Annotated in this window: 63 protein-coding genes, 3 pseudogenes and 1 riboswitch (1 of these 67 running past the window's edge); of the genes and pseudogenes, 49 read left to right on the forward strand and 17 right to left on the reverse strand. The window is 36.7% G+C overall.

The window, feature by feature from the left end; all coding sequences use genetic code 11:
- Both PY093_RS05195 and nfsA read left to right on the forward strand, forming a co-directional pair.
- Positions 1–1,692, forward strand: a 1,692-nt coding sequence (locus PY093_RS05195; RefSeq protein WP_275644820.1) for a hypothetical protein, incomplete at its 5' end; no start/stop codon positions are given.
- Between the two features lie 235 nt (positions 1,693–1,927).
- Positions 1,928–2,677 carry an oxygen-insensitive NADPH nitroreductase gene (nfsA, locus tag PY093_RS05200; protein ID WP_275644821.1) on the forward strand — a complete coding sequence of 250 codons (750 nt, stop codon included), beginning with the start codon at positions 1,928–1,930 and terminating at the stop codon, positions 2,675–2,677.
- Between the two features lie 220 nt (positions 2,678–2,897).
- Here nfsA and namA read toward each other — a convergent pair whose 3' ends face one another.
- The 3 genes from namA to proI all read right to left on the reverse strand — a co-directional run bounded on the left by namA (position 2,898) and on the right by proI (position 6,140).
- On the reverse strand, positions 2,898–3,914 hold the full coding sequence (gene namA / locus PY093_RS05205; protein ID WP_275644822.1) for an NADPH dehydrogenase NamA: 1,017 nt from the start codon (positions 3,912–3,914) through the stop codon (positions 2,898–2,900).
- A 76-nt stretch (positions 3,915–3,990) separates the two neighbouring features.
- Positions 3,991–5,130, reverse strand: coding sequence for a glycosyltransferase family 2 protein (locus tag PY093_RS05210; protein ID WP_275644823.1), 1,140 nt, complete (start codon positions 5,128–5,130; stop codon positions 3,991–3,993).
- Between the two features lie 191 nt (positions 5,131–5,321).
- Positions 5,322–6,140 carry a pyrroline-5-carboxylate reductase ProI gene (gene proI, locus PY093_RS05215; RefSeq protein ID WP_481769276.1) on the reverse strand — a complete coding sequence of 273 codons (819 nt, stop codon included), beginning with the start codon at positions 6,138–6,140 and terminating at the stop codon, positions 5,322–5,324.
- Positions 6,141–6,812: 672 nt separating this feature from the next.
- On the opposite strand from proI, the gene PY093_RS05220 reads away from it, so the two are divergent.
- Together PY093_RS05220 and PY093_RS05225 are read left to right on the forward strand one after the other, a co-directional pair.
- A complete protein-coding gene (locus PY093_RS05220; RefSeq protein ID WP_275644824.1) occupies positions 6,813–7,781 on the forward strand; it encodes an MBL fold metallo-hydrolase in 969 nt (322 codons plus the stop codon).
- A gap of 20 nt (positions 7,782–7,801) precedes the next feature.
- Positions 7,802–8,593, forward strand: a complete 792-nt coding sequence (locus PY093_RS05225; RefSeq protein WP_275644825.1) for an SDR family NAD(P)-dependent oxidoreductase — start codon at positions 7,802–7,804, stop codon at positions 8,591–8,593.
- Positions 8,594–8,785: 192 nt separating this feature from the next.
- Here PY093_RS05225 and PY093_RS05230 read toward each other — a convergent pair whose 3' ends face one another.
- Together PY093_RS05230 and PY093_RS05235 are read right to left on the reverse strand one after the other, a co-directional pair.
- Complete coding sequence (locus PY093_RS05230) at positions 8,786–8,944, reverse strand: DUF1540 domain-containing protein (RefSeq protein ID WP_275644826.1); 159 nt, start codon at positions 8,942–8,944, stop codon at positions 8,786–8,788.
- Positions 8,945–9,051: 107 nt separating this feature from the next.
- Complete coding sequence (locus PY093_RS05235; RefSeq protein WP_275644827.1) at positions 9,052–9,246, reverse strand: YqzH family protein; 195 nt, start codon at positions 9,244–9,246, stop codon at positions 9,052–9,054.
- Between the two features lie 204 nt (positions 9,247–9,450).
- Here PY093_RS05235 and PY093_RS05240 point away from each other — a divergent pair, with 204 nt between their 5' ends.
- Both PY093_RS05240 and PY093_RS05245 read left to right on the forward strand, forming a co-directional pair.
- Entirely contained in the window at positions 9,451–10,713 is a 1,263-nt protein-coding gene (locus PY093_RS05240) for a Y-family DNA polymerase (protein ID WP_275644982.1), read from the forward strand.
- Between the two features lie 193 nt (positions 10,714–10,906).
- Complete coding sequence (locus tag PY093_RS05245; protein ID WP_275644828.1) at positions 10,907–11,236, forward strand: YolD-like family protein; 330 nt, start codon at positions 10,907–10,909, stop codon at positions 11,234–11,236.
- A gap of 51 nt (positions 11,237–11,287) precedes the next feature.
- Here PY093_RS05245 and PY093_RS05250 read toward each other — a convergent pair whose 3' ends face one another.
- Positions 11,288–11,485 (reverse strand): CDGSH iron-sulfur domain-containing protein, encoded by a 198-nt coding sequence (locus PY093_RS05250; RefSeq protein WP_275644829.1) that lies wholly within the window; start codon positions 11,483–11,485, stop codon positions 11,288–11,290.
- 175 nt (positions 11,486–11,660) lie between these two features.
- Here PY093_RS05250 and PY093_RS05255 point away from each other — a divergent pair, with 175 nt between their 5' ends.
- Both PY093_RS05255 and PY093_RS05260 read left to right on the forward strand, forming a co-directional pair.
- The gene (locus PY093_RS05255; RefSeq protein WP_275644830.1) at positions 11,661–12,008 is read left to right on the forward strand and encodes an iron-sulfur cluster biosynthesis family protein; all 348 of its coding nucleotides are present in this window, start codon (positions 11,661–11,663) and stop codon (positions 12,006–12,008) included.
- Positions 11,992–12,234 carry a DUF2552 family protein gene (locus PY093_RS05260; protein WP_275644831.1) on the forward strand — a complete coding sequence of 81 codons (243 nt, stop codon included), beginning with the start codon at positions 11,992–11,994 and terminating at the stop codon, positions 12,232–12,234. Before PY093_RS05255 ends, PY093_RS05260 begins: the two co-directional genes overlap by 17 nt.
- Positions 12,235–12,428: 194 nt before the next feature.
- Here the strand turns inward: PY093_RS05260 and PY093_RS05265 are convergent, their stop codons facing one another.
- From PY093_RS05265 to PY093_RS05275, 3 genes are all read right to left on the reverse strand, one after another.
- A complete protein-coding gene (locus PY093_RS05265) occupies positions 12,429–13,331 on the reverse strand; it encodes an alpha/beta hydrolase (RefSeq protein ID WP_275644832.1) in 903 nt (300 codons plus the stop codon).
- 355 nt (positions 13,332–13,686) lie between these two features.
- On the reverse strand, positions 13,687–13,809 hold the full coding sequence (locus PY093_RS05270) for a hypothetical protein (protein WP_275644833.1): 123 nt from the start codon (positions 13,807–13,809) through the stop codon (positions 13,687–13,689).
- Positions 13,810–13,878: 69 nt separating this feature from the next.
- Complete coding sequence (locus tag PY093_RS05275) at positions 13,879–14,772, reverse strand: hydroxymethylglutaryl-CoA lyase (protein ID WP_275644834.1); 894 nt, start codon at positions 14,770–14,772, stop codon at positions 13,879–13,881.
- Positions 14,773–14,964: 192 nt separating this feature from the next.
- Here PY093_RS05275 and PY093_RS05280 point away from each other — a divergent pair, with 192 nt between their 5' ends.
- The 5 genes and pseudogenes from PY093_RS05280 (at position 14,965) to PY093_RS05300 (ending at position 18,596) form a co-directional block, all read left to right on the forward strand.
- Positions 14,965–16,155: an acetyl-CoA C-acetyltransferase gene (locus PY093_RS05280; protein WP_275644835.1), complete on the forward strand. Its 1,191-nt coding sequence runs from the start codon at positions 14,965–14,967 to the stop codon at positions 16,153–16,155.
- 139 nt (positions 16,156–16,294) lie between these two features.
- Entirely contained in the window at positions 16,295–16,984 is a 690-nt protein-coding gene (locus PY093_RS05285; RefSeq protein ID WP_275644836.1) for a CoA transferase subunit A, read from the forward strand.
- A gap of 20 nt (positions 16,985–17,004) precedes the next feature.
- Complete coding sequence (locus PY093_RS05290) at positions 17,005–17,673, forward strand: CoA transferase subunit B (RefSeq protein ID WP_275644837.1); 669 nt, start codon at positions 17,005–17,007, stop codon at positions 17,671–17,673.
- Between the two features lie 142 nt (positions 17,674–17,815).
- Complete coding sequence (locus PY093_RS05295; protein WP_275644838.1) at positions 17,816–18,064, forward strand: YqkE family protein; 249 nt, start codon at positions 17,816–17,818, stop codon at positions 18,062–18,064.
- A 17-nt stretch (positions 18,065–18,081) separates the two neighbouring features.
- Positions 18,082–18,596, forward strand: a pseudogene (locus tag PY093_RS05300) (GrpB family protein).
- Positions 18,597–18,961: 365 nt separating this feature from the next.
- Here the strand turns inward: PY093_RS05300 and PY093_RS05305 are convergent.
- Complete coding sequence (locus PY093_RS05305) at positions 18,962–19,870, reverse strand: aldo/keto reductase (RefSeq protein ID WP_275644839.1); 909 nt, start codon at positions 19,868–19,870, stop codon at positions 18,962–18,964.
- Positions 19,871–20,029: 159 nt separating this feature from the next.
- Here PY093_RS05305 and PY093_RS05310 point away from each other — a divergent pair, with 159 nt between their 5' ends.
- The gene (locus tag PY093_RS05310; RefSeq protein WP_275644840.1) at positions 20,030–20,569 is read left to right on the forward strand and encodes a cysteine hydrolase family protein; all 540 of its coding nucleotides are present in this window, start codon (positions 20,030–20,032) and stop codon (positions 20,567–20,569) included.
- A 106-nt stretch (positions 20,570–20,675) separates the two neighbouring features.
- On the opposite strand, the pseudogene mciZ reads toward PY093_RS05310, so the two are convergent.
- Positions 20,676–20,786 (reverse strand): annotated as a pseudogene (mciZ, locus tag PY093_RS05315) (Z-ring formation inhibitor MciZ); the annotation flags it as partial.
- Positions 20,787–20,878: 92 nt separating this feature from the next.
- On the opposite strand from mciZ, the gene PY093_RS05320 reads away from it, so the two are divergent.
- Together PY093_RS05320 and PY093_RS05325 are read left to right on the forward strand one after the other, a co-directional pair.
- Complete coding sequence (locus tag PY093_RS05320; RefSeq protein ID WP_275644841.1) at positions 20,879–21,430, forward strand: NUDIX hydrolase; 552 nt, start codon at positions 20,879–20,881, stop codon at positions 21,428–21,430.
- Between the two features lies 1 nt (position 21,431).
- A complete protein-coding gene (locus PY093_RS05325; protein WP_275644842.1) occupies positions 21,432–22,607 on the forward strand; it encodes an endonuclease Q family protein in 1,176 nt (391 codons plus the stop codon).
- Between the two features lie 17 nt (positions 22,608–22,624).
- Here PY093_RS05325 and PY093_RS05330 read toward each other — a convergent pair whose 3' ends face one another.
- A complete protein-coding gene (locus PY093_RS05330; RefSeq protein WP_275644843.1) occupies positions 22,625–23,185 on the reverse strand; it encodes a GNAT family N-acetyltransferase in 561 nt (186 codons plus the stop codon).
- A gap of 156 nt (positions 23,186–23,341) precedes the next feature.
- Between PY093_RS05330 and spoIIM the strand changes: the two genes are divergently transcribed.
- The 19 genes from spoIIM to lysA all read left to right on the forward strand — a co-directional run bounded on the left by spoIIM (position 23,342) and on the right by lysA (position 39,949).
- Positions 23,342–23,992 carry a stage II sporulation protein M gene (spoIIM, locus tag PY093_RS05335; protein WP_275644844.1) on the forward strand — a complete coding sequence of 217 codons (651 nt, stop codon included), beginning with the start codon at positions 23,342–23,344 and terminating at the stop codon, positions 23,990–23,992.
- 111 nt (positions 23,993–24,103) lie between these two features.
- Positions 24,104–24,571: a ferric iron uptake transcriptional regulator gene (gene fur / locus PY093_RS05340; RefSeq protein WP_275644845.1), complete on the forward strand. Its 468-nt coding sequence runs from the start codon at positions 24,104–24,106 to the stop codon at positions 24,569–24,571.
- A gap of 191 nt (positions 24,572–24,762) precedes the next feature.
- Positions 24,763–24,990: a YqzK family protein gene (locus PY093_RS05345; RefSeq protein ID WP_275644846.1), complete on the forward strand. Its 228-nt coding sequence runs from the start codon at positions 24,763–24,765 to the stop codon at positions 24,988–24,990.
- 6 nt (positions 24,991–24,996) lie between these two features.
- A complete protein-coding gene (xerD, locus tag PY093_RS05350) occupies positions 24,997–25,887 on the forward strand; it encodes a site-specific tyrosine recombinase XerD (protein WP_275644847.1) in 891 nt (296 codons plus the stop codon).
- A 380-nt stretch (positions 25,888–26,267) separates the two neighbouring features.
- Positions 26,268–27,458, forward strand: coding sequence for a phosphopentomutase (gene deoB / locus PY093_RS05355; protein ID WP_275644848.1), 1,191 nt, complete (start codon positions 26,268–26,270; stop codon positions 27,456–27,458).
- Between the two features lie 6 nt (positions 27,459–27,464).
- Positions 27,465–28,280 carry a purine-nucleoside phosphorylase gene (locus PY093_RS05360; RefSeq protein WP_275644849.1) on the forward strand — a complete coding sequence of 272 codons (816 nt, stop codon included), beginning with the start codon at positions 27,465–27,467 and terminating at the stop codon, positions 28,278–28,280.
- Between the two features lie 160 nt (positions 28,281–28,440).
- Positions 28,441–29,742, forward strand: a complete 1,302-nt coding sequence (locus PY093_RS05365; RefSeq protein ID WP_275644850.1) for a pyrimidine-nucleoside phosphorylase — start codon at positions 28,441–28,443, stop codon at positions 29,740–29,742.
- Positions 29,743–29,872: 130 nt separating this feature from the next.
- On the forward strand, positions 29,873–31,042 hold the full coding sequence (locus PY093_RS05370; protein ID WP_275644851.1) for a D-alanyl-D-alanine carboxypeptidase family protein: 1,170 nt from the start codon (positions 29,873–29,875) through the stop codon (positions 31,040–31,042).
- A gap of 107 nt (positions 31,043–31,149) precedes the next feature.
- Entirely contained in the window at positions 31,150–31,500 is a 351-nt protein-coding gene (gene spoIIAA / locus PY093_RS05375) for an anti-sigma F factor antagonist (protein WP_275644852.1), read from the forward strand.
- Position 31,501: 1 nt separating this feature from the next.
- Entirely contained in the window at positions 31,502–31,939 is a 438-nt protein-coding gene (gene spoIIAB, locus PY093_RS05380; protein ID WP_275644853.1) for an anti-sigma F factor, read from the forward strand.
- A gap of 13 nt (positions 31,940–31,952) precedes the next feature.
- Entirely contained in the window at positions 31,953–32,711 is a 759-nt protein-coding gene (gene sigF / locus PY093_RS05385; RefSeq protein WP_275644854.1) for an RNA polymerase sporulation sigma factor SigF, read from the forward strand.
- A gap of 308 nt (positions 32,712–33,019) precedes the next feature.
- Positions 33,020–33,628, forward strand: coding sequence for a stage V sporulation protein AA (locus tag PY093_RS05390; protein ID WP_275644855.1), 609 nt, complete (start codon positions 33,020–33,022; stop codon positions 33,626–33,628).
- A gap of 2 nt (positions 33,629–33,630) precedes the next feature.
- Entirely contained in the window at positions 33,631–34,053 is a 423-nt protein-coding gene (locus PY093_RS05395) for a stage V sporulation protein AB (RefSeq protein ID WP_275644856.1), read from the forward strand.
- A gap of 205 nt (positions 34,054–34,258) precedes the next feature.
- Complete coding sequence (gene spoVAC, locus PY093_RS05400) at positions 34,259–34,702, forward strand: stage V sporulation protein AC (protein WP_481769278.1); 444 nt, start codon at positions 34,259–34,261, stop codon at positions 34,700–34,702.
- A 20-nt stretch (positions 34,703–34,722) separates the two neighbouring features.
- Positions 34,723–35,739: a stage V sporulation protein AD gene (gene spoVAD / locus PY093_RS05405; protein ID WP_275644857.1), complete on the forward strand. Its 1,017-nt coding sequence runs from the start codon at positions 34,723–34,725 to the stop codon at positions 35,737–35,739.
- A gap of 2 nt (positions 35,740–35,741) precedes the next feature.
- Positions 35,742–36,092, forward strand: coding sequence for a stage V sporulation protein AE (gene spoVAE, locus PY093_RS05410; RefSeq protein ID WP_275644858.1), 351 nt, complete (start codon positions 35,742–35,744; stop codon positions 36,090–36,092).
- Between the two features lie 5 nt (positions 36,093–36,097).
- On the forward strand, positions 36,098–36,676 hold the full coding sequence (gene spoVAEA / locus PY093_RS05415; RefSeq protein ID WP_275644859.1) for a stage V sporulation protein SpoVABEA: 579 nt from the start codon (positions 36,098–36,100) through the stop codon (positions 36,674–36,676).
- On the forward strand, positions 36,660–38,138 hold the full coding sequence (locus PY093_RS05420) for a spore germination protein (protein WP_275644860.1): 1,479 nt from the start codon (positions 36,660–36,662) through the stop codon (positions 38,136–38,138). Before spoVAEA ends, PY093_RS05420 begins: the two co-directional genes overlap by 17 nt.
- A 491-nt stretch (positions 38,139–38,629) precedes the next feature.
- Complete coding sequence (lysA, locus tag PY093_RS05425; RefSeq protein ID WP_275644861.1) at positions 38,630–39,949, forward strand: diaminopimelate decarboxylase; 1,320 nt, start codon at positions 38,630–38,632, stop codon at positions 39,947–39,949.
- Positions 39,950–41,017: 1,068 nt separating this feature from the next.
- Here the strand turns inward: lysA and PY093_RS05430 are convergent.
- The 3 genes from PY093_RS05430 to lgt all read right to left on the reverse strand — a co-directional run bounded on the left by PY093_RS05430 (position 41,018) and on the right by lgt (position 44,152).
- Entirely contained in the window at positions 41,018–41,887 is an 870-nt protein-coding gene (locus PY093_RS05430) for a DUF1002 domain-containing protein (protein ID WP_275644862.1), read from the reverse strand.
- A gap of 502 nt (positions 41,888–42,389) precedes the next feature.
- Complete coding sequence (locus PY093_RS05435) at positions 42,390–42,881, reverse strand: transposase (RefSeq protein ID WP_275644863.1); 492 nt, start codon at positions 42,879–42,881, stop codon at positions 42,390–42,392.
- Positions 42,882–43,381: 500 nt separating this feature from the next.
- The gene (gene lgt, locus PY093_RS05440; protein WP_275644864.1) at positions 43,382–44,152 is read right to left on the reverse strand and encodes a prolipoprotein diacylglyceryl transferase; all 771 of its coding nucleotides are present in this window, start codon (positions 44,150–44,152) and stop codon (positions 43,382–43,384) included.
- A 314-nt stretch (positions 44,153–44,466) separates the two neighbouring features.
- On the opposite strand from lgt, the gene PY093_RS05445 reads away from it, so the two are divergent.
- The 6 genes from PY093_RS05445 (at position 44,467) to PY093_RS05470 (ending at position 49,899) form a co-directional block, all read left to right on the forward strand.
- Positions 44,467–44,901, forward strand: coding sequence for a peptidylprolyl isomerase (locus tag PY093_RS05445; protein ID WP_275644865.1), 435 nt, complete (start codon positions 44,467–44,469; stop codon positions 44,899–44,901).
- A gap of 379 nt (positions 44,902–45,280) precedes the next feature.
- A riboswitch (FMN riboswitch) is annotated at positions 45,281–45,457 on the forward strand.
- 255 nt (positions 45,458–45,712) lie between these two features.
- Complete coding sequence (ribD, locus tag PY093_RS05450) at positions 45,713–46,798, forward strand: bifunctional diaminohydroxyphosphoribosylaminopyrimidine deaminase/5-amino-6-(5-phosphoribosylamino)uracil reductase RibD (RefSeq protein WP_275644866.1); 1,086 nt, start codon at positions 45,713–45,715, stop codon at positions 46,796–46,798.
- 75 nt (positions 46,799–46,873) lie between these two features.
- A complete protein-coding gene (gene ribE, locus PY093_RS05455) occupies positions 46,874–47,527 on the forward strand; it encodes a riboflavin synthase (RefSeq protein ID WP_275644867.1) in 654 nt (217 codons plus the stop codon).
- Between the two features lie 7 nt (positions 47,528–47,534).
- On the forward strand, positions 47,535–48,737 hold the full coding sequence (locus tag PY093_RS05460; protein WP_275644868.1) for a bifunctional 3,4-dihydroxy-2-butanone-4-phosphate synthase/GTP cyclohydrolase II: 1,203 nt from the start codon (positions 47,535–47,537) through the stop codon (positions 48,735–48,737).
- A 78-nt stretch (positions 48,738–48,815) separates the two neighbouring features.
- The gene (gene ribH, locus PY093_RS05465) at positions 48,816–49,286 is read left to right on the forward strand and encodes a 6,7-dimethyl-8-ribityllumazine synthase (RefSeq protein WP_275644869.1); all 471 of its coding nucleotides are present in this window, start codon (positions 48,816–48,818) and stop codon (positions 49,284–49,286) included.
- Positions 49,287–49,527: 241 nt separating this feature from the next.
- The gene (locus PY093_RS05470) at positions 49,528–49,899 is read left to right on the forward strand and encodes a GNAT family N-acetyltransferase (RefSeq protein ID WP_275644870.1); all 372 of its coding nucleotides are present in this window, start codon (positions 49,528–49,530) and stop codon (positions 49,897–49,899) included.
- Positions 49,900–50,027: 128 nt separating this feature from the next.
- Here PY093_RS05470 and PY093_RS05475 read toward each other — a convergent pair whose 3' ends face one another.
- The gene (locus PY093_RS05475) at positions 50,028–50,549 is read right to left on the reverse strand and encodes a DUF309 domain-containing protein (protein WP_275644871.1); all 522 of its coding nucleotides are present in this window, start codon (positions 50,547–50,549) and stop codon (positions 50,028–50,030) included.
- Positions 50,550–51,021: 472 nt separating this feature from the next.
- Here PY093_RS05475 and PY093_RS05480 point away from each other — a divergent pair, with 472 nt between their 5' ends.
- The 5 genes from PY093_RS05480 to PY093_RS05500 all read left to right on the forward strand — a co-directional run bounded on the left by PY093_RS05480 (position 51,022) and on the right by PY093_RS05500 (position 53,624).
- On the forward strand, positions 51,022–51,771 hold the full coding sequence (locus PY093_RS05480) for a segregation/condensation protein A (protein ID WP_275644872.1): 750 nt from the start codon (positions 51,022–51,024) through the stop codon (positions 51,769–51,771).
- A gap of 4 nt (positions 51,772–51,775) precedes the next feature.
- The gene (gene scpB, locus PY093_RS05485; RefSeq protein ID WP_275644873.1) at positions 51,776–52,366 is read left to right on the forward strand and encodes an SMC-Scp complex subunit ScpB; all 591 of its coding nucleotides are present in this window, start codon (positions 51,776–51,778) and stop codon (positions 52,364–52,366) included.
- 77 nt (positions 52,367–52,443) lie between these two features.
- Complete coding sequence (locus PY093_RS05490) at positions 52,444–52,851, forward strand: hypothetical protein (protein WP_275644874.1); 408 nt, start codon at positions 52,444–52,446, stop codon at positions 52,849–52,851.
- Between the two features lie 33 nt (positions 52,852–52,884).
- Complete coding sequence (locus tag PY093_RS05495) at positions 52,885–53,373, forward strand: YpuI family protein (protein ID WP_275644875.1); 489 nt, start codon at positions 52,885–52,887, stop codon at positions 53,371–53,373.
- A gap of 107 nt (positions 53,374–53,480) precedes the next feature.
- Positions 53,481–53,624, forward strand: a complete 144-nt coding sequence (locus PY093_RS05500) for a hypothetical protein (RefSeq protein ID WP_275644876.1) — start codon at positions 53,481–53,483, stop codon at positions 53,622–53,624.
- A 160-nt stretch (positions 53,625–53,784) separates the two neighbouring features.
- Here the strand turns inward: PY093_RS05500 and PY093_RS05505 are convergent, their stop codons facing one another.
- Positions 53,785–54,597 carry a DUF2935 domain-containing protein gene (locus PY093_RS05505; protein ID WP_275644877.1) on the reverse strand — a complete coding sequence of 271 codons (813 nt, stop codon included), beginning with the start codon at positions 54,595–54,597 and terminating at the stop codon, positions 53,785–53,787.
- A 299-nt stretch (positions 54,598–54,896) separates the two neighbouring features.
- Here PY093_RS05505 and PY093_RS05510 point away from each other — a divergent pair.
- The 3 genes and pseudogenes from PY093_RS05510 to PY093_RS05520 form a co-directional block, all read left to right on the forward strand.
- Positions 54,897–55,806, forward strand: a pseudogene (locus PY093_RS05510) (superoxide dismutase).
- 447 nt (positions 55,807–56,253) lie between these two features.
- Positions 56,254–57,411: a D-alanyl-D-alanine carboxypeptidase family protein gene (locus PY093_RS05515; RefSeq protein ID WP_275644878.1), complete on the forward strand. Its 1,158-nt coding sequence runs from the start codon at positions 56,254–56,256 to the stop codon at positions 57,409–57,411.
- Positions 57,404–57,671 carry the 5' end (the start) of a nucleoside recognition domain-containing protein gene (locus tag PY093_RS05520; protein WP_275644879.1) on the forward strand. Its footprint extends 332 nt past the window's final position, so the window shows 268 of its 600 coding nt (coding positions 1–268); it begins with the start codon at positions 57,404–57,406; the stop codon falls past the right edge of the window. Before PY093_RS05515 ends, PY093_RS05520 begins: the two co-directional genes overlap by 8 nt.

Genomic DNA, 57,671 nt, shown 5'->3' on the forward strand with positions numbered 1-57,671 from the left:
AATGAACCATCCGACTTTACTAAATCATTAAAAAAAATCCGCGAACATCATACCCCTTTACATACAATAGAAGTGGAAATCGAAGCAACTAAACTTCAGTCATGGAAATTACTTCGCATCAGTGAGCATTTACGATTAATAAGAAATACAGTTCTAGGTCAGGTGTATAAAAACTATCAACAGATGATAAGGACAAAAGAATATAGAATGGCACTAAGAACTTATAAAAAAGTTTCGGAAGAATTGGTCAAAGTTGCATGTCAAAAAGAAATCAAAAAACTTGAATCCTTAAAGAATGAAGCAAAAAAAGGGTTCGATGAACTTCGTTCTAAATATCAGGTTACTTTTGACTTTGTAAGGAATTATGGGACCTATTTACGAGATACTAAATATCATTTGCCAGATGCGGTAACAGTATGGAGTGTCTGTGAAATGGTTTGGAGTTCGATTGAACGTATTATGTATGGCGAAGCTGGAAAACCTCGGTTTTATAAAAAAAGAGATTTTGTAACTTTACAAGGGAAGCAAGCAGAACGCTGCATTATCCTTAAACACGATTCAAAGAAGGAGACATTCCATATCTCACATAATGGCATGAAGTTACCATTGATAATAAAGAAGAGGGATTTGTTCATTCAAGAAACGTTGAGTCATGTCGTCAATTATATGAATGTTGGTTCTCAAATCGATAAAGAAAATGTAGAACGCCATGAGATGGGGAAAGCCATTAACTCCACTTATCGAATTCGCAACAACAGGATTGTGATAAAAGAGATTCATGGGAAACTGCGTTTTTATGTTCAAATTGTCTTAGAGGGCACACCTGTTGTTAAAAGAAAAAAGGACGGCTCTTTTCGTCACACCTACGGTGTGGGGCGACTTGGTGTAGATATTGGCACGCAATCCATCGCAATTGTCAGTTTACACGAAGTGAAATTGAAAAATCTAGCAGAACGGTCTCATAAGGTGTTTAATATAGAAAGAAATGTTGGATTAGAGAATAGATATTTAAGTCGTTCAAGGAGAGCGACCAATCCGAAAAATTATAATAAAGATGGGACAATAAAGAAGGGCAAAAAAAAATGGGTAAAATCTAAACGATACGACAAAAGGCAAAAGAAATTAAAAGAACTACAGAGAAGAACTGCATTGAGTAGAAAATACGCTCACAATGAAGAAGTAAATACGCTTCGTTCATTAGGGGATGAGCTTTTCATTGAAACGATGAATATAAAAGGATTGCAAAAGAAAGCAAAATCAGTCACAAAGAATGAAAAGACTGGCAAGTTTAACAAGAGAAAAAGATTTGGAAAAAGCATAGGAAAAAGAAGCCCTGGTTACTTCATTAAACAAGCAAAATATCGTTTTTTAATTACAGAGGGAAGTGTACATGAGGTAAATACGTGGAAATATAAGGCTTCTCAATATGACCATATTATAAACGATATAAATAAAAAACAGCTATCTAAAAGGTGGCATGAATTACCGAATGGCTTAAAAATCCAAAGAGATCTTTACTCAGCGTTTCTGCTTTATTGTTCTGAAGATACCTTAGAAAAACCAAATAGAAATAAATGTCTACAAGAATTTAATTCTTTTTACGATAAACATCAACACTGTATTGAACAAATAAGAAACAACCATGTAGTTGTTTTAAATAGTGGAATTAAAATAAACAAAGTCGTATCTTAATTTTAAAAACAGGGGTTTGACTTCGCCTCTGTCTTCACATGAAGAGAAAACAGACGCCAATGTGGTCGGTGGATCGCTTGTCTGTTGGTTTTCACCCCTGTAGTTAGTGCGTAACGCCGATGGGAGTTCGACTCCATGTACGCTTGCGAGAATCTATATGTGAGAACCCACGTGGGCTTGCCCCGTGGAGTGAGTCAGAAATGAAGTATTGCTAGAAAAAGAAGGAGTTGATACTATGAATGAAGTTATCGAAACAATCTTAAATCATAGGTCGATACGAAAGTTTGAAGAAAGACAGTTATCTTCTGACCAAATAAAACTTATTGTAAAAAGTGCGCAAGCTGCATCGACATCAAGTTTCATTCAGGCATACTCCATTATTGGGGTCAAAAACCCGGATACTAAACGTCGCTTAGCGGAGCTTGCTGGGAACCAACCCTATGTAGCGGAAAACGGACACTTTTTTGTTTTCTGTGCAGACCTCAACCGTCATGATTTTATCGGAAAGTTTGAAAATAAAAGCCTAAATCTATCTCTAGAAAGTACCGAAAAGTTTATGGTATCGTTAATTGATGCAGCATTAGCCGCACAAAACGCTGTGCTTGCTGCGGAGTCGATGGGGCTGGGAGCTTGTTATATTGGAGGACTTAGAAATAAACTTGATGAGGTAAGTACCTTGCTGAAAATTCCAAATCATGTAATTCCGCTATTCGGTATCGCTGTAGGCTTTCCTTTGCAAATTTTAGATAAGAAACCAAGACTTCCAATTGAGCACATTTATCATGAAGAAGAATATGAACAAAATATTGACCAATTTGAGCAACAATTGATGGAATATAACAATATAATCTCGTCCTATTATAGTGGGCGGACAAATGGTAAACGTAATGATACATGGACTGGTCAGATGGCAAAAATGCTCGGTAATCCAACGCGGACGTACATGAAGGAATTTGTACAAAGTAAAGGTTTTTTAAAGGACTAAAAACGCAAAACGCCCCTGTGATTAGGGGCATTTACCGTTTAGCTAACTCAGAATGTATATCCTATAAATTTGGAATGTATAACTTTTAGTTTTTAAAACAGCTTTCATTAAAAAAGATAATTAAATTAGGTTTCTTCGGTTTGCGGGTGCTTATAGACGTTAAACTTGGGTTGCCAAAGCATAAAGAAAACGCATGGTATTCCATGCGTTTGGTCTTTTCTTACCAGCCTCTATCATATTGCTTTACACTCTTTATTTCTACTCCTAGTTGTTTCGCTGCTGATCTAGGCCAATATGGATCACGTAATAATTCCCGTGCAAGAAAAATGAGGTCAGAACGATCATTTCTTAGAATTTCCTCTGCTTGAATTCCAGTTGTTATTAAGCCGACCGCCCCTGTAGCAATGTTTGCACCATGCTTAATTTTCTCGGCAAAGCCTACTTGATATCCAGGGAAAACAGGGATGTGTGCTGGTACTACTGCTCCTGAGCTAACATCAATAAGATCTACACCTTGGTCTTTCATTTTTTTAGCATATTCAACATATACCTCTGGAGTTAATCCATTTGGATCATAATCATTTGCAGATACACGGACGAATAAAGGACCATCCCATACCTCTTTTACAGCTTCAATAATCTCTCCAAGAAAACGGTATCGATTTTCAAAGCTTCCACCATATTCATCTTCACGTTTGTTAGTGAGAGGAGAAAGAAATTCATTTATCAAATATCCGTGTGCACCGTGTAATTCAATGATGTCAAATCCAGCTTCTTTTGCGCGTTTTGCACCAGCTTGAAACGCCGTGATTATTTCCTTTACTTCGCTTAGTGACAATTCTTTAGGTGTTTTCATTCTGTCATTAAAGGCAATTGCAGATGGAGCAACAATTTCCCCGTCTACTGTAGCTTTACGGCCAGCATGTGCTATTTGTATGGCTGTTTTTGCGCCATATTCTTTAATCATAGTTACTAAGTTCTTTAACCCAGGGATATGATCGTCGCTCCAAATACCTAAATCCTGAGAAGAAATTCTACCTTGCGCAGTTACGGCAGTTGCCTCAACCATGATTAGACCAACCTGACCAACTGCACGACTTACATAATGCGTTAGATGCCAGTTCTCAACTTTTCCGTCTTGATTATGTGAAGAATACATACACATTGGTGACATTACAATGCGATTTTTCATCGTTACATTTTTAATTGTAAATGGTGAAAATAAAGCTGTTTCCATTGGTGAACCTCCTATGTACTATTTCGATTTCCTAAATAAGTATATCACCTAGGTACCGTTTCGTCATACGTAACGCTTACCGTTTTCGTAGCTCTTTGAGACTGTATTTCGTACCTCGCCACACAATGCCGCCGCGTTTAAAGGTTAAAAAGCTCGCTCTTCCAATTGAATAAATAAATAGAAGCGCAGTAAAAGGGAAGGCGATAAAATTAAATGGAGAAAATGATGTCATTCTCCTCGTTACCAGTATATAAAGAGAAAATATCAATAGAATTGTTATGATACTTAAAAATAGGTGCAGTTTTCTTGCGCTAAATAATGTTATAAATGGCAGTACATGTGACAGAAATGTACCTGCCATTGCAATAAACACCATCGAAAGCCTATAGTGAAGTCCTGCAAACGTATTTTTTTCGAGCCCAATTAAAGCAGCTTTTAGACTGTCATACCACTTCACTTTCAGCAAGGTAATCCCAGTAACGATACGTTGTCGTAATCCTAATTTTTTTATTTTATAGCCTAGTTGTAAATCATCATCCGGTCTCATCGCAATGGCTTTATGTGTCCCTATTTTGTCGTATGCATCACGGGTTATAAGGTTAAAAGCGCCAATCCCCATCCCGATTTTTGAAGAATCAACATTTGCCAGCCAGGGTCTTTTAAAAAAAGAGAAACCAAATAGGAAGAAGGCAACAAAAGCACGGAGCCAAAAGCCTGTTGCATCCAAGTTTGGAGATATAGTTAGATGATCAATTTTTTGTTGATCTAAAAAGGTTACGGCCTTACCAATTGTATCAGGATGATACATGACGTCTGCATCTGTAAAGACTAGGTAATCACCATTAGAATGCTGATAGCCTTGATAAAGCGCATAGTTTTTACCAAGCCAGCCTTCTGGTAGCTCCTTAATCTGAACTGCTTTTAGGTTCTCGTTTTCTCTTTGGAGACAGTCTAGTATTTCACCAGTCGTATCAGTGGAGCGGTCATTGATTGCTATCCATTCAATGTTTTTATAATGTTGTTGGAATTGAGACTGTATACTTCGCTTAATTGCTATTTCTTCATTACGAGCCGCAATAATAACCGAAACAAGTGGCTCATATTGACTGTTAGCGGTCATATCCTCGAGCCGGTAGATTGTTCGATAGCCAATGACAGCTTCTATCAATGCAATTGACCAAAAGATGACATTTAACACAAGTAAAGCTGTTATCATAAGACACTCCTTAAAACATTTCTAAGCCATATTTTAACCTTAAACTAACAAGGCTATCACTTTGTTGATTCAAGGTCGGAATTTATTGTAGAAGTCCGGATTTCTTTATACTTCTTTTCCTTTTGTGGTGATATTTTAATAATGTGTAAATGAAAAGGGAGCAAAACAATCTTTTCACTACTAATTATTTTTTAGGTGGATCCAAGCTCAGACGACCTTTCAGTTGCACGTTTGATGCATGAAACCATGGCATCCTGGTACTTGTATTGTTCTAGTACCTTTATTCCAGCTTCAGTTGTCCCACCAGGGCTTGTTACCTCTTTTCTTAGTAGAGAAGGCTGCTTTGGCGATGTTTTTAACATTTCTGCAGCGCCGATGATCGTCTGTAATATTAATTCTTTAGCCACATCTTGATCTAAGCCAACTTCACTTGCAGCTTTTTCCATCGCTTCTACTAAGTAATAAACATATGCAGGGCCACTTCCAGATAACCCAGTTACTGCATGCAAATCATGTTCTTCAACTGTTGTGACAATACCGACAGTTTCAAACAGTGTTTTTGCAATTTGGAGATGTTTACCATTAGCAAACTCACCCAATGATAGAGCAGTTGCAGATTTTCCAATCGTTGCTGAAGTATTCGGCATAGCACGAATGACTGCCACATCTTTTCCGACTAACTTGGTGATCGTATTCGTTGAAACGCCTGCTAGAACAGAAAGAATTAATTGATTTTCCCTTACGTATGGTGCTATTTTCATGACTCCCTGAGCAACATCTTTTGGCTTCATCGCAAGGATAATTATATCCGCTTCTTCAATTAGCGGTTTTGTATCATACGTAACGTTTATTTTATATTTTTTCTCAAAGTATGAAAGTCTTTCTTGATCGGAGCGATTTGTAACAGTGATTTGACTGGGTGTAAATAGCTCCTTTTGTAACATACCCGAGATAATTGCTTCTGTCATCGAGCCCGCACCTACAAACGAAATAGTTTGTTTGTAATTCACTCTTTATCCCTCCATTTTTATAAAAAATAAAAAGACCCATCCATGTCCTCTAAAAGGACGGAACAGGTCTTGTTTTTCCGCGGTACCACCTTTGTTGACATCTAGTCTAAAAAACACTAAATGTCCACTCTAACCCGTATCGTGGGTGACGGCTAGGTTTTGCCTAACAGCTCCTAGGTAGGTTCAATTATGTAGAGGATGATGAAATCTTTCAGCCGGTGGATTTCACTCTCTTTTCACCATACATCATTTACTAGTCCTAATCTTCGCGCAATATATTAATTTGAAGTCATTATGCTACGGATGAAACTAATTGTCAAGTGACATTTTAAAACAAATTATTAGATTACAGTGGTTTTAAAAAATTAATTATTTGAATATAATGACAAATGAGGAGGGAAACGGTAAAATAAAATCATCGTAATTATTTTAAATAGGTCAGAGTTATACTTTGTTTGTATTTAGCGATAATGCTGGGCGATGTTATTTTTATCCCACGCTTAAGGGGCAGTAAGTCCACCACCTCAATACTTAGAGAACTCGAAGAAGTTTAGGTGGGGGACTACTGCCCCTAAAGGTCCGATAAGTTCATCTAACAATCAGTGTGGGACGAAGTAAACCCCCACTGATTGAAGTTGAACTTTATATAAATATAATGTGAAGGAGATATACATGAGTGAACTTACGGTTACACAAGACATTTTTAAAATAACGGTTCCTACTCCGTTTCCAGTCGGTGATGTTAATATCTATCTTATTCAAGGTGATGTTCTAACGTTAGTCGATGCAGGAGTGAAAACAGATGAGGCATGGGGTATTTTTAAACAACAATTAAGTGAACTTGGTTATCGACCTTCCGACATTGAACAAGTTGTTCTTACACATCATCATCCTGACCATGTTGGACTACTTGATTATTTACCTCAAGAAGTACCTGTTATTGGTCATCCTTTAAATGAACCTTGGATTAGTAGAGATCCTCAATTTTTTGAGAGGCATACGAATTTTTTTATGGAATTATTCGTTCAATCGGGTATTGATCCAGTTTTCTTGAAGGCTTTTGAAAAAGTGGAGAACCCTCTACGTTTCTCATGTCATCGTTCACTTACTTCTACGGTGGTAGAGGGTGGCAAGATTCATGGATTACCAGAGTGGAGCATTATTGAAACCCCAGGCCACGCTCAAAGTCATATCATTTTATACCGGAAAAGGGACGGTCTAGCAATTGGAGGAGACCATCTTCTTGAAAAAATTTCACCTAATCCACTACTCGAGCCATCTCCTAACGAAGGTAGTGCGAGACCTAAGCCACAAGTTCAATATAATCACTCATTAAAAAAACTTTTCGCACTTGATATTTCTCGTGTTGTTACGGGACATGGAGAGGATGTACTAGATGCTCATAATTTAATTAACAAGCGTTTACGTAGGCAAGAGGAGCGTGCGTTTAGTGTGCTTGAAATGCTACGTAACAATCCAATGACAGCATTTGAAACCTGCAAGCAGCTGTTCCCATCCGTTTATCAAAAAGAGCTTGTCCTGACAATGTCTGAAACAATCGGACAGCTTGACTTCCTTGAAGAATTAGGTGAAATTAAGATAGACACAACGAACGAGAAATTTGTTTATTATGTCAAGTAACCATTCCGAGGTGATATAAAATGGGTAGATTAAATGGAAAAACAGTTGTTATTACGGGTGCTTCAAGTGGTATTGGAGAAAAAGTTGCATATTACGCTGCTGAACAAGGTGCAACACCGGTTCTTGTTGCTAGAAGCTATAATAACCTAGTGAAAATTGCAGATACCATTAAGGAGCGATACAATATCACCTGTTTCACTTACCAATTAGATGTGAGTAATGTTCCTGCAGTAAAAGAAGTGTTTAGTCAAATTTACTCAGAATGTAAAGTGGTAGATGTTCTTGTTAATAATGCAGGATTTGGCGTTTTTGATAATGTGGTCGATGCCGACCTCGGCAAAATGAAGACAATGTTTGAAGTCAATGTATTTGGTCTTGTAGCCTGTACAAAGATGGTGTTACCACAGATGATTGAAAATGGTGCAGGACATATTATCAACATTGCTTCACAAGCAGGGAAGATCGCTACACCGAAATCAAGTGTATATTCAGCAACAAAACATGCAGTTTTAGGGTTTACAAACAGTCTTCGGCTTGAGCTTTCAGACTCTGATGTTTTTGTTACTTCGGTTAATCCAGGTCCAATTAGAACAAGATTTTTTGATATCGCAGATGAATCTGGTAGCTATGTCAAAAACGTTGAAAAGTTCATGCTCGATCCTGATTATGTTGCTCGTAGAATCGTTAACACCATGCTTGTTCGCAAACGTGAAATTAATCTTCCAGGCTGGATGAATATGGGCAGTGTTTTTTATCAGCTTTTTCCCACACTTGTAGAAAAAGTTGGCGGCAAGGCTATCTTTAAAAAATGAGTGCAGTCACCTAAGGGTGGCTATTTTTTTAGAAATTTCGACCCCCTCATTCGACATCTTCATAGAAGATGTCGAATGAGGGGGTACGTGTAATTAGTTTTGGTAATGAATAAAAATGATTATTATTATCAATACTAATTTTAGGCAGATGAATATAAGAAGGACAACCGTGCGACCGGTTGTCCTACCTAATTACAAATCTTCAGGTTTGAATGTTTTACAATCTGTTTCTCTTGAATCAGATGCAGTTTTACCAGTGTGACTTACTACATATATTGCATCTGCCCCACACTTGTTCCCTTTGTTCCAGTAATGACAATTGTTTACTTCACATAATACGTCTTGTGCCATGGTACTCCACCTCTTTCATTTTTAGTTGTCTTACTTTTTTAAGTTTCCCTTACCTTCCAAAGAACATACTTCCTATAAATATTAAATATCACTTTAATAGCCTTTTTTCATTCACTTAAATATTCATAAACCACATCGTTTATTACATCATTCAAATCTATGTCTTCATCCATTTCAATTGTTTTCATAACTGTTTCATAAAGCTGATCGTATTCCTTCGTTGATAAAGGAACAGAACCTAAGTCATGATTATACTGGTAAAAACAATTTCGAATCATTTTATGTATAAGCTTTTTATCCATGTGTACACCTCGTATTAGTCCTCTCGTTATCTGTACTCTATCCTGCATTAACAGGCAGTAAAGCGCCCATTGATGGAGTTTCCTTTATAGTAACATATCCTAGCCTCTAAGGTGTCTTAAATTTCCATTTGAATTCGAACGTATATTCGCTTATTATGGAGAGTATAATACGAACATAGATTCTCTTTTTGGAGGGGGATAATGATGGTCGATTACAGTCAACTACCTACAAATAAAATTTTATGTATTGATATGAAAAGCTTTTATGCGAGCTGTGCTGCTGTATTATTGGGACTTGATCCACTCGATTGCTATTTAGCTGTTGTCGGTGATATGGAGCGGCAAGGGAGTATTGTTTTAGCAGCATCCCCACGTATGAAACAAGAATATGGAATAAAAACAGGCTCTAGGCTTTTTGAAATTCCAAAAGACCCTAAAATCCACATTGTAAATCCTAAAATGGCTACATACCTAAGGATTTCAACGGAGATTACAAGGGTATTCAATCGCTATGTACCAAAGGAAGCAATTCATACGTACAGTGTTGACGAAAGCTTTTTAAAGGTTGATGGAGTCGAGAATTTATGGGGAAATGCAGCAACGATTGCAGAGAAAATTAAACGAGATATTGAACTTGAATTTCAACTGCCATGTGCGGTGGGGATTGGCCCCAACATGTTAATGGCGAAGCTGTGTCTGGATTTAGAGGCAAAGAAAAAAGGTGTCGCAGAATGGAAATATGAGGATGTTAAGGAAAAACTTTGGACACTTTCACCGTTAAGTAAAATGTGGGGAATTGGCAGTAAGGTGGAGCGAACATTGAATCGAATGGGAATTTTCACAGTTGGTCAGCTTGCTAATTATCCATTAGAACTACTTGAAAAAAAGTTTGGGGTAATGGGGAATCAGCTCTATTACCATGCCTGGGGTGTGGATCTCTCAGAATTAGGAGCACCAATTGTGAAAGGGCAAATTAGCTTTGGAAAAAGCCAAATATTATTAAGAGATTACCCCGATCCAAAAGAGGTGAAGCATGTCTTGTTGGAAATATGTGAGGAAGTAGCAAGACGGGCTCGAAATCATAAAAAGATAGGAAGAACAATTAGTCTTGGAATTGGGTATAGCAAGGACGAGTTTGGTGGTGGCTTTCATCGTTCGAAAACAATTGATACGGCCACAAATCTTACGATGGAAATTTACAATGTGTGTTTAGAGCTTTTTGATAAGCACTATACACAAAAAACGGTACGACAAATCTCGGTTGCCATTTCAAATCTAGACGATGATAACGAAATGCAGCTTGATTTATTTTATACAAACCGCATAAAGCAAAGAAAAATTGGTTATGTAATGGACTCAATTAGGAATAAATACGGTTCAGATGCGATTTTACGAGCCGTTTCATATACAAATGCAGGAACAGCAAGACATCGAAGTAAGCTTGTTGGTGGACATAAAGCTAATTAATAAGAAAAGCGCAGGGCGCCCGCTTATCGGCTACAAGCATAAGACGAGACCTGACTGAAGGCGCTTTTTGCCTTCGGAAGGGATTGGCTTATGATCTCAGGTCCGATGGCGCCCGGAGCTAGACACCAAAACTATGTTCAAATACAAAAAAGCTAGATTTTATCGAATAACCTCTAGAAGGGAATGAACTAAAATGATTCGAGATCGCGGTACGATTAAATGGACGGCGATGATGCTACCAGAGCATGTAAAGATGCTAAGGGATTGGACTGAAGAGGACACGCATATGGTGAAGCCTGAGCTAGATGAACAACAGCTAGAGGCAATGAATGATGTTCTTTACACCGCCCTCGAGGATGGGAGTGAGCTCGTCATCACTCATTATGAGTGTAAACAACATAATCTGCTAATCGGCAATATTCATCACTATGACCAGTTAACGAGGAAGCTTCATATTGTCGATAAATTTGGAGATGCGCATTATCTGGCAATTGAAGAAATTATTGATGTAAGGCGACAGTAAGACAAAAATCATCCAACCTCAGTGGATGATTTTTTATTTTAAAGTTACAGCTTACTCCGCACGAACAACGGATTCAAATTGCCCTTTATGTGTGCCATCACAGAATGGCTTCCTTGAAGACAGACCACAGCGGCATAATGAAAAAGTTGGCTTCGTTTCAAACTTGTTACCTTCAGCATCAAGTAATTCTACTTCTCCAGTAACGCGTAATGATCCATTATCGTTTACTTTAATTTGTACTTTAGTCATAAAAATTCCCTCCTTCACAATTTCGTCACATACATTGATAGTATCACTCTTTTAAGAAAATTCAAATAAGAGCAGTACAAGCCCACAAAATGTCCAATTAATCATACATTATGTATAAATTTTAGAAATATGCTAAAATGAAATGTATCCGTACATTAACAAAGGAGCATGCTGCGTGAAGCTAACATTTACAGATAGTGCAATTGAAAAGCTAAAAAATAAAAAAATGAATCCTAATAAATTATTAAAATTAAAATATGATACAGAAGGTTGTGGCTGTGTAGTGAGTGGAGTTGCTGCACTATGGCTTGTGAATCAGCAAGGTTCAGACGACATAGTGATTGAAACGAACTACCGATCAGTTTTAGTTGAAAAGTCAAAGCTTGTCTTTTTTGATGACGACATGAAAATTGATACGGTGGAAACAGCCAATTGTTTTATGCTAAAAAGTCCTAACCAAATTTTTAATCCGCGTATGACGTTTGTTGAAAAGAGTGATGATGAGTATGAACAACAAGCTTAATACGATTAAGAATATAGCAGAAAATAAAACCTGGGTTTCTTTCCTAAACGAAAATCATCCATATAGCTTACTGCATTGGTCTGTTGCAGGAGTAAATCAAGAACAAAAAAATGTCTGGCTACTGCAAGATGAGGTTACGTTCGAAGTTCAGGAATTTGAAACAATCGGCTTTGCATTAACGTGGATTGAGGAAAATATGAAGGAAATTACCGATGTGTTAGGATAAAGAAAAGCGCAAGGCGCCCGCCTATCGGCGACAAGCATAAGACGAGCTGGCTGGAAGATTGTTCTTTAACCTTCTGGACAGATTGGCTTATGACCTCGAGTCGATGGCGCCTGGAGCTAGACACCAAAACTAGGTACAAAATTTTATACTTTCTTACCTTTATAAAAAAGGATGCGATTTTAGCATCCTTTTTACTATTGAATTTCCTTGAAGAATTCATCAATTGCTCGTTCGTATTGCTCTTGGTTATGTCCGAAAGAATAGGCATGGCCACCTTTTTCAGCAATAAACAGCTTCTTACTTCCTTCTTTCAATTCATATAATTGTTTAGACATTTCAGGTAGGATATAGTCATCTTTCGCACTATGGATAAATAGTACAGGATTTTTAATGTTTTTAATAACCGATATAGGAGATACATCTTTCAAGTTATAACCATCCCGTAGCTTTAAAAATTGGTTGGCAATTGGCATGACAGCGATAGCGGGAATGTTATATTCGACTTTAAGTCGGTAGCGAAGCTGGGCTTCAAAATCAGAAAAAGGGCAGTCGGCTATATAAAAATCAGCTCCGTCCTCAACCATACCAGCATATAATAACGTTGTAACCGCACCCATTGACTCACCATGGATGCCGAGGGTTATATCATCTCCATAGCAATTTTTAACCCAATCAACAACAGCTTTAAGGTCGAATTTCTCATAATGACCATAGCTCGTTGTCTTTCCACCAGTTTCTCCATGCCTGCGATGGTCGTAGAGTACAACATTCCAGCCACGTTTACGGAAGATTTTCATATATTTAAGGGAGTTCACTTTGTTCATCGTAACACCATGGCAAATAATCATGAACTTCTTCTCACTCGTACCCTTCATTAACCATCCCGTAATCGAGTAACCATAAGGCGAGGGAATGGTGATGACCTCTTTATCTAATTGTTTAAACTCATCCCCAGTAAACCTTCCTTCAGTGAGCTCACGTTTGTAAATCTCGTCATCTGTTTTCTTCTTAATAAACATCACCATGTTGGTGAAAAAAACACCAACGGCAATTATGTATGCAACAAAAATTCCGAGCGTAATAAATAACTTCTTCATCAAACAATCCTCCAAGGGAAATAATACATAAACATTCTATCATTAAGTTAAGGTTACAATACCTTATTACAAGAAAAAAATTAACGCTGACTTATCTAATTATTAATACGGGACAAGTGTAATTAAAAAACCGTAACCAGAAATTAGGTTACGGGGGCACATCATTAACAGGATAAGTATAAAAGTTTGAACTTAGTTTTAGTGTCTAGCTCCAGGTGCCCAGCAACTAGTGGACTTCCCTCTCCTCCTTACGATAAGTCAACATCGGCTCGCTACCGCTTACCGTGTTTCCTTTATCTCATGCGGATCAGTCCAGTCCATACGTCGCTAAAAGGGACGCCCTGCGCTTTTCTTATTACTGTTTTGAGTTTTGTCTGTTGGTTGGATGGATCGCTTTTTCCATCTCTTTGGCAGCCATAACATTATTCGTAGTATCTGAGTTTGGTTTTCCTTTTTGAGCTTTATTCTTTTTTGCCAAAATTAACACTCCATTCTTAAAAATGATGAAGTTAGTTTATGGAGTTAGGGTAGGTACTATTCAAAAAAATTATTTGTTTGCGTTCAGCTTAAAATACTTACTCTCAATCGGACGAGACAAATGTGGTTCGATGATTGAAATAGCGTCAACGATTTTTTCTAAATTTACTCCTGTTTCAATTCCCATTTGTTGAAGCATATAGACAACATCCTCCGTTGCTACATTTCCAGTTGCACCAGGTGAAAATGGGCAGCCACCTAGACCACCTGCAGATGTATCAAAACGAGTAATACCAGCTTGTAGAGCTGCTAAAACATTGGCAATTGCCATTCCACGTGTATCGTGAAAATGAGCAGTAAGCAGTGTTGTAGGTAATGCTACTTTAAGTTTGGAAAATAAAGAGTGGACCTCTTTAGGATTTGCCATTCCATTTGTATCAGCAACACTTAATTCATCAACATCTAGCTTTGCAAATTGTTCACAGAGGCTAATAACATTATCTTCATTTATTTTGCCTTCGTACGGACAATAAAAGGAAGTAGAGATACAAGTACGTACAAAATATCCCTTTTGTTTTAGTTCACCAATGATAGGGGCAAACTCAGCCATACTTTCTGAGGTTGTTTTATTAATATTCTTTTTGTTAAAGGTTTCGCTTACACCAACAAAAAGGGCAACTGCTTTACAATCTGTTTCATACAGACGATCAATCCCTTTACGATTAGGAGCTAATACGAGGTTCCGAGTCTGATCAAGGCATGCTGTGATAACTTCGCTAGCATCGCCCATTTGGGGTACCCACTTAGGAGAAACAAAGGAAGTTAACTCCATTTCCTGAATACCAGACTCTTTTAGCTTATGTATAAACTTTACCTTGTCTTCAGTAGAGATAAGTTTTTTTTCATTTTGTAGGCCGTCTCTCGGACCCACTTCAATAATGGTAACGTCGTTTGGTAAGTTCATGTATCCCCCTCCAATTTTGATGTTTTTACTTAAAGACTATTTTAGTTGAAAACTTTTAAAAAATGCAAGAATAATAGAAATGTTGACAAAATAAGAGGGATTTTGTAAAACATCTAGAAATATATATATGTATATTGCGTCAATATCATTAGTAGATTCAGGGCAAATAGAAATAGACTAGGGGATGATATTTTGAGTACAAACGAAGTGGTTATTGTAAGCGCTGTCCGTACTGCTATAGGTAGCTTTGGAGGTGCATTACAAAATGTTTCTGCGACAGAATTAGGTGCAATAGTGATTAAGGGAGCACTTGAAAAGGTAGGTCTTGAAGCAAGTCAAATAGATGAAGTCATTATGGGGAATGTGTTACAAGCAGGTTTAGGCCAAAATCCTGCAAGGCAAGCTTCAATCAAAGCAGGGCTATTACAAGAAACACCTTCTTTAACTATTAATAAAGTGTGCGGATCGGGGTTAAAGGCTGTACACTTAGCAACGCAAGCGATAATAGCCGGAGATGCTGATGTAGTGGTTGCGGGTGGAATGGAAAATATGAGCCAAGCTCCCTATCTATTAAAAAATGCTAGAACTGGCTACAAAATGGGTGACCAAAAGGTAGTAGATAGCATGATTTCAGATGGCTTATGGTGTGCCTTTAATGATTATCATATGGGTATAACAGCAGAAAATTTATGTGATAAATACGGGTTAACAAGAGAAGAACAGGATGAATTTGCAGCGAATAGTCAACAAAAAGCAATAGACGCAATTGAGGCAGGGAAATTTAAGGATGAGATCGTTCCTGTAGAAATACCACAAAGGAAAAAAGAAAGTATTTTCTTTGATACTGATGAATTTCCGCGCGCAGGTACAACAGCCGAAAAACTAGGTTTGCTTCGTCCAGCATTTAAAAAGGATGGCTCAGTTACTGCTGGTAACGCGTCTGGAATTAATGATGGTGCAGCAGCTCTAATTGTCATGAGCAAAAAGAAAGCCGAAGAACTTGGAATCAAACCATTAGTAACGATAAAGGCAAATGGAAATGCTGGAGTTGATCCAAGTGTAATGGGAATTGGACCGGTCACAGCAGTTAAAAAAGCGCTTGAAAAGGCAAACATACAATTAAGTGATATTAACTTAGTTGAGGCAAACGAAGCATTTGCAGCCCAATCACTAGCTGTTGATCGTGAACTTCAGTTTAACAAAGAGAACTTAAATGTAAACGGTGGCGCAATAGCATTAGGACATCCAATTGGAGCAAGTGGAGCAAGAATTTTAGTAACATTAATTCATGAAATGAAGCGTAGAAATGATAAGTATGGTTTAGCGACATTGTGTATTGGCGGAGGCCAAGGTGTAGCAACTATCGTCGAAAATGTAGAGTAATTAAATTCGCCACAGAAGACTAGTAAGTTAGTTGTACCTACTAGTTCTCACTGTGAGAAAGAAACGTGAATATCTTGTGCCAAAAGTAAGCTTATCCTGTGCAAGTACGATTTTAACAATAAGTAAATGAGGTGTACAAATGAAGCCGATTTATTCTTCTTTTAGTGAAGCAGTAAAAGACATAAAAGATGGTTCAACGATTATGGTAGGTGGATTTGGTCTATGTGGAATTCCTGAAAACCTGTTGGTAGCACTTGTTGAAAAGGGTGTAAAAGACTTAACAGTCATTTCCAATAACTGTGGTGTTGATGACTGGGGATTAGGGTTACTTTTACGAAATAAGCAGATTAAGAAAATGATAGGATCTTATGTTGGTGAAAATAAAGAATTTGAACGCCAGGTTCTATCAGGTGAAATAGAGGTTGAACTAGTCCCACAAGGTACATTAGCTGAAAAAATACGTGCAGGTGGAGCGGGAATCCCAGCATTTTTTACTCCAGCAGGAGTGGGTACTCCAATTGCTGAAGGAAAAGAAATAAGAGTATTCAACGGGAAAGAATATTTGTTAGAAGAAGCATATCAAGCTGATTTTAGTTTAGTTCGTGCCCAAAAAGCAGATAAAATGGGAAATTTAATATATAACAAAACGGCGAGAAACTTTAATCCAATAATTGCAGCAGCTGGAACGGTGACGATTGCTGAAGTGGAAGAACTATTTGAAATTGGAGAATTAGATCCTAATATGGTTCATACCCCAAGTATTTATGTGCAAGGGTTAATTGTGGGAGAGCAACAAAAGCGGATAGAGAGATTAACGGTAAAAAAATAATAAGAAAGGAGAGAAGTAGAATGACAAACGAAAAAATTTCAACTCGTGAAAAAATTGCGATTCGTGCTGAAAAGGAAATAGAAAATGGCTTCTATGTGAATCTTGGTATCGGAATGCCAACGCTAGTTGCTAATTACATAACTGAAAATAAGCAGGTGGTCCTTCAGTCTGAAAACGGGCTTTTAGGAATTGGGCCTTATCCAACTGAAGACAGTGTCGATCCAGATTTAATTAATGCTGGTAAGGAAACAGTTACAGCGATACCAGGTGCTGCTTATTTTGATAGTGCTGAGTCATTTGGAATGATACGCGGTGGCCATGTTAATATTGCAATTTTAGGTGGTATGGAAGTTTCAGAGACTGGTGATCTCGCAAACTGGATGATCCCAGGGAAGATGATAAAAGGAATGGGTGGGGCCATGGATCTTGTCCATGGTGCTAGACGAATTATCGTTATCATGGATCACGTCAATAAAAACGGTGAATCGAAAATTCTAAAAGAATGTACACTTCCTTTAACAGGTAAAGGTGTTGTCGATCGTATCATTACAGACCGAGCAGTACTTGATGTAACGGAAAATGGACTTAAACTTGTTGAGGTTGCAAAAGGTTACTCAGTAGAGAACATAGTTGCTTCAACGGAGGCTAATCTGATTGTTGATGACAGCGTGAAATTAGAGGCGTTCTAAGAATGGAAAAAAGCGGGTAACCATTGTGGTTGCTCGCTTTTTATATGACCAGAAGGTAGGACTGCCATCATAGAAGATTTTTACGTGAAAGCTGCAAATATGCTATAATGCTTATACATAATGGGCAAGTGGAGGATTTAATATGGCAAAGAAAAAACAACGACAAGCAGCTCCTAAAAAAACAGATGACAAATTAAGTTTGGGAGATTTACTAAATAAAGATATCGTCGCAAAATTAAAGGAAACGCAAAAAGAGTTAAAAGAGGACGAAATTCGTAAAGAAGAGAAAGAATTTGAGAGACAAAGAGAAGAGCGTCGTCTACGAGAGAAAAATAAATCGTTTGAAGACCTACTAAACGAGAGTAATTTAAAATGGAACGACTATAAATAAGGTGGACTGGAAAGCCTATGCGAAAAGTTGAAATTAAAAAATATGACCCAGAATGGGTACAGAAGTTTGAAGTAGAACGAAACAAGTTGGGTAATCTATTTCAAACGATTCTAGTAAACATTCATCATATCGGAAGTACTTCAGTTCCTGGACTGAGTGCTAAACCCATTATTGATCTACTAATTGAAGTTACAGATATTGAAAAAGTTAATGCTTTCAACAACCAAATGACGGAATTGGGCTATGAAGCAAAGGAAGAAAACGGGATTCCTTTGCGCCGATATTTCCAAAAGGGTGGAGATGAAAGAACACACCATGTTCATATCTACGAAACGGGAAATTCTGAAATTAATCGCCACTTGACTTTTCGTATTTATTAAATCACCCAGAAGAAGCAAAGCGCTACGGAAAGCTAAAAGAACAATTAGCTCAGCACTTTCCTTATGATATAGAAAGCTATATCAAAGGAAAAGATAATTTTGTTAAAGAACTTGATAGAAAAGCAAAAAAATGGAGTCAGACACGGGCCTGACGCCATTTTTTGTTTGATCAAAACCACGAAATAATTGTAGAAAAACGTAAATGCTTGTTGCAAACCAAGAAAAACATGTCAGCAAATCCCAAAAAGCGTATCACAAACCAGAAAAAACTTGTAGCCAACCCAAATACTCGTCGAAAATCACGAAATACTCGTCAGTTCATCGAAAATACTCGTCTAAGCTAACGAAATACTCGTCGGTAAACCCAGAATACTCGTCTAATTCCACAAAATACTCGCCTGAGAACAATACCTTCTTATGCAAGAACAAAAAACCTCATCTTCTCCATGATTAAACTTGTATCCACGCAAACCTTCACTCGTATGATCATAATCAACCTCTGTTCTTAGCGATGGTCCTAATAAACAGAGGCTTTTGATACCTCACGAATCATCTTCATTTGTTCCTCTGTTAGTGATTCAGAAGAAGCCGCATGAATATTCTCCATTAATTGCTCAGCTTTACTGGCCCCAGTTACGACTGAAGCCACAACCGAGTCATTTAAACAATAGTGCAACGCGATTTCTGTCAGCGAACGATTAGGAGCTATCTCAGCTTTAATTAACTTAACTATCTTTGTAATTTCATCAAATGAGTAATCAAGATAGCCATTCTCTTTTATTTTAATGGAAGTATCCTCAAGTGGTTTCTCCGTTAATAACCCCTTAGCAACTGGCCCTCGACATAACACACTAATATTATGCTCCTTCAATAACGGAAAAACCTCTTCTGGTCGTCTGTCCAAAATGCTATATTGCATCATCACACTTACAATAGAGGAATGTTTAACATACTCTCGAATTACATTTGGGCGAATGGAAGATATTCCATAAAAACGAATTAATCCTTCACTTTTTAATTCCTCGAATGCTTCAATCGTTTCGTCAATATTATCCTCAATTGTACCGCCATGAAGCTGATACAAATCAATATAATCCGTTTGCAGTCGCAAAAGAGAATCTTTTACACCATTTATTATATGCTTTTTAGAAGGGTCCCAAGTCCAACCATCTTTACCCTCCTGCCAACGATTACCTACTTTTGTTGCAAAAACTATATCTTTCCGCTTATTCTTAATCGCTTTGCCAACAAGCTCCTCATTTAACCCAAAATCATAAAGGTCAGCGGTATCCAAATAATTAATCCCACTATCAATCGCTTTATCTATTATTTCAGTTGCCTGCTTTTCGTGTGTTCCAAGGGACATACAACCTAACCCAATTTCACTAACGATTAAGTCTGAATTGCCAATTTGTCTCATTCGCATCTTGATCACTCCTTCATCATATTGTATCGTGAGAGAGATCAATATCTCAAATATATTGAAAGAAAAATTTAGTACATGCTATTCTATATATAACCAGTTCAAAAACTATCCTATGAATATCAAAATTTTTGAACGTTGTTACTTTGAGGAGGAGAACAAATGAGTCGTGAAGCACTTTTAATCATTGATATGAGTAATGATTTTGTTTCGGATGAAGGTAACTTAACAGTGGGAGCACCTGCACAGGTAATTGTTCCGAACATTATCAAGGCTGCTAATGAATTCATAAAAAATGATCAGGTTGTGGCAATTTGTATGGATAATCATGAAGAAGATGACCCACACTTTGAATTGTGGCCAAGCCATAATGTAAAAGGAACATGGGGACAAAAATTATATAATGAGTTACAGGAATGGTATGATGAGCATCAAGATAATCCTAATGTAATATACATCGGAAAGCCTGAGTACGATGCTTTTTATAATACTCAATTAGATGATGAACTGAAAAGTAGAGACGTGGAAAAGGTGCACTTAACAGGAGTTTGTACAGATATCTGTAATTTTTTAACAGCCTATGGAGCGTATGCAAGAGGATACAAAACTGCAGCCCATCAAGATAAGATGGCAACGTTCACAGATCAACATGATACCTTTGTAAGGCATATGGCGACCGTATTTAAAACCGATATTATTTAATAACAGCATAAGACCTCTTAGACCGAAAAATTGATCAAAGAGGTTTTTTACTTGTGTTTTCAATCTCAATGCATCTATGTTTAATAAGGTTAGAGTTTACTCCATTCACCCATTGCTCGACTGTTTCAAATTCTTTAGCATATTCCCTTAATTTTGCACGAACCTCCCAGGCTTTTCCTACTAAAGTTACTCGATTCTGGAAAATATATATTTTCAACGTGGATCCATCCCCCAACATCACTAAAAAATTAAATAGGTATGATAGAATGTATGTGGAGTAGATAATATATAGAACGAGGAGCTGTCTACATGGATCACTTAACTGAGAAAACACTATCAACCAAAACAATATTTGAAGGGAAAGTTATAAATCTGCAGATCGAGGATGTCGAGTTGCCTAATGGGAAAACAAGTAAGCGGGAAATCATTAAACATCCTGGTGCTGTAGCTATATTAGCAATAACAGAGGAAAATAAGATTGTTATGGTTCGGCAATATCGAAAAGCGCTAGAACAAGTAATTGTAGAAATACCTGCTGGAAAATTAGAGGCAGGGGAACAACCAGAAGTAACGGCGGTAAGAGAACTCGAAGAGGAGACAGGCTATGAATGTGATAAACTTACGCATTTAATATCCTTTTACACATCACCTGGCTTTGCAGATGAGTTAGTCAACTTGTATATTGCTAAGCAGTTAAAGAAAAAACAAAAACCTGCTGATTTAGACGAGGATGAATTTTTAGATGTACTAGAAGTAACCCTTGAAGAGGCTGAAGTTATGTTAGAAAAAAAGCAAATATATGATGCGAAAACTGCGTATGCAATACAATTTTTACAATTGAAAAAAGCACTAGGAGAGTAAAATGGAAAACTACTACGTTGATTTACATATTCATATCGGTAGAACGGGAACAGGGAAACCAGTTAAAATAACTGGTGCCAAATCATTAACGATTGAAAATATATTAATAGAAGCAACTGAAGTAAAAGGAATGGATATGATTGGTGTAATTGACTGCCATGTACCTGAGGTGTTAAGTGAACTTGAAAAGCTGATAGAACAAGGTGAGGTATATCAATTTGATGATGGAGGCTTACGGTTCAAAGAAGTAACCTTAATTTTAGGAGCAGAGATAGAGATTTATGATGAAAATTGCAAGGGGCCAATACATGTCCTGGCATTTATTCCAACCCTAGAAAAAATGCATGAGTTCTCACTCTGGTTAGCGAAACGACAAAAGAATATTACATTAAGCTCACAGAGAATTTATGAGTCGGGACAAGAGCTACAACGAAAGGTTAAGGAACTATCAGGATTATTTATACCAGCACATGTATTTACTCCCCACAAAAGCTTATATGGAAAAGGAGTAGAGACCACCTTAACAGAGGTATTCGATCCTGAGTTGATTGATGGAATAGAGTTGGGTTTATCCTCAAATACTGCAATGGCTGACCAAATATCAGAATTACATCAGTATCCTTACATTTCGAACTCAGATGCCCATTCACTACCTAAAATCGCACGAGAGTATCAAATAATAGCAATGGAAAATCCGACTTTTTCTGAATTCGCTAAAGCTTTAAAGCAAGAGCAAGGTCGGAAAATTGTTGCAAATTATGGACTTGATCCCTTACTAGGGAAATACCATAAAACTACCTGTGAAAAATGTTTTCATTTACTTGAAGACCATTTAATCAAGGTGTGTCCAAAATGTGGGAAAAAGGGCATTGTTAAAGGTGTTTTTGACCGTCTGCAAGAATTAAAAGATACTGATAACGTAAATCTAGATAGACCACCTTATTTACATCAAGTTCCTTTAGAGTTCATACCAGGCTTAGGGCCGAAAACATTACAGAAATTAAGGGACTATTTTAAAACAGAAATGGCTATTTTACATGAAGTTCCTGAAGAAGCACTCCTTACAGTAGTTAAAAAACCGATAGCTGATGTCATAATGAAGGCAAGGCGTGGACAACTTTCATTCCATGCAGGTGGTGGTGGAAAATACGGGAAAATAAGCCCCTCGAACGACTAGTTCAAGGGGCATTACCTTTAAGTTGTTCTTGCAAAAATACATGTATCCCTTAACGTTTTATTATCAACTGCTAAATCATCATTTATGAGAATACCTTCCAAAGAATAACCTAATCTCACAGCAACTCTTTTACTATTCGTATTAAGAGCATCACAACGAATTTCTACTCTCTTAGCGTTAAGTTCACGAAAAGCAAAGTTTGTTAACCCTTCAATTGCTTCCGTTATGTATCCCTGTTTTGCGTGACGTGAATCAACCCAATACCCAATTTCAAACTTAGGAATCTCCCAATTTATCCGATGCAAGCCAGTTGAACCGATAAAATGACCGTCTTTTTTATGGAAAATAAGAAATCGTAAATCCTCTCTAAGTATGAACTTGGCATGTGCCTCTCGGATATTTTCTTCTGTTTCCTCTACTGATTGATCTTTTTGAGCAAAGGGCATCCATGGCCTCAATTCCTGAATAGATGCCGTTATAGCCGCATGTACTGCTTTTCCATCACCTGGTAGTGGAAGTCGAATCAATAAACGATCCGTAGTAAATTCAGTAGGGAAATCTAGTAAAATAGCACTCATACATATCACCAACCTATAAAGTTTTACGAATTATATCATGAATTTAATTACCTTGAAAGAACTTCCTAACATCATAAAAGAGATTTTATTTTCTTATGTCATAGTTTTAATTGGATTTTCATAGAATCTAGTAAGAGAATGATAGGGGGAAGTGTAATGAAGAAGCAGCAACCATTTAAGACGGCTATTTTAGCACATGTACGAGAGCATTCCTCGATATATATTTTCATTACGGTTTTATTTTTAATGGGGGTTATTTTTGGTGCAATTGTTGTAAACAGTTTAAACTTTAGTCAAAAACAAGATTTGTATTACTACCTAAGTCGATTTTTTGGACAAGTATCTGAAGGCGAATTTGCGAGTGGAGCAGAAATGTTTAAACAGAGCTTCCTTCATAATATAAAATATGTAGGTTTAATGTGGATTCTTGGTATTTCGATAATTGGATTACCGATTATATTAATTCTTTTATTTTTAAAAGGCGTGGTTGTTGGTTTTACTGTAGGTTTTTTAGTTAACCAAATGGAGATGAAAGGTTTTATATTATCATTTGTAGCTGTCTTGCCACAAAATCTATTGATTATTCCAGCATTTATTGTTGTTGGGACTGTAGCTGTTGCATTTTCATTAAAGATGATTCGTCAGCAATTTATGAAACGGGCTAATGAACAGATATTTCAATCGCTCACTCGTTATGCTATTTTAATGGTAGGAGTAAGTTTGGTATTGATGACAGCATCTGCGTTCGAAGCATTTGCGTCACCTACTTTAATGAAGGGAATTATTGAAGTTATCAGTAACCAATAATTATTATTTTAAAGGAGATATTATCTCTACTAAATTGTAATTATTTTATTTGGACAGTTTCTTTTCTTCTGTTATAATAAGGTAGTGAACGGCGAGGGAGGGAATTGTTACATGGAACAAAGAATTGAAAGAATAAAAAAGCAGTTGCACTCTTCTAGTTATAAGCTTACGCCACAACGTGAGGCGACTGTTCGAGTACTTCTTGAACATGAAGAGGATCATTTGAGCGCAGAAGATGTCTACCTCCTCGTTAAGGAAAAGTCGCCTGAAATTGGTTTAGCGACTGTTTATCGAACGCTAGAATTACTAACTGAATTAAAAATTGTTGATAAAATAAATTTTGGTGATGGAGTATCGCGCTATGACCTAAGGCAAGAGGGTGCAGCCCATTTTCACCATCATCTTGTTTGTATTGAATGCGGCGCAGTTGATGAAATTCAAGATGATTTACTAGAAGATGTTGAGGCGATTGTTGAGCGTGATTGGAATTTCATTATCAAAGACCATCGTTTAACTTTCCATGGTATCTGTCATCGTTGCCATGATAAAAAAGATGAAGAAGAAAAGCAAGAAGAATAAATCAAACCTTTTCCCATTGGAAGAGGTTTTTTCACTTATTAAACTGTTTGTGCCGGTGCGGGCGTCCTGCGTTTTAATTTTATGATAAACAGTGTATAAAACTTGTCTGTTTTGGCATATCTTCTAGTATAGACAAATTTAGCCTAATAATAGAAAGCTATATATCTGGCTAGAGTTTTTGGAGGCAGACAATGAGAAAAACGTTACGAATGATGTTTGATACACTTAAGGTGTTTATATTATTTACTGGATGCACGATTTTGTTTTATTATGGTATCATGTGGGTTAATGAAGAATATGCAAATTATCACCGTTATGATGAGCCGCAGGGCTCAGCGGTAAAGGTGACATCTATGGTAAAAAACGAGGAAAGTAATTGGGTTGATCGATTACTATTTTTTTATCACTATGGGGAGTAGAATAATTTGAAGGATCAAATAAATGACTTTATACATTACTTAGTAGTGGAAAGAAGGCTTGCTGACAATACTGTTGTTTCATACAAAAGAGATTTAAATAAATATCTTCAATATTTAACAATAGTAGAAAATATCCATTCATTTAATGACGTAACTAGAATTCATATTATCCATTTCTTAGAGCATTTGAAGGATACCGGTAATTCTTCAAAAACATTAGCTAGAAATATTGCATCGATCCGATCATTTCACCAATTTTCACTACGAGAAAAGGCAGTTGATCAGGATCCTACAATACATATCGAAACACCAAGATCAGAAAGGAAATTACCAAAGGTATTAAGTTTACCTGAAGTTGAAGCGCTATTAGATGCCCCACAAATAAGTACAGTCTTTGGCGTTCGGGACAAGGCAATGTTAGAGCTTCTTTATGCAACAGGGATACGTGTTAGTGAGCTTATAAACTTAAACATAGTCGATGTACACTTAACAATGGGATTTATAAGATGTATTGGAAAAGGTAACAAGGAACGAATTGTTCCATTAGGAAGGGTTGCAACAGAAGCAATTCAGAAATATGTTGAAACCGGAAGGCCTGAATTACTTAAGAGAAAAAAATCAGATGCTCTGTTTTTAAATCATCATGGAAATCGAATCTCACGCCAAGGCTTTTGGAAAAACCTAAAAAAAATAACTGCAGATGCAAAAATACAAAAACAACTTACTCCGCATACGCTTAGACATTCGTTCGCAACTCATCTACTAGAAAACGGGGCGGATTTAAGAGCAGTTCAAGAAATGTTAGGACATGCTGATATATCAACAACGCAAATTTATACACATGTAACGAAAGCAAGGTTAAAAGATGTGTATAAACAATACCATCCAAGAGCGTAAGAGATTACTAGATAGAATGTTGGGATTTTTTTACAAATCCGTCATTTTTTCCCACTCTTACTGCCCCTAAAGGTCCAACGGAGCACATTATGTGCAAATAAGGACATACACGCTCCAAGCGTTATAAGTTAACTGACAATCAGTGTGGGATGAAGAACCGCCACTGATTGAAGTTTCACTTAATGAAGGGAATTGCTTCAAAGAATATTCACTTTCTAAGATATTTTTTACATAATAGGTGGATAATTCTTGCTATAGACCATGTTATCATTTTATACTCAAGATGTCAGACTTCTGACGAGTTAAATCTGATACATTTGGTTAAGTTATTCCTTTAAGGGGAATATATAACTAACAAAAGTTCATATAGGGGGTTAATTATGTCTTCTTATACATATAAACGTGTTTTTTTAATAGTATTGGATTCTGTTGGTATTGGAGAATCTCCTGATGCTGCAAAATTTGGAGATGTTGGTTCGGATACTCTTGGTCATATTGCTGAGCATATGAATGGATTGAAAATGCCTAATATGGCAAAGCTCGGTCTTGGCAATATTCGTGAGGTGAAGGGAATTGAAAAGGTAGAAAAACCACAAGCTTATTTCACAAAAATGCAGGAAGCATCAAACGGAAAAGATACAATGACTGGACACTGGGAAATTATGGGTCTTTATATAGAAAATCCTTTTCGAGTATTTCCAGAGGGGTTTCCTAAAGTATTACTAGATGAAATTGAAAAAAGAACAGGTCGTAAAATAATTGGTAATAAACCTGCATCTGGTACAGAAGTTCTTGATGAACTAGGGAAGGAACATATGGATACAGGTGCTTTAATTGTCTATACATCTGCCGATTCAGTACTGCAAATTGCAGCACATGAGGAAATTGTGCCACTTGAAGAACTATATAAAATCTGTGAGATTGCACGTGAACTTACCCTTGATGAAAAATTCATGGTAGGCCGGGTAATAGCACGTCCATTCTTAGGTACACCTGGAAATTTCACAAGAACGGCTAACCGTCATGATTACGCATTAAAACCGTTTGATAGAACGGCAATGAATGAGCTTAAGGATTCAGGCTTTGATGTCATTTCAATTGGAAAAATAGCTGATATCTATGATGGTGAGGGCATTACTAAGTCATTACGAACAAAATCCAATATGGATGGTATGGATAAATTAATTGAAACATTAAATATGGACTTTACGGGGTTGAGTTTTCTAAACCTAGTTGATTTTGATGCGCTATTTGGACACCGAAGAGATCCGAAAGGCTATGGTGAAGCACTTGAGGAGTTTGATGCAAGACTACCAGAAGTGTTTGAGAAATTGAAAGAAGATGATTTGTTAATTTTAACGGCTGACCACGGGAATGATCCGACGTATCCAGGAACAGATCATACACGTGAGTATGTTCCATTACTGGTATATAGCCCAAGTATGGAAGGTGGAAAAGAACTTCCTTTACGAAATACATTTTCAGATATAGGTGCAACTGTTGCAGATAATTTTAATGTAAGATCACCAAAACATGGTGAAAGCTTTTTGACACAACTGAATCGGGGGTAAATGATAATGGATAAAGGAACAATCGAAGCATCGGTGCAATTTTTAAAAACAAAATTTGAACAATCACCACAAATTGGTTTGATCTTAGGCTCAGGTCTAGGCGTGTTAGCTGAAGAAATAGAAAATCCAACAAAAATTGCTTATAATGACATTCCTCAATTTCCTGTTTCTACTGTGGAAGGACATGCGGGTCAACTTGTTTTTGGCACTTTAAATGGAAAAACAGTTGTGGCCATGCAAGGCCGTTTTCATTTTTATGAAGGTTATAGCATGGATAAAGTAACTTTTCCAGTAAGAGTAATGAAGGAATTAGGGGTAGGGACATTAATTGTTACAAATGCAGCTGGAGGTATAAATGAATCATTTGAACCAGGTGATTTAATGTTAATTACCGATCATATTAATAATATGGGCCAAAATCCACTTATCGGACCAAATGATTCTGAGCTAGGTGTTCGTTTCCCGGATATGTCAGAGGCTTATAATAAGAGCTTACGTGAGCTAGCAAGCGGGGTCGCATCCAAACTTCAAATCACAGTTAAAGAAGGGGTATATGTTGGGAACACTGGACCTACATATGAAACTCCTGCCGAAGTTAGAATGCTTCGCAAAATGGGCGGGGATGCTGTTGGTATGTCAACAGTGCCAGAAGTTATTGTTGCTCGTCACTCTAAAATGAACGTTTTGGGGATTTCTTGTATTTCAAACATGGCAGCGGGTATTTTAGATCAACCTTTAACGCATGACGAGGTGATTGAAACGACTGAAAAAGTAAAAGTAAACTTTTTAGCATTTGTAAAAGAAATAGTAAAAGATCTTTAAGTAATAGACACAGCATAGTGGGTGTCTTAATAAGGCATGAAAAGCTAAGCGAGTATAATATAGGGAATTTAGATAGAAACAAAATTGTCAAAATCAATACTTAAATAGAGAGCCAGAGGAATAACTCTAACTATTGGCTATGTGAAAGAGGTTAATTGATATGAGAATGATTGATTTAATTGAAAAAAAACGTGATAGGCATGAACTAACTAGTGAGGAAATAACCTTTATAATCAATAGTTATACAAAAGGCGATATCCCGGACTACCAAATGAGTGCTTTTACTATGGCTGTATTCTTTCAAGGAATGACTGAACAAGAAAGAGCAGATTTTACTTTAGCCATGGTTAATTCAGGCGACACCATAGATTTATCAAAGATTGAAGGAATTAAAGTTGATAAACATAGTACCGGAGGAGTCGGTGATACTACAACACTTGTATTAGCACCATTGGTAGCCGCTGTAGGAGTTCCTGTTGCGAAGATGTCAGGTCGTGGTTTAGGGCACACTGGAGGCACAATTGATAAATTGGAATCAGTCGCGGGCTTTCATGTTGAAATAGATAAAGAAGAGTTTATTAAGTTGGTAAATCAAAATAAGGTAGCAGTTATTGGTCAAAGTGGGAATCTAACACCTGCTGATAAAAAACTATACGCACTTAGGGATGTAACGGGAACTGTTAATAGCATTCCGCTAATTGCTAGTTCAATTATGAGTAAAAAAATTGCAGCGGGTGCTGATGCTATTGTTCTAGACGTTAAAACAGGTGCAGGGGCGTTTATGAAGGAACTTGATGATGCAAAAGAGCTAGCTAAAGCGATGGTAGATATAGGCAACACTGTTAATCGCCAAACAATAGCAGTCATTTCGGATATGAGTCAACCACTAGGGTACGCAATTGGTAATGCACTAGAGGTAAAGGAAGCTATTGACACTTTAAAAGGAAATGGTCCAAAAGACCTTGAAGAGCTCTGCCTAACATTAGGAAGCCATATGGTATATTTAGCTAAAAAGGCATCTACCTTAGAAGAAGCCAGAAAGATATTAATAGATGCTATTACTTCTGGCAAGGCGCTCGAAACAATGAAAACATTTTTAAGTGCTCAAGGTGGCGATGCCTCTGTAGTGGATGACCCTAGCAAGCTTCCACAAGCGAAATTTATAGTAGATCTTGAAGCTAAAGAGGCAGGATATGTATCAGAAATCATTGCAGATTCAGTCGGTACTGCGGCAATGTGGTTAGGTGCGGGTAGAGCGACGAAAGAATCAACCATTGATTTAGCTGTAGGACTAGAGCTACGGAAGAAAATTGGGGATAAAGTAACTGTAGGTGAAGCACTTGCTACAGTTCATAGCAACCAAGAGGATATAAGTGCAGTTAAGGAAAAATTATATAGTAGTATCAAAATATCCCAGGATCAGGTTGAAGCACCACCATTGATTTATGATCGAATACTATAATGATTGAAGAAGTTAAGCTGTGTCTTAGCTTCTTTTTTTACTCATTTTTAAAAGAAAAGATTTAAAGATACTTGTATAATTTTAATTTTGTTGGAAAAAATGGGAAGTATAAAGAATGGAGGGTTTGGAGATGAAACGTTTAATAACGAGTTTCTTACTAATTGCTTTATTAGTTTATAGTAGTACCCCACTTGCTTTTGCCGAAGAAAAAACAACATCAGTGGAATTAGCGGATAAGGCAAAATCTGCTATTTTGATTGAACGTGATACTGGTTCAATACTGTATGAAAAAAATAGCAACGAAAAGCTTCCTCCTGCAAGTATGACTAAAATTATGACGATGTTATTGATAATGGAAGCAATTGATAAAGGTAATTTGACTTGGGAAGAAAAAATTCGTACAAGTGAGTATGCAGCATCAATGGGTGGTTCTCAAATCTTCCTAGAAGCTGGAGAAGAAATGACAACAGAGGAAATGCTAAAAGGAATTGCTATTGCTTCAGGAAATGATGCTTCAGTTGCCATGGCAGAAAGAATTGCTGGGTCTGAAGAAGCATTTGTTGAAATGATGAATAATAAAGTAAAAGAACTAGGTTTGAAAAATACATTTTTTAAGAATCCTACAGGATTACCAGCTGAAGGTCATTACAGTACTGCTCATGATATGGCAATGATGGCAAAAGAGCTATTGAAGTATGAAGGAATTACGAAATACACTGGCAAATATGAAGACTATCTACGCAATGATTCTGAGAAGAAATTTTGGTTAGTAAATACAAATCGATTGGTTAAATTTTATCCTGGTGTAGATGGTGTCAAAACAGGGTTTACAAATGAAGCAAAGTATTGTTTAACGGCCACTGCAGAAAAAGATAATATGCGATTAATAAGTGTTGTATTTGGAGCACCAACTCCGAAAGATCGTAACGCTCAAATTACAAAAATGTTAGATTATGGATTTAGTCAATATAAGACACATCCAATGTTTGAACGCAATCAAGTTGTATTTACTGCAAAGGTTAGTAAAGGTAGTAAAAAAGAAATTGAACTAGTAACATCAGAGCCTATTTCAGTTTTAACTAAAAAAGGCGAAAACATTGATGATGTTGTAAAAGAAGTTGTAATAAATGAAAAAATAAATGCACCAGTTAAAAAAGGTGATAATTTAGGAACACTTATCCTAAAAAAGAATGACAAAGTATTGAGTGAAAGTCCCCTTATTGCGAAAGAAGATATTGACAGTGCAAGCTGGTGGAAATTATTTAAGCGAACTGTAGGAACTTTTACAAAAACAGAATAAATGTCTACTTTTTTTGACGAAATATCACTAGTTTTGTCATGGAGAAGGAATCAGGCAAAGTTATATCGAAATGACTCACTATACGAATTACAAGGAGGCAAAGTAAAGTGAGTCTAGCAATTAATCTAGAAATTAAAAACAACGTTTTGTGCATTCGACTTGCAGGTGAACTCGACCACCATACAGCAGAAGAATTGCGTCAAAAAGTTACGAGTACGATTGAGGAGAATAAGATCAATCATATCCTTTTAAATTTAGAAAGCCTTTCCTTTATGGACAGTTCTGGTTTAGGCGTTATTCTTGGAAGATATAAGCAAATTAAAAACGGCGGTGGGGAAATGGTTGTTTGTTCTATTTCACCGGCTGTAAAACGTTTATTTGATATGTCTGGCTTATTTAAAATTATTAGGTTAGAACAAGATGAAGATTTTGCTCTGCAAACATTGGGGGTGGCATAACATGAAAAATGAAATGCATCTCCAATTTTCAGCGCTAAGTCAAAATGAATCCTTTGCTCGTGTTACCGTAGCTTCTTTTATCGCTCAACTTGATCCAACAATGGACGAATTAACAGAGATAAAGACGGTTGTATCAGAGGCCGTTACGAATGCAATTATTCATGGCTACGATAATGACCCAAATGGTATTGTCTATATTAGTTGTACCATTGAAGATGGAATTATCCATTTAACAATTAGGGATGAAGGTATTGGCATTATAGATATTGAAGAAGCAAGACAACCATTGTTTACAACTAAACCAGAGTTAGAACGTTCTGGAATGGGTTTTACAATTATGGAGAACTTTATGGACGAGGTTGAAATCATAACATCTGAGTCTGGTACCACTATACGTTTAACAAAGCATTTACTCAAGAGTAAATTGTTATGCAATTAAGGGAGACTTGCTTATGGATGTGGAGGTCAAGAACGAGAAGAGTCAGACGTATTTAAAAGATAATGAGGTCAAGGAATTAATTAAACGTAGTCAATCAGGCGAACAAGAAGCAAGAGATATGATTGTTCAAAAGAATATGAGACTTGTGTGGTCTGTTGTTCAACGCTTTTTAAATAGAGGCTATGAACCTGATGATTTGTTTCAAATCGGGAGTATCGGCTTGTTAAAGTCTGTAGATAAATTTGACTTATCCTATGATGTTAAATTTTCAACTTACGCTGTTCCTATGATTATCGGTGAAATCCAACGTTTTATCCGTGATGATGGTACAGTAAAGGTGAGTCGATCGCTAAAAGAGACGGGTAACAAAATCCGTAAAGCAAGAGACGATTTATCGAAACGATATGGGAGAGTACCTACGGTTGCTGAAATCGCAACCTATCTTGAAATTTCACCAGAAGATGTCGTTTTAGCACAAGAAGCAAGTCGAACACCATCATCCATTCATGAAACTGTTTATGAAAATGATGGTGACCCAATTACATTACTAGACCAAATTGCAGATAGCAGTGAAAATAAATGGTTTGATAAAATTGCATTGAAAGAAGCTATTAGGGAGCTAGATGAAAGAGAACGGCTGATTGTCTACCTGCGATATTATAAAGACCAAACCCAATCTGAAGTTGCTTCAAGATTAGGAATATCACAAGTTCAAGTTTCCAGACTAGAAAAAAAAATACTTCAACAAATGAAAGATCGAATGGGTGAATAACCCATTCGGTCTTTTTTTGAGTTTTACAAAAATAAGAAAGATTTGAACTTAGTTTTGGTGTCTAGCTCCGGGCACCCAGCGACTAGTGGACTTCCTTCTCCTCACTTCAATAAGTCAACATCGAATCACTTCGTTCTTCGTGTTTCCTTTATCTTGATCGGATCAGTCCAGTCCATACGTCGCTAAGCGGGCGCCCTGCGATTTTCGTAGTGTGGTAATTAATGGAGTTTAGTTTTCCTTTGCATTATAAAATTTATTGATATCCATACTACATATACAAGGAAATCAATGTGTAGGATGTGAAAGTGATGGAAAATGCGATCTATTTACGGCTACGGAACCGAATTAAAGCAAGTCCAAATCAAGCTGTTGCTATTGGCGATATAGCACAAATCGTTGCCCATCCAAGTATCAACAACGAAATAAAGGAAATCTATATTTATAAAATATCTGTAAAAGATAAGAATTATGTTGTTATTGACATTACAGAAGTGATTGCACGGATTCGTCAATATAACTCACGGATAGAAATACAGGCGATAGGTCCATCTCAAACATTGGTAGAAATAGAAGTTGAGAAGAGGAAATTTACACCTGTTTTCTTAGTAGGAATATGGTTTTTGTTGTTTATTGGAGCGGCATTAACAATTTTGAATTTTCACGAAGACGTAAGTATGCAGGAAGTGCACCAACGCATTTATACAATCATTACGGGGGAAAAGGAATTTAAGCCATTATTATTACAAATTCCGTATTCTATTGGCTTAGGGTTGGGAATGATGCTTTTCTTTAATCATATATTCAGGAAACGTATTAATGAAGAACCTAGTCCACTCGAAGTAGAAATGTTTAATTATCAGCAATCGTTAGATCAATACATGATTATGAATGAAAATAAAGAAAGTACGCGGAAATAAAAATGACAATTAAAGTATTGCTCATTATCATAATTGGTTTTGCTAGTGGATTAGCAGTAGGTTCAGGTTTTGTAGCTTTTTTAGCTGTGTTGGGTATCATTCCTAGATTAACACAGCTAACTAAAACATCAAAATATATCCATCTATATGAATTAGGTGTCGTAATGGGAGCAGTTATGGGAGGGTGGTTTAGTTTACGAGATAGTATATTTATCTTACCAAAACTTCTCTTGGTACCGATTGGGTTGGCAAGTGGCTTGTTTGTCGGTATGTTGGCAGCAGCATTAACTGAGGTATTAAATGTCCTACCGATATTAGCAAAAAGAATTGGGATTGAAGATAAAATAGTAATCTTAGTAATGGCTATCGTTTTTGGCAAGATTGCTGGTTCACTATTTCATTGGATTTATTATGTTGATCTTTAAGAATGGCTCTTTTCTAAAAGTTAGTTGTTTAAAGCATACGAAAGAAGATTTATAATGGTAAGTCGGGATATTGTGATTAACGATTAAGGTAAAAAGGTGCCGCTATAATGTGTGTTCTACTTGATATAAACTGGTACTTCAAAAACACGAAAACCAGCCTTAATAAACAAATGTTTGTCAATGGGAGGATATCATTGTGAGCAAAATGAAAGAAGATTATAGCAATCGTATAAAGAAATTCCAGCCAAAACCGCCATACTTGTTAAATTGTCTTAAGGCCTTTATTGTTGGGGGATTAATTTGTACATTTGGTGAGGCTATTCAAAATTTTTATATTAATGTGTTTGGGTTTTCAGAAAAGAGCGCAGGCAACCCTACGGTAGCTACACTAATATTAATTGCTTCACTTTTAACCGGTTTCGGTATATATGACAAAATCGGCCAATTTTCAGGAGCAGGGTCAGCCGTTCCAGTAACTGGTTTTGCTAATTCTATGACAAGTGCAGCACTAGAGCATAAGAGCGAAGGAATAGTGCTTGGAGTTGCAACTAATATGTTTAAACTTGCAGGTAGTGTCATTGTTTTCGGTGTGGTAGGAGCTTATTTTGTTGGTATTTTCCGTTACTTCTTTACTGTCACATTACCCTAAGGAGAGGATGTGCAATAAACATGAGACTAACTGGAAAGCAGACATGGGTATATGAAAATGGAATTTACTTAAATTCATGTGGTACAGCAGTAGGACCAAAGGAAGCATCTGGTCCTATCGGTCAAGAATTTGATGTTCGTCATGATGATCTCCACTGTGGAGAAGAGAATTGGGAAATGGCTGAAAGAAGATTAATGGAGCAATCGATAGAAGCTTGTTTGAAGAAAGTGAATCTTTCCTACGGGGACATAGACTTATTCCTTGCGGGTGATTTATTAAATCAAAATGTAACTGCTAATTATGTTGCAAGACATACTAAAATACCTTTTCTTTGTATGTTTGGTGCATGTTCTACTTCGATGGAAACACTGGCGGTCGGTTCAGCAATGGTCGATGGGGGATTTGCAAAAACAGTTATTGCATCAACTAGTAGTCATAACGCGACTGCAGAGAGACAGTTTCGATATCCTACAGAATATGGTGGGCAGAAACCTGCTTCAGCCACATTTACAGTAACTGGTTCTGGAACCGCATTAGTAAGCAAATCGAAAAGTTCTATAAAAATTAGCACAGCCACGATAGGAAAAGTAATTGATTTAGGTATAACAAATCCATTTGATATGGGGTCAGCAATGGCGCCAGCGGCTGCAGATACAATACACCAACATTTTCAAGATCTCAATCGGACACCTGATTACTACGATTTAATTGTTACAGGAGATCTGTCAGGTGTAGGAAGTCCAATTTTAAAAGAGCTCTTATTGGATGAAGGTTATGATTTAGCAACCAAACATAATGATTGTGGTTTAATGATTTATCAACGGGATCAAGGTGTTTTTGCAGGTGGAAGTGGTTGTGCATGTTCAGCGGTTGTAACGTATGGTCATATTGTTAAAGAAATGATGCTAGGAAATCTCAAGAGGGTTTTCGTAGTTGCAACAGGAGCCTTATTAAGCCCAGTGATGATGCAGCAGAAAGAATCAATACCCGCAATAGCACATGGTGTTGTCCTTGAACGATCTGAGGAGAGTGTATAAATATGGACTATCTAATTGCATTCTTAGTAGGTGGTGGAATATGTATAATTGGTCAATTGTTGTTAGACTTTGGAAAGCTAACGCCCGCACACGTAATGAGTATTTTCGTCGTAACAGGCGCCATACTTGATGGTTTTGATTTATATGATAAGTTTATTGAATTTGCGGGTGCTGGGGCAACAGTCCCAATCACTAGCTTTGGACATTCTCTATTACATGGAGCGATGCAGCAGGCGGACGATCACGGATTCGTTGGAATTGGAATGGGAATTTTCGAATTGACATCGGCAGGTATTTCTTCAGCAATACTATTTGCATTTATTGTTGCATTGATTTTTAAACCGAAAGGATAATCACTATGAAAAACAGGAGAAAGGTCATTTTAGTTACAGATGGAGATGAATATGCACTTAAAACAATCGAATATGTTGCTAAGTTAGTTGGCGGAAGATGTATTTCTAAATCATACGGAAACCCAACAACTCTATCTGGACCAGAAATCGTAAAATTAATCTTGCAAACACCCTATGACCCTGTTTTTATAATGTTCGATGATAGTGGTTTTCTTGGCGAAGGAGCAGGAGAGCGTGCACTTAAATATGTTGCAACACATCAAGAAATTGAAATATTAGGTGTTATTGCCGTGGCATCTAAAACACATCAATCCGAATGGACAAGAGTCGACGTCAGTGTCGATCGATTTGGGGAGCTAACTCATTATGGGGTTGATAAAAGTGGATTGGCTGAATTAGATATTGGACGGATTAACGGAGATACAGTCTACAACTTGGATGAATTAAATATTCCACTCGTTGTTGGGATAGGAGATATTGGAAAAATGGCTAGGAAAGACCATATAAAAAATGGTGCTCCTATTACAAAAAAGGCAGTTGAAATTATCCTTGAAAGGAGTGGGTTTAATGACATGCGCGACTAAAGAGAAAACACCTATTTCAACAGAAGTTCAACTAAACGATGCTTATTTTAAAGACCATATTGGCATGGGTACGGGAAGCTTTGATATTGGTGTTCGTAAAATAAAGATATTAAAAAAAGAGGTTCATATCTATTTTCTAAACGGACTTTGTGATACTCAATTTATTATTCAGCTTTTAAAAGAATTAGTTAATATAAATGATAAAGAAAAATTAACATCCCAAGCAATACAAATCATCGAGAATAGATTAACACACCAGCAAGTAACTAAAATCAAAAATCTTGATGAAGCAGTTGATAACGTGTTATCAGGTTTAATCATTATCTTAATTGAGGGGGAAGATAGTGGTATTGTTGTGGATGTAAGAAGCTATCCAGGGAGACAACCACAAGAGCCCGATACTGAAAAGGTTGTACGTGGAGCCAGGGATGGGTACACAGAAAACATAATAGTTAATACGGCACTGACAAGACGTAGAATTAGGGATGAGCGGTTACGGAATGAAATGATGCAGGTTGGTGAAAGGTCTAAAACGGACATATGTGTTTCATACATTAAAGATGTAGCTGACCCAGGTCTTGTGGAACATATCAAAAAGGAACTCCAAGCAATTGAGATTGACGGTTTAACGATGGCAGATAAAACAGTAGAAGAATTTTTAGTTAAACAAGGCTATAATCCCTATCCTCTTGTTAGATATACGGAACGGCCGGATGTCGCCGCTAACCACTTATTAGAAGGACATGTAATTATTATGGTTGATACATCGCCTAGTGTAATGATAACCCCAACAACATTGTTTCATCATGTTCAACATGCTGAAGAATATCGGCAAGCACCAGTAGTTGGAACATTTTTAAGGTGGGTAAGATTTATTGGTATTCTTGCTTCACTCTTTCTGCTACCGCTTTGGTTCTTGTTTGTTAAAGAACCATCGTTATTACCTGAAGCACTAAAGTTTATTGGCCCGAATGCTGATTCAAGTATACCTGTGGTAGTCCAAATTTTTCTTGCTGATATTGGTATTGAATTTTTAAGGATGGCGGCCATTCACACGCCAACACCGTTATCAACAGCAATGGGGTTAATAGCTGCTGCTCTCATTGGTCAAATCGCGATTGATGTAGGTCTTTTTGTACCTGAGGTCATTTTATATGTATCTATAGCAGCAATCGGCTCATTTGCTACACCTAGTTATGAATTAAGTCTGGCAAATAAGATGTCCAGATTATTCTTATTAGTTGTTGTTGCTATATTTAAAACACCAGGCTTTATTATTGGTGTAACAGTTTATATATTATTTCTTGCATGTATCCGCTCATTAAATACACCATATTTATGGCCATTTTTGCCATTTAACGCTAAGGCCCTATGGCAAATCATTATTCGTACATCGGTACCAGGTGCAAAGCTAAGACCGAGTATAGTCCACCCTCAAAATCAGTATAAACAACCAAAATAAAAACTTCAATTATTGCAACAAGCAGTGTTTTTATGGTAATCTAATTTCCATATAGTATAGAATCCCATGTGCTAGGAACATATATATATAAGAAAAATGCTGGGCGCCCGCATCGAGGAAACGTCTACTAACACCCGCCACGTCCTGTGGCGAACATCGATATCAGCACATCCTGTGCAGCTCTAGCATAAGACGAGCCCTGACTGAAGGCGTTTTTTGCCTTCGGGGAAGGATTGGCTTATGCCCTCAGGTAAGGTGGAGCACGGAGCTAAACACTAAAACTAGGTACAATTTTTATACTTTCTTATCTTTCGAAAAAAGGACAGAATTAGCATTAGGTTATTTCTGTCTTTTTTCTCTTATACAAAAAGTATCTGATGTAAAAGTGCTAGGTTGTCGTAATCTGGGCGTTAGCTATATGTATTTTTAAAAATTACGTATGGATTCACATAGAAGTTAAATGTAGCTTTAAGGAAATGAGGGGAAGAATAATGCACTTACATGGTACTAGCAAGGTTAATGAGAATGGTCATTTAGAAATTGGTGGAGTTGATACTATTGAACTGACAAAAACCTATGGAACTCCCCTTTACGTATATGATGTTGCCTTAATAAGAGAAAGAGCTAAAGGGTTTAGAGATACATTCGCAAAATTAAATGTTAACGCTCAGGTAGCCTATGCGAGTAAGGCGTTTTCTACTGTTGCTATGGTTCAATTAGTTGAGGAAGAAGGGTTATCACTTGATGTAGTATCAGGTGGAGAATTATACACTGCAATGTCTGCCGGATTTCCTCCAGAAAGAATCCATTTTCATGGAAATAATAAAAGCTATGAAGAATTGGAATTGGCAATAAAAAACAATATTGGTTGTATTGTTGTTGATAACTTTTACGAATTATCCTTATTAGAGCAAATATGTCTCCAAAATGAAACGAAGATTTCAATTCTACTTCGGGTCACACCAGGTGTAGAAGCGCATACACATGACTATATTACAACTGGGCAAGAAGACTCGAAGTTTGGCTTTGATTTGCAAAATGGACAAGCCGATATCGCCATTGAACAAGCACTTTCTTCACAATCATTTAATGTGCTAGGTATCCACAGCCACATTGGATCGCAAATTTTTGAAACCACTGGCTTTGTGCTTGCCTCAAAAAAAATGTTCGCTAAAATGAAAGAATGGAAGGATAAACATGGTTTCACACCTACTGTTCTAAATCTAGGCGGTGGGTTTGGAATACGCTATACTAGTGAAGATGACCCAATTCCAGTATCAGAGTATGTTGAGGTAATCATTGCTGAAGTTAAGAAGTATGCAGATGAGCTTAAAATGGATGTCCCTGAAATCTGGATTGAACCAGGCCGTTCTTTAGTAGGCGACGCCGGGACAACACTATATTCAATTGGCTCACGAAAAGAAGTTCCAAATATTCGTCAATATGTTTCGGTTGATGGAGGAATGAGTGATAATATTCGACCAGCATTATACCAAGCTAAATATGAAGCTGTCCTAGCCAACCGTGTTCATGACCAAGTTGAAGAAACAGTCTCAATTGCTGGAAAGTGCTGTGAGTCAGGCGATATGTTGATTTGGGACTTACCCTTACCAAAGGCTAGTTCAGACGATATTCTTGCAATGTTCTGTACTGGTGCATATGGTTATTCTATGTCAAACAACTATAATAGGATTCCACGTCCACCTGTCGTTTTCATAGAAAATGGTGAAGCTAATCTTGTTGTGAAAAGAGAAAGCTTTGAAGATATTATCCGCTTAGATGTTCCGCTAAAAACAAAGGTTGAAAAATAAAAGGGGAAGAGCAAATAGTAAGTAGTTCGGATAACGTGGAGAAAATGTAATAAAACAGATGAAATATCATACTAAATCGCAGTATGTTAGATACCATAAATAACAGTACAAATAGCAAATAAAAAACGCTTGGATTTGATGAAATAAACCGTTCCGTTTTGAGGTACATAACGGAAAATTGACATTAGAAATGGCATACGAATCGACGTATGCCATTTTCCTTTTATATTGGGATTTATAATACCTCTTATAATAAAATAAAACCACTAATGACAAAATAAATTTAAAGGACAATGCTTTTTGAACACTCAAAATTAAGTGTCAATTGGGATGTCAATTCTTACACATTTCCAAATACATCAGAAGTTATCTCCTAAATTTAGTAACCAGTGATAGTTAAAATAAGAGGAGATTTTCCGGTTAAACTGCGTAATAAGGCTTGGTTCGGGGTATATAAGCGGAGGTTTTCCGCTTAAGCAATGCAAAATGATCCATTTTGACGTTTTTTGTGTAAATAGTCGGAATCCTTCCGTCTATTTAAGCTATTTTAAGTGCTATTTCGTAATTAAGAGAAATTTCTCCGCTTATTTATTAAACCATGCTGATTCCCTCATCTCTTGGTCCTTGAGGGTTCGCTCTTTCTTTTTATTTAGGGGTGTCAAAGAGGTGTCAAATCTGTAGTCAGACTGCACGCCTTTTTCATTGTTTAGGAATTTACAAAATTGTAAGGTTGTGTATACTTCGTGTCTTTTGTCTATCTACGTCTAGCTCCAGGCGCCATCGGACCTGAGGTCATAAGCCATTTCCTTTATGAAGTAAAAACCACCTTCTTGAATAAACCGTCTTATGCTTGACAGCACAGGATGTGCTGATGTCGATGTTCGCCACAGGACGTGGTGGGTTTTAATCGACGCTCAGGTAGGCGGGCGCGCATTGCGCTTTTCTTATTGTCATTTATAGGATTTTCACCTCAAAACGGAACCCTTTATTTGATGAAATCCAAGCGTTCTGTTTTTAGATTGTCTTGTTAAACTAAAGACACTTTCTTGCTCCGTTCTCATAATCTTCTTAGCTAAATAGTGCTTTTAGGGCATCTATTAAACTAACTAAAAAATCTTGAAGCTTGGTTAAAAAAGTCTGTCCTTCTTCTGATTCTAGAAAATTAGTTAGCTTTTCTTTTGCTAAATTCAATTGTTCATTTACTTGGTTCCAATCTATATTTAGATCCTTCATTTTATTAAAGAACGAAACTAGACTATTAATTTGATCTTCGGTCAATGTAATACCTAATTCATTTGCTGCAGTTTGTATAATAGCTCTCAGTTCTTCATCTGTTTGAGGTGCGTTTTTTGCGATTTCATCCTTAATTTTTGCAATTAGAGCAGCAGCTTTTTCTGCTCCAATTGAATCACCAAGTTCTACCGTTTTTACCATTTCTTCGTTGGCAATTTGCTTAACTTCTTCTGGGATGACCTGGTCTGATGATAATTCATACGCTTTAATGATACCTGTTAGTGCTGCAGTACCTGATACTGGTATTGGTGCCGTAATATAAATGGAAGCATCCTTTACACCTGCTGTTATAAGAGCATTTGTAAACATATCATCTGTTATAGATGTAATATTATTCGTTACTATTTCTAATCCAGATTCAGGTGCTCCTATTGTAATCGCAGATGACGACAAAGCTCTTGTTCCTATGGTAGCCTTTGGAATGTATTGGCCTAAATATTTATGCTCTTCCTCGTTTGAAACCGTTACAATTTGTGGATTTTCCGGTGCGTTCATTTCCTTCAAAAGTTTTTGTTTTTCTACGTCTTTTAGGTCTTCACCCAATGTAATGATAACATCACCTTCAGCGGCATCGGCAAAAGCCATCGAAGGAATGATCAACGTGAATACTAAAAATAACGAAAAAACCCAGTTTCTCTTAAGCATTCTTTTTATCCTCCTTTAAAAGAAAAGGGAATATATTCCCTTTAACATTATACAATTAATTCTGGCAACTATGATAGCTAGTATACTTTTTTAATTCTTCTAAAAAGGTGTTGCTATAGAAGCAAAGGATTCTAGAGATATTTTATCACGGGTGTTGATTATCCAAAATACGACACAGAAATATCCCTTGAAAATATTTGTGGTTTTTCAAAACAAAAGCCATTTTAGAACGCAAGTCAATAGGTAAGTTGTCTTTTGCTAGTTTTCTTTGAAAAGAGATAAATGATAACTTTTTGAAAACTCGTCCTTCAGATGTCTTCGAATAGAGCCATTTTAATAGAACATAAGCGATTAAAGCCGCAAAAGGCTGATTGGAAACGGCATTTTCGGTCGTTCCAAATAAAACAGGGACATTTAGGTTCTGTTTAATCCAGCGGAAGAACGTCTCGATTCTCAAATCTTGCTTTGTACATGTCGGCAATGACTTCTGGCGAAACGTTCATTAAATTGGTGACAACACGCATCTCGTTGCCGTAATCATCCTTAAAAAATACCACTCGATGACGTTTCTTAGAACGAGATTGTTCAGTACCCAGTTGACAAGTGAGTCACGTGTGACAGGCGATCCAGCTTGCTCAATGCGTTTTAAGGAATGAGGCCGAAAAATCTCTACATTTTCTTTCATTCGAATGACAAACATTTGCTGGTCTGATACAAATTGATCGATTCGTTTGATCTTAAAATAGGCTCGATCTTCTACCATGATGAAACGGGAATCGATCAACTGCTCACCAATTAGCCGATCAAGGACAAGTTCAGTAGTTTCAACAACTTGAAGAGGTGTTTCAGTGAGAGGAGAATAGCTGACATGCAATTTGATTGCAGAACGCACTCCATGGTAAAGGGCCCAAGGTAGACGTGACTTTCCCACTGTAATTGTGGTGGAGTCTACCAAAAGAAGATCCTTTGAAATCTTTAATGCTCGACGTGTCATTCGATTGCATTTAGACACGACTAAATGGAATATTTTTTCATGATGGTGTAGTCCACATGGCCAGCTTTTTTGGAGAGAGTTGAATGATTAACTTTGGGTAATACATATTGATCGCCTACATCGGCGCAGTCTCGGAAACTTTTCAACTCATTCATAGAAGCACAGGTGAGAAGTATGCATATCCGTTTTGTTAAATAAAAAAAGTTTAAATGAGATTCAAGGAATGGTGAAATGCCACTGTGTGATGTTGCATGTTCCATTGTAGTTTTAATAGAAACTCTTCCAATACTCGCATTTATTGAATTAAAAGTTATTCATCGAGATTAGCTCCTCTCTTCGGATGTTTTGGTTCTGTTAAACTATATTCTACCGAAGATTGGAGCGATTTTTATTATTTTTAAATTATTTCTTTAGAAATCTAGGTTTGTAATTGCTTCACCAAAAATAAGTAGTGAAGAAAGTTGAAATTCAACATGAAGAAGGATTATAAAATTCTTATCTTAGCCTTGTTGTTGCAGTTTCTTACGTCGGATTATAATTGCCACAACGACTAAAATGGTTATCATGCTTGTTACCTGAGCGCTACGTAATCCCCCGAATATTAGTATACTATCTCCACGGATGAATTCAGTTGTGAATCGGACAACCGAATATAAAATCAGCATCCAAAGAAATTTGAAGCCGTCATATACCTTGTTATTTTTATAAGCGAGCAAGAACCACATGATTAGTAAATCCCCTAATGCTTCATACAAAACTGTTGGGATGAGGGGGACTGGGCCGTTAGCAATGTATGCTTCTGTACCTGGTTGCTGATAAATAAAACCAAATGTTTCTGAAACGATACCGTATTCTCCTCCAGCCAGGAAATCCCCGATTCGGCCTATAGCCATGCCAAGAAGAAGTCCAGGTGCAATAAGATCGGCAAACTTCCAAGCCGAAATTTTGCGTTTTTTGGCAAACCATATACCAATCACAATACCGCCCATAATACCGCCTTGAATTGCAAGCCCACCCTCCCAAATGGCTAATATTTTTGAAGGATTATCAACATAATAACCTAAATTGAGCAATACATACCATAAACGCGCACCTAAAACCCCACCGATTATCGCATATGTCATAAAGTCTACTACAAGTTCAGAATTATAGCCTTGCCGCCTTGCTAGCCGCAAAGTTAACCACATTCCGAGTAGAAAGGCTACAGCGCTTCCCGCCCCGTGAGTTGATACCATGAAACCGCCTATGCTGAACAAATCATTACCTATCATGTTCCTACCATCCCTTCAATTCTATTATTTTAGCTGATCATAACTATCATAATAGCATAAAAATATGGTGATTTTATGTATTTACGATCAATAGTATTGTATAAATAAAGTTATAATATAATTTATCCCTCCATTATGTGAAATTTTACAGACCTCAGCTCCTTGTCGATTCTCCCGTGCTTTCCGCCTTCGGACGGCGCACCATTTATAAATTTTCACCACCTTAAAGTTCAAGATTGGATTATTGTTTTTTAATATAGTAGAATTAACTCGTTCAGTATATATTGACGAATATAAACTTATGGAGGTTTCACATGAAAAAAGCAAGTATTGAATTTGAAAATGGAGAAAAGATTGTTATCGAACTTTTCCCGAATGAAGCACCTGGTACAGTTGATAATTTTGAAAAACTAGCAAAGGAAGGTTTTTATGATGGGCTAACTTTCCACCGCGTAATTCAAGGGTTTGTTGCTCAAGGGGGCTGCCCAAATGGAACAGGAACAGGCGGGCCTGGCTATACAATCAAGTGTGAGACAGCAGGAAACCCACATAAGCACGTTGCTGGTTCTTTGTCTATGGCACACGCAGGAAAAGACACAGGCGGAAGTCAGTTCTTTCTCGTTCATGAACCACAACCTCATTTAAATGGTGTACATACAGTTTTCGGACAAGTTATTGAAGGACTAGATACAGTTTTACGCATTAAACAAGGCGATGTAATGAAAGAAGTTAAGGTGTGGGAAGAATAATAAAAACGAAAAAAGCTCACCAAGTAAATTTTTGCTTGTTGAGTTTTTTTTTAGAAGATAAGAAAGTATAAAAGTTTGTACCTAGTTTTAGTGTCTAGCTCCGGGCGCGCCTTACGCTTTTCTTAGAACTTAAGTATAAAATTTTCGTACCTAGGTTTAGTGTCTAGCTCCGGCCCCATCGCTTTTCTTAAATATGAGTTTTCTAGTATAATTTAATTTGAGGTGAAAAGACTTGAAATCTAAAAACTGGACTTTATTAACTATACTTGCCACAATGAGTCTTATCTGGGGACTAATATATTGGTTCTTTATCGTTTAAAACTCTAAAATCGACATGGCTGGAATTGTTATGATATAATAATGAAAATTAACTTAATATCGTTTCCTTCGGGGTCGGGTGAAATTCCCAACCGGCGGTGTTGTGAAAACATTTGTTTTGACTAAGCCCGTGACCCATTCGTTTTTAAGGTGTGGATTTATTTCGTCTTTAATCATGAATGGCTGATTTGGTTAAATTCCAAAGCCGACAGTAAAGTCTGGATGGGAGAAGGATCACGTAAGCAGGTATGCGAAAAATACTTCAGTACCACCTTTATTTGGTATGCGAAAAAAACGCTTATATGCCGTTGTGATAGTATAATACTTTTGGGTTCTAACAAATGAGCTCCACTTTAGCGTAGCTGTGGAGACTCAATACTGGTAGAGCCTGATAAACCACCCCTAGGAAGATAAATCCTAGGTTTTTTTGTTTTAAAATGGTCATCATACACCACTACCCGTGTAGTTATACTATTATTCAGAGGTGAACAGGATGTTAGACAATGATTATATGAAGCTCGCCATTAATGTAGCTAGGGCTGGTGTTGGGCAAACTGCTCCAAATCCAGTTGTCGGTGCTGTAATTGTGAAAGATGGCCGAGTTGTCGGAGTTGGAGCACATTTAAGGTCTGGAGAACCACATGCTGAGGTTCATGCCATTCGCATGGCCGGTGAAAACGCCAAAGAATCAACTGTTTATGTCACATTAGAACCATGCAGTCATCACGGTAAGACACCACCATGTGCTGAGCTTTTAATTGAAAATAGAGTGAAACGTGTGGTAATTGCTACTACTGACCCTAATCCTTTAGTTGCAGGTAATGGAATAAAGAGATTAGAGAGTGCCGGTATTGCGGTCGAAGTGGGTTTATTAAAAGCTGAGGCAGATGATTTAAATAAGATATTTTATCACAATATAGAAAAAAAACTACCATATGTAACCTTGAAAGCTGCCACTAGTTTAGATGGGAAAATAGCTACTGCCAAAGGTGAAAGTAAGTGGATAACTGGACCAGAAGCTAGATTAGACGTTCATAAATATCGTCACCAGCATGATGCAATTCTTGTAGGTGTTAATACCGTTATCGCAGATGACCCAAGTTTGACAACACGTTTACCCAACGGAGGAAAAAATCCTATTCGGGTAATAATGGACACACATTTAAGAACACCATTAAATTCTAAGGTGATTACTGATGGAGAAGCACTAACATGGCTCATTGTTGGTAACCAAATAAAAGAAGAAGTAAAAAAGAGATATACCGAAAAAGGAGTAAGAGTTTTTGTTGTTCCATTTGAAAAAATTGTAATAAAAGATATGCTAAAGATTCTAGCGGAAAATGGAATTACTTCGGTTTTTGTAGAAGGTGGCTCGCAAGTTAACGGAAGTTTTGTTAAAGAAAAAGCTGTTGACCAAGTGATTATGTACATAGCACCTAAAATAATTGGTGGAAACGATGCTCCATCATCTATTGGTGGAAGTGGGTTCGACAAAATAGCAGAAGTCTTTCAGCTATCAATACAGTCAGTTGAACAAATTGGCTCAGATATTAAAATAATATCAGTTCCAACAAAATAGGGATACTACAGTAGATTGTAAGTTAAGGGATGTTAATATATTTTAGGGATTAAGAAATGGAATTGGGGGATGCATGTGTTTACAGGTATTATTGAAGAAGTTGGATCTGTTAAAAATATAGTATCTTCTGGTGAAGCAATTGTAATGACTATCGCGAGTAATAATATACTAAAAGATGTTAATTTAGGTGACAGCATAGCTGTTAATGGTGTATGTCTAACCGTCACTGCATATACAGCTTCAGAATTTAAAGTGGACATTATGCCAGAGACTGTTAGAGCAACCTCTTTGAAGTCGCTTGAAAGAAATTCAAAGGTTAACCTGGAACGTGCAATGTCTGCAAATGGACGATTTGGTGGTCATTTTGTATCAGGTCATGTTGATGGAATTGGAACAATTATAAAAAAAGAACATCAAGCCAATGCAGTGTACTATGAAATTGAAGTATCAAAAGAATTACGTCATTATATATTGCTTAAAGGTTCTGTTGCTATAGATGGAACAAGCTTAACCATATTTAGAGTAACTGATCAAACATTTACAATTTCACTCATTCCACACACGATGTCAGAAACTATTTTAGGGAACAAAGGCGTAGGTGAAATTGTTAATATTGAGTGTGATATGCTTGGGAAATATGTTGAACAATTCGTTCAACGAACAGTAACACCTACCCAAAGAAAATCATCAATTACAGCAAACTTTCTTGAAGAAAACGGCTACAAATAAGGAGAGGATGAGCACTATGTTTGATCCAATTGAAGAGGCTATATATGAGTTAATGCAAGGAAATGTAGTCATTGTTTGTGATGATGAAGACCGTGAAAATGAAGGTGATTTCATTGCAATTGCTGAAAAAACAACTCCAGAAATAATAAATTTTATGATTAAGCACGGAAGAGGACTTGTTTGTACGCCTCTAACTGAGGAACTAGCAAAGAAACTTGACCTATTTCCTATGGTAAACCATAACACAGATCCACATGGAACAGCTTTTACGGTGAGCATTGATTATAAATCGACAACTACGGGGATTAGTGCCCATGAGCGTGCTATGACTATACAGCAATTAATAAATCCTACTACAAAATCAACTGATTTTAAAAGACCAGGACATATCTTTCCACTAACTGCAAAAGCTGGTGGTGTTTTAAGAAGAGCCGGTCATACGGAAGCTGCTGTTGACTTAGCCCGACTTTGCGGTGCAGAGCCTGCGGGTGTTATATGTGAAATAATCAATGAAGATGGAACAATGGCTCGTGTACCTGATCTTCGCAAAATAGCAGATGAATTTGATTTAAAAATGATTACAATAAAAGACCTAATAAGTTATAGAAACCGTAAAGAAAAGCTTGTTAAACGCGAGGTGGAAATTCAACTACCTACAGAATTCGGTGAATTTACAGCTGTTGGATTCTCAAATCTAATAGATGGAAAAGAGCATGTTGCATTAGTTAAAGGAGAAATTAATCCTGACATACCAACATTGGTTCGAGTTCATTCAGAGTGTCTAACAGGTGATGTTTTTGGTTCAAACCGTTGTGATTGCGGTCCACAACTCCATGCGGCACTATCACAAATTGAAAAGGAAGGTAATGGAATATTACTATATATGCGCCAAGAGGGGCGAGGTATTGGCCTGTTAAATAAAATGAAAGCTTATAAGCTACAGGAACAGGGCTATGACACTGTCGAGGCTAACGAAAAGCTTGGCTTTGGACCTGATCTTAGAGATTATGGAATCGGAGCACAAATTTTAAAAGATTTAGGTGTGGCTAAGATGAAGCTATTAACCAATAATCCAAGAAAAATTGCAGGTTTAAAGGGCTATGACCTTGAAGTAGTCGATCGTGTTCCGCTACAAATGCCAACAAAAACAGAAAATGAAAAGTACTTAAAAACGAAACACCAAAAACTAGGTCATATGCTACATTTTTAATTGGAATACTTATTCATTAATGAGCGAACTTAGGTCAAATGATAGTATTAAATTTAGAATTCTAAGGAGGACAAAGTCATGAGTAATTTATATGAAGGACATTTAGTAGGGACAGGATTAAAAATAGGAATCGTAGTAGCTCGTTTTAATGAGTTTATCACAAGCAAATTGTTAAGCGGTTCTTTAGATGCACTAAAAAGACATGGTGTGGAAGAGGACAGTATAGATATCGCTTGGGTTCCTGGAGCATTTGAGATTCCATTGCTTGCAAAGAAAATGGCTGAATCAAATAAGTATGATGCTGTAATTACACTTGGTACAGTAATACGTGGGGCAACGACACATTATGACTATGTTTGTAGTGAAGTAGCAAAAGGTGTTTCGGCAACGATGCTTTCATCAGGTAAACCAGTTATTTTTGGGGTATTAACGACTGAGACCATTGAACAAGCAATTGAAAGAGCAGGAACAAAAGCTGGGAATAAAGGGTGGGAAGTTGCTATATCTGCAATCGAAATGGCTAATCTAACAAGATCTTTTTCAAATTAAGTACATTTCAACAAATATTATTTAGGTAGGTATATAATCCTTACTTAAGTGGTTATAATGGAATGATAGAAGAGTTATTTGAAATGTTTTAGAATAATGACTATGGAAAAAAACGAAAGAAAATGTTAATCTTAATGAGAATAATAATTGGACTTTGCTTGCCAAGCTTGAAAGACTTGGCTCCAGCCATTTGTTCTTTATAACAATCTTAGGAAAGTTTTTTCGATAATGAGGGATATATATGTTAATTCGTTACAAAAAGAATTATGAAAAGATTGCAATGGGTCTTCTTTCATTTATGCCGACTGAAAAAGATTTGAAAAAATTACAGCTAACAATGAAACAATATGAGACTGAAGAATCTAAACAGTTATATTTATGGAAGGAAGAAGACATCATAGGAATTATCGGAATAACAATCCTTGAGACTGGAATTATTGAGATTCAGCATATTAGTGTAAATCCATCACACCGTAGGCAAGGTATTGGAAAGAAGATGGTTAAGGCATTAAAAGAAACATTGCCGGGTAAAGAAATAAAACCTAATGAACATACTTCAGCATTTTTTGAAAAATGTGATACTGCTGAGGAAGGTAATCAGTCAATTAATTAAGGTGTTATTCTACAATTGACGATATTATAACAACAAACAATAGGTAAGGCTCACATCGAGTCTTACCTATTTGATTGAAGAATATTGCATTTAGATAGCTTCAGTACCATCCTCATAAAACTTGTAACCTAAATATCTCTCTCCTTTAGCCTTTTTTGTCTTTCTCGTTCATTAATTACCTCACTTCGGTCGCGAAGCATATGTTTATTTACTAAATAATGGTCTGTAATATCACTATCTATTCCCCATGTTAAACCTTTTGTTTCACAAGACTCAATACAAGTGGATAAGAGTTTTTTATCTGATATTGGCAAAGTAAAGCTTTTATAAGGTACTTGGTTTTGGATTTCATTAACCCGTTTAAGTACGATTGACAGGAGCTCTTCATAATCTAGTCCTAGTTTGGTAAGTGAATCACGTTCCTTTTTAATTATGTCAATAGCATTGTTCATCATTCGATAAGCTCCCTTAAAATTGCCACGTCGTTGGTGATAGAGTCCCACTGCAAGCTGAATAAGTCCTACCCAATAAAGTTTTCTTTCTGCCCTTTGAGCTTCTTTCCAATGTTCCTCAAGTACTTCGTGACATTCGAAATAGTCTCGGTCACCATGAAAGTGAATGAGATAGTTGAGATATGCTTTTGGATACATGACAATTCCACCCCTTCTCTATGTAATGTTAGTTTATCATACGTATAATTTACAGTCATAATACTTGAATCCGAGAGTTTCAATGTTCCATAAAGGTATTTTTCTGACTGATTGATGTTTTTATGATAGGGTAATTTTGTTAGATTATGGCAGAAAAGATGCTACTTTACTGCGTACTAAGTGAAATAAATTGATGAGTCTTAAATGCAACAATGTTTACGAAAAAAGTCTTCATAAACCAATAGTGCCAGGCAAAAGGCTGACCACTAGACTTATGCAGATAAAAATACATGTAAACAGTCTTTAAAAAAAACAAATAGTATTTTTGGAAGGATTACTAAAAAAACCTTTTTAAAATAATATTGGACAACTTATTATAATGTTCTATACTAGTTAGGTAGCTTTTAAAAAAAATTATTGAAGAAGAGACATAAATTATAAGGTTTGTTATCTTTTGTTTGGTGGGGTTATTGTGCAATATAGCGTGAAAGTAGATGCTTTTGAAGGACCTTTGGACCTTCTATTACATTTAATTAATCGATTAGAAATCGACATATATGATATTCCTGTATCTAAAATTACAGAGCAATATATGTACTACATACATGCAATGAAAGAACTAAAGTTAGATATAGCTAGTGAATATTTAGTGATGGCCGCTACCCTACTTGCCATGAAAAGCAAAATGCTGTTACCTAAACAGGAAGAAGAGCTTTTTGATGATGATATTGAAGTCCAATTAGAGGAAGACCCTAGGGAAGAATTAATGAGGCGTCTTATAGAATATCGAAAGTTCAAAGAAGCTGCTCTGGACTTAAAAACCCTTGAGGAAGAAAGAGGTCAAGTGTTTACTAAACCTCCGAGTGATTTAAGTGAGTATTCGGAAGAAGTGAAGGTTGAGAGTCATCCTCTTGATGTTAGTCTATATGATATGCTTGGTGCTTTTCAGAAGCTCTTACGTAGAAAGAAACTCCAAAAACCGCTTCATACAAAGATTGCCCGTCAGGATATCTCCATTGAAAAACGCATGGCTGAGATACTACTAGAATTAAGGGATATTAAAGGGAAAAAGAACTTCTTTAGCTTATTTCCTTATCATGATAAAGAACATACCGTTGTGACGTTCTTAGCAATTCTTGAACTGATGAAAAAAAATGTCATTTTAATAGAACAAGAAAACAATTTTGCGGAAATATTGATTTCTAGTAGGGAAGGAAGATGAAGCTGTGATGATTGTGCAGTGGAAAGCAATCGTTGAAGGATTGTTATTTGCAGCTGGAGACGAGGGGTTAACATTAAAGCAATTAGTATCTGTTTTAGAAGTTGAAGAACATATTGCACTAGATGTATTAAATGCGTTAAAGTTGGATCATGAAAAAAGTGATCGTGGAATACACTTAGTTGAAGTAGCAAATACATATCAACTAACGACTAAAAAAGAACATGCGTCTTACTTGAAAAAACTAGTGGAAGTTCCTTCGTCTACATCACTTTCACAGGCAGCTCTTGAAACTCTAGCGATTATAGCCTATCGTCAACCCATCACAAGGGCTGAAATAGAGGAGGTAAGAGGGGTTAAAACAGAACGACCATTACATACGCTAACGGCAAAAGCACTCATAAAAGAAGTGGGTCGTGCAGAAGGAACTGGGAGAGCAATTCTTTATGGTACCACGAAGGAATTTTTAGAGTATTTTGGTTTGAAAACGGTTCAAGAGTTACCACCACTACCTGACAAGGTTGACGTAGATTCGGACCAGGAAGAGGCTGATTTATTCTTTGGAAACTTTAAAGATAGTTTTAATGACTCGAATTAATATGACAACAATTTTCTGTCTATGGTAAGATATAGATGGATATCATAAGTTTCAGGTACTAATAAAGAGGTGGAATAATGTTAATCAAGAACTGTAAAGGATACGAACTTGAAAAAGCACAATCAAATACTTCAGAAGACTTTTTTAACCGGTCTGAAGTAACATTTTCGGTTAAAGGGGAGGAAAAGACATTTCATTTATTGTATATTCGCTACTTTGATGAGGTGTTTGCATCGTTTACTCCATATGAACAGGATCCTATTTTTAATGATGTAGAGTTCAAAGATATAGTAGGGCTGGTATGTTTACTTAAAAACCCTGGGTTTCAAAGTCGCAAAAGAGTTTATATTAATTCACAAAAAGAATTTGAGAACTATTTTAAAGATATACAGTTTGACAAACTTCCAGAAATCTTTGAGAGCATTAGACAAAAAGGTAGTTACGAGTTAGAGTCTCCTTTGCATTTCATAGCACAGCCTAGATAAAATTAATAGATTGATGATGGGGGTTGAAAATAAATGGGGAATTCAATTGTAAAAGCACAAACTGAACAAGTAGAAAATTTTTTAGTGAAAACGGTTAAATCGGTAAACCAATACCTGAATGAGACAACAATCGCTAGTTTACAAAATGAATTAAATGGTGACCAAGAATACTATGAGTTACTTCTTTCAAATATAAGAAGATTAGTCGTATATTGTGAAGAAGGGCTGGATGCATGTCAAGTAGTTTTATCAAATGAACCTTTTAGAAAAGGTGCTGCTGAAAAAACACTATATAAAATCTATCATCAGTGCATTGAAGAATTTTTTGCACCTAAAGGTGATTTATGGTTTGAAGATAGCCGCTCAGCGTACACAGGTAAAAATTCAATCACATTCAGACAAAATCCACCACTTTCACTAAAAAAACTTTTAAACTCCTTAGAAGGCGGGTTTCAGACAATTAGGGAGGAACTTGAATTCTACGAAACCGATTACCGCACTAAAATGCTACAATCAAAATAATATTAATGAAAAACGGCTGGTTATATCCAACCGTTTTTTTTATAATATAAGAATTTATATGTTAACCCTTTTTTGAAAAATAAGAACCCTAGTTTTAGGGTGATCTGATGCCCGAAACACCGAAAAAAATAGAAAACGGTAATCAAAAGAGCAAACTGATGCCCGAAATCGCTCCAAAAATAGAAAACGGTAATCAAAGGAGCAATCTGATGCCCACACCAACTAGCCTGAAGGTATTCACTAGGATTTAATAAAATAAGAAGAACTAAAATACCCCATAATTCTAATGTTTTCTTAGACTCAATTATTTTTCACCAATCGTAAATAATATTTGTTGTTATATTTTTTATGGGAAGAAGTATAAAATTTTAAAACTTAGTCTTTGTGTCTAACTCCGGTCGATTTTTCTTGTTATGCTTTAGTTCTTGGTTTAGCTGGGTTACAATTAGGCGTTTTCACCTCATTAGTTGTTTGGGCAAGTTTTTGCAAATAATAGCATTCCTCACGGGCCATATGATCAGCCATCAAAGGTTCAAGCACACCTAAGGATTCCTTATTCAATTCCATTTCTTCAAGCTCGCGTAAGAAGCTTTTAAAGACGGTCATTTCTAATTCAACCTGATTATTAAAACGGGATAATGCGGGGAACTGAAACTGATTTGTTCGTAAGTATCCTACTAACTCTACAGCCTTTAAATAAAAGCTTTCCCACTTCTTTGTATATATTTCTCCTTTTTTCCTAAGCTCATATTCAACTCGGTCAAGATTATCGTGTATGGCACCAGCATGGCCAGCTGCATCAAGTAACCATAGTAAATGATGGTGAAGAGCATGTGTAGCTGGTACCTGCTTTCCTTCTCCTAAAAAAGTACTTATTCGTAACCATTCGTCCAGTTCGTTTACCATATGGTTGATAAAGGAAGGAGGTAATGTGATCTTTATTTTACCGACAAGATGTGCTTCTATTAACTCTAATTTATAGCTTCGAAACTCCTCGCCGACGGCACTTGCCTTTCTAACAGTGTTAAAAACTGAGTCATCTGGCAATGGCTTTCTTGCTGCTTCTAACAAGCTATCAAAGGTTTTTTTAAAGTATTGGGCCTGTTCTATTCTTTGGTTTTCACTTGGTGCTAATGAATCGTGGATGAAGCGACTATGGTCACCCAATATTTGCATCCAAAATTGTAATTCGAATAATGCTTCATCTTTATATCGATTTTCCAAATTAACTCCTCCTTATGTAGCTTTCTTTTTTCCCGCGTTTAAGGGGCAGTAAAAATCTTAGAGAAATTTGTACATGCTTCGGTAGTAATCAATTAAATCAACTGCACCTTAAGATCCTTAACGGTCGCTGCTAACTACAATCATTGCGGTGATGCCTCTAAAACCTGATGAAGTTTCACATTATTAATAATATGAAGATATAGTATGAAGAATGTTTTATTTGGTGAACTGACATAACTAAGGAATTCACCTCAATAGGCATATTGCATACAATGAAGTCGAAAAAGTTATAGGAGGTAATCATGATAGAAAGTCTGTTTGAGCAGTATGTCGATGATGTTAGAGCATGGGGAAAAGAAGTAAGTAGTCTTATAGATAACCAACGGAAAGAAGACGATCGTTTTCAAGAGTTAAGAATAAAGTTTGAAGGTTTACTTAGTAAACTAGAATTTATTGATGCTAGGAATGATTTATCATTAGAATTTATTGAAAGGCTTCATAAGGAAGTGGCAAAATTATATGAGGAAGCTAGTATCCTGACGAAAAGTAGCATTTTAGCTGATGATCGGCAGTCAACAGATAGAGTACCGATTGGAGGTCATACGCTCCCACCCTTACCATATAGCTATGAGGCATTAGAGCCTACTATTTCAAGAGAAATTATGAGTTTGCACCATAAAAAGCATCATCAAGGCTATGTTGATGGCCTTAATAAAGCTGAAAAAATGATGGCGCATGCAAGAGAAAATGGAGATTTTGACTTAATTAAACACTGGGAAAGAGAAGCTGCCTTTCATGGATCAGGACATTATCTCCATACCATTTTTTTGGAATGTTATGTCCCCGAATGGTGGTGGAAAGCCAAGTGGAAGATTGATGAAGCAAATAACAACAGATTTCGGTAGCTATGATAACTTTAAAAAGCACTTTTCTGAGGCAGCAAATAGCGTTGAAGGTGTTGGCTGGGCAATTTTAGTTTGGGCTCCGCGCGCACATCGACTAGAAATTTTACAAACAGAGAAACATCAAGTATTAACACAGTGGGACACAATACCTCTACTTGTTTTAGACGTATGGGAACATGCTTATTATCTTCAGTATAAGAATGAGCGGAAAAGTTATGTTGATAACTGGTGGAACATTGTACATTGGAAGGAAGTTGAGCATCGTTTTGACGCTTCATCTAATTTGCGCTGGCAACCTTATTAAATTGGATACTCTATTTAATCTTGAATAAGATGAAATATAACGCTATTTTGCTCATGTTTACATAACACATTAATGTAAACATTCCAAATAGCGTTTTTTAAAAAAGAAAAGAAAGTTAAAAGTTTGTACCTAGTTTTAGTGTCTAGCTCCGGGCACCATCGGACCTGAGGTCATAAGCCAAGCCGTCTGGAAGGTCAAAGAACAACCTTCCAGACGGCTCGCCTTATGCTTGACTTGCACAGGATGTGCTGATGTCGATGTTCGCCCCAGGACGTGGCGGGTTTTAATCGACGCGCCGATAGGCGGGCGCCCTGCGCTTTTCTTATTATGAAATTTGAACTTAGTTTTGGTTTATACCCTGGCTCCCTGTGCTTTTCCTATTTTTCATTCATATAAGGACATGTTCTGCATAGACTTGTACAAACGAATAAAGAGGACGGGGATCTCATGGCATTACATAAAAGGTGGTTCATCTTGATAACGATTTGTATGGTTCTGCTAGCAATTTTTCCACAGAAAACTAGTGCATTTGGTCACGTAAGTGCCAAAAGTGCAATTTTAATAGAGCAAGAGTCAGGTAGAATTTTATATTCGAAAGACATTCATTCAAAAAGGCGGATTGCAAGTATCACTAAGATAATGACAGCTGTACTTGCGATAGAATCAGGGAAAATGGATGAGATGGTCAAAGTGAGCAACAGGGCAGCTGGAACTGAAGGCTCGTCTTTATATTTACAACCTAATGAAAAAATAAAACTTGAGGATTTAGTCTATGGGTTAATGCTACGTTCAGGAAATGATGCTGCAGTAGCCATTGCTGAATATGTTGGTGGTAGTTTAGAAGGCTTTGTATATCTTATGAATCAAAAAGCGGCTGAAATTGGAATGACGAATAGTAAATTTGCAAATCCGCACGGCCTTGATGATCAGGAAAATCACTACTCTACGGCATATGATATGGCTATGTTAACCAGATATGCTATGCAGGATGAGCAATTTAAAAAGATATTTGGCACCGAGATACATCGTGCACCAAATCCTAATGAGAAATGGGATCGGGTCTGGAAAAATAAAAACAAGCTACTTACAGGGCTATATGCTAATAGTACAGGTGGAAAAACGGGTTACACAAAACGGGCAAAGAGAACGCTTGTGTCAACAGCATCAAAGGATGGGTTAGATTTAATCGCTGTTACCATAAATGCCTCTGATGATTGGAATGACCACATTAATATGTTCAATAACGGCTTTGCAAAGTTTAACACGATTAAAATCATTCCAGAAGGTACAATTAAAAACATTAAAGAGCCACTTTATAAGAACAAAATTTTTATAAGTAGAAACTTTTTTTACCCTTTAACAGAAGGAGAAAAAAATGACGTTAAGCTTTCAGTAAATTTAATGAATCCAAGCCAAAATGGCTGGGACAACGAAGGTGACATCCCAGGTATAGTCGGAAAGCTGACGATTAAATTAGGTAATGAAAGAATTGGAGAACTTCCAATTTATTTTGATAATGGTCAAAAGGAGAAACCTAAAAAAACTTTTTGGCTAATTCTTAAAAATATCTTTCTTGTAACGTTAGGTGTAAAGAGTCATGGTTAATATAATTTGGGTATGCATGACGATCATTGGAATTATCTTTGCTATTGTTAATGGGACGATTGAAGAAGTTAATAAAGCCGTCTTTAAAGGTGCAGAAGAGGCTGTCACGATTAGTATTGGTTTAATAAGCATTCTTGTATTTTGGTTAGGGCTTATGAAAATTGCTGAATCAAGTGGACTATTAGAGAAACTGGCAAAACTTTTCCGCCCCTTCGTAAAAAGATTGTTCCCTGAAGTCCCAGTAGACCACCCTGCGATGG

This window comes from Cytobacillus sp. S13-E01 (assembly GCF_029193815.1).
Lineage (GTDB): Bacteria > Bacillota > Bacilli > Bacillales > Bacillaceae_L > Bacillus_BV.

Coding starts and splice junctions, on each gene's coding strand:
- nfsA (WP_275644821.1), top strand. CDS start 1,928: ATGAATGAAGTTATCGAAACAATCTTAAATCATAGGTCGATACGAAAG.
- namA (WP_275644822.1), bottom strand. CDS start 3,914: ATGGAAACAGCTTTATTTTCACCATTTACAATTAAAAATGTAACGATG.
- PY093_RS05210 (WP_275644823.1), bottom strand. CDS start 5,130: ATGATAACAGCTTTACTTGTGTTAAATGTCATCTTTTGGTCAATTGCA.
- PY093_RS05220 (WP_275644824.1), top strand. CDS start 6,813: ATGAGTGAACTTACGGTTACACAAGACATTTTTAAAATAACGGTTCCT.
- PY093_RS05225 (WP_275644825.1), top strand. CDS start 7,802: ATGGGTAGATTAAATGGAAAAACAGTTGTTATTACGGGTGCTTCAAGT.
- PY093_RS05230 (WP_275644826.1), bottom strand. CDS start 8,944: ATGGCACAAGACGTATTATGTGAAGTAAACAATTGTCATTACTGGAAC.
- PY093_RS05235 (WP_275644827.1), bottom strand. CDS start 9,246: ATGGATAAAAAGCTTATACATAAAATGATTCGAAATTGTTTTTACCAG.
- PY093_RS05240 (WP_275644982.1), top strand. CDS start 9,451: ATGGTCGATTACAGTCAACTACCTACAAATAAAATTTTATGTATTGAT.
- PY093_RS05245 (WP_275644828.1), top strand. CDS start 10,907: ATGATTCGAGATCGCGGTACGATTAAATGGACGGCGATGATGCTACCA.
- PY093_RS05250 (WP_275644829.1), bottom strand. CDS start 11,485: ATGACTAAAGTACAAATTAAAGTAAACGATAATGGATCATTACGCGTT.
- PY093_RS05260 (WP_275644831.1), top strand. CDS start 11,992: ATGAACAACAAGCTTAATACGATTAAGAATATAGCAGAAAATAAAACC.
- PY093_RS05265 (WP_275644832.1), bottom strand. CDS start 13,331: ATGAAGAAGTTATTTATTACGCTCGGAATTTTTGTTGCATACATAATT.
- PY093_RS05275 (WP_275644834.1), bottom strand. CDS start 14,772: ATGAACTTACCAAACGACGTTACCATTATTGAAGTGGGTCCGAGAGAC.
- PY093_RS05285 (WP_275644836.1), top strand. CDS start 16,295: ATGAAGCCGATTTATTCTTCTTTTAGTGAAGCAGTAAAAGACATAAAA.
- PY093_RS05290 (WP_275644837.1), top strand. CDS start 17,005: ATGACAAACGAAAAAATTTCAACTCGTGAAAAAATTGCGATTCGTGCT.
- PY093_RS05295 (WP_275644838.1), top strand. CDS start 17,816: ATGGCAAAGAAAAAACAACGACAAGCAGCTCCTAAAAAAACAGATGAC.
- PY093_RS05305 (WP_275644839.1), bottom strand. CDS start 19,870: ATGCGAATGAGACAAATTGGCAATTCAGACTTAATCGTTAGTGAAATT.
- PY093_RS05310 (WP_275644840.1), top strand. CDS start 20,030: ATGAGTCGTGAAGCACTTTTAATCATTGATATGAGTAATGATTTTGTT.
- PY093_RS05320 (WP_275644841.1), top strand. CDS start 20,879: ATGGATCACTTAACTGAGAAAACACTATCAACCAAAACAATATTTGAA.
- PY093_RS05325 (WP_275644842.1), top strand. CDS start 21,432: ATGGAAAACTACTACGTTGATTTACATATTCATATCGGTAGAACGGGA.
- PY093_RS05330 (WP_275644843.1), bottom strand. CDS start 23,185: ATGAGTGCTATTTTACTAGATTTCCCTACTGAATTTACTACGGATCGT.
- spoIIM (WP_275644844.1), top strand. CDS start 23,342: ATGAAGAAGCAGCAACCATTTAAGACGGCTATTTTAGCACATGTACGA.
- fur (WP_275644845.1), top strand. CDS start 24,104: ATGGAACAAAGAATTGAAAGAATAAAAAAGCAGTTGCACTCTTCTAGT.
- PY093_RS05345 (WP_275644846.1), top strand. CDS start 24,763: ATGAGAAAAACGTTACGAATGATGTTTGATACACTTAAGGTGTTTATA.
- deoB (WP_275644848.1), top strand. CDS start 26,268: ATGTCTTCTTATACATATAAACGTGTTTTTTTAATAGTATTGGATTCT.
- PY093_RS05360 (WP_275644849.1), top strand. CDS start 27,465: ATGGATAAAGGAACAATCGAAGCATCGGTGCAATTTTTAAAAACAAAA.
- PY093_RS05365 (WP_275644850.1), top strand. CDS start 28,441: ATGAGAATGATTGATTTAATTGAAAAAAAACGTGATAGGCATGAACTA.
- PY093_RS05370 (WP_275644851.1), top strand. CDS start 29,873: ATGAAACGTTTAATAACGAGTTTCTTACTAATTGCTTTATTAGTTTAT.
- spoIIAB (WP_275644853.1), top strand. CDS start 31,502: ATGAAAAATGAAATGCATCTCCAATTTTCAGCGCTAAGTCAAAATGAA.
- sigF (WP_275644854.1), top strand. CDS start 31,953: ATGGATGTGGAGGTCAAGAACGAGAAGAGTCAGACGTATTTAAAAGAT.
- PY093_RS05390 (WP_275644855.1), top strand. CDS start 33,020: ATGGAAAATGCGATCTATTTACGGCTACGGAACCGAATTAAAGCAAGT.
- PY093_RS05395 (WP_275644856.1), top strand. CDS start 33,631: ATGACAATTAAAGTATTGCTCATTATCATAATTGGTTTTGCTAGTGGA.
- spoVAC (WP_481769278.1), top strand. CDS start 34,259: ATGAAAGAAGATTATAGCAATCGTATAAAGAAATTCCAGCCAAAACCG.
- spoVAD (WP_275644857.1), top strand. CDS start 34,723: ATGAGACTAACTGGAAAGCAGACATGGGTATATGAAAATGGAATTTAC.
- spoVAE (WP_275644858.1), top strand. CDS start 35,742: ATGGACTATCTAATTGCATTCTTAGTAGGTGGTGGAATATGTATAATT.
- spoVAEA (WP_275644859.1), top strand. CDS start 36,098: ATGAAAAACAGGAGAAAGGTCATTTTAGTTACAGATGGAGATGAATAT.
- PY093_RS05420 (WP_275644860.1), top strand. CDS start 36,660: ATGACATGCGCGACTAAAGAGAAAACACCTATTTCAACAGAAGTTCAA.
- lysA (WP_275644861.1), top strand. CDS start 38,630: ATGCACTTACATGGTACTAGCAAGGTTAATGAGAATGGTCATTTAGAA.
- PY093_RS05430 (WP_275644862.1), bottom strand. CDS start 41,887: ATGCTTAAGAGAAACTGGGTTTTTTCGTTATTTTTAGTATTCACGTTG.
- PY093_RS05435 (WP_275644863.1), bottom strand. CDS start 42,881: ATGACACGTCGAGCATTAAAGATTTCAAAGGATCTTCTTTTGGTAGAC.
- lgt (WP_275644864.1), bottom strand. CDS start 44,152: ATGATAGGTAATGATTTGTTCAGCATAGGCGGTTTCATGGTATCAACT.
- PY093_RS05445 (WP_275644865.1), top strand. CDS start 44,467: ATGAAAAAAGCAAGTATTGAATTTGAAAATGGAGAAAAGATTGTTATC.
- ribD (WP_275644866.1), top strand. CDS start 45,713: ATGTTAGACAATGATTATATGAAGCTCGCCATTAATGTAGCTAGGGCT.
- PY093_RS05460 (WP_275644868.1), top strand. CDS start 47,535: ATGAGCACTATGTTTGATCCAATTGAAGAGGCTATATATGAGTTAATG.
- ribH (WP_275644869.1), top strand. CDS start 48,816: ATGAGTAATTTATATGAAGGACATTTAGTAGGGACAGGATTAAAAATA.
- PY093_RS05470 (WP_275644870.1), top strand. CDS start 49,528: ATGTTAATTCGTTACAAAAAGAATTATGAAAAGATTGCAATGGGTCTT.
- PY093_RS05475 (WP_275644871.1), bottom strand. CDS start 50,549: ATGTATCCAAAAGCATATCTCAACTATCTCATTCACTTTCATGGTGAC.
- PY093_RS05490 (WP_275644874.1), top strand. CDS start 52,444: ATGTTAATCAAGAACTGTAAAGGATACGAACTTGAAAAAGCACAATCA.
- PY093_RS05495 (WP_275644875.1), top strand. CDS start 52,885: ATGGGGAATTCAATTGTAAAAGCACAAACTGAACAAGTAGAAAATTTT.
- PY093_RS05500 (WP_275644876.1), top strand. CDS start 53,481: ATGCCCGAAACACCGAAAAAAATAGAAAACGGTAATCAAAAGAGCAAA.
- PY093_RS05515 (WP_275644878.1), top strand. CDS start 56,254: ATGGCATTACATAAAAGGTGGTTCATCTTGATAACGATTTGTATGGTT.